At 33.9% G+C, this 57671-nt stretch carries 47 protein-coding genes (2 of these 47 running past the window's edge); 18 read left to right on the top strand and 29 right to left on the bottom strand.

Translation table 11 applies throughout. From position 1 onward, the window contains the following. From GQ40_RS05980 to prfB, 4 genes are all read right to left on the bottom strand, one after another. A protein-coding gene (locus GQ40_RS05980) for a TonB-dependent receptor domain-containing protein (RefSeq protein ID WP_047546643.1) crosses the window boundary here: on the bottom strand, positions 1-1186 show its start. Its footprint begins 1331 nt before the window's first position; the window shows 1186 of its 2517 coding nt (coding positions 1-1186); its start codon is at positions 1184-1186; the stop codon falls past the left edge of the window. Between the two features lie 161 nt (positions 1187-1347). After that, positions 1348-1755, bottom strand: a complete 408-nt coding sequence (locus GQ40_RS05975; protein ID WP_156115526.1) for a hypothetical protein — start codon at positions 1753-1755, stop codon at positions 1348-1350. Positions 1756-1765: 10 nt separating this feature from the next. Then, the gene (gene arsC, locus GQ40_RS05970) at positions 1766-2107 is read right to left on the bottom strand and encodes an arsenate reductase (glutaredoxin) (protein WP_047551553.1); all 342 of its coding nucleotides are present in this window, start codon (positions 2105-2107) and stop codon (positions 1766-1768) included. A 13-nt stretch (positions 2108-2120) separates the two neighbouring features. Beyond that, a protein-coding gene (gene prfB / locus GQ40_RS05965; RefSeq protein WP_156115525.1) for a peptide chain release factor 2 occupies positions 2121-3231 on the bottom strand; the annotation gives its coding sequence in 2 pieces (ribosomal slippage) (positions 2121-3167 and positions 3169-3231; 1110 coding nt in all). 170 nt (positions 3232-3401) lie between these two features. Here prfB and GQ40_RS05960 point away from each other — a divergent pair. Together GQ40_RS05960 and GQ40_RS05955 are read left to right on the top strand one after the other, a co-directional pair. Further along, the gene (locus tag GQ40_RS05960) at positions 3402-5810 is read left to right on the top strand and encodes a zinc-dependent metalloprotease (protein WP_047546636.1); all 2409 of its coding nucleotides are present in this window, start codon (positions 3402-3404) and stop codon (positions 5808-5810) included. Between the two features lie 3 nt (positions 5811-5813). Further along, positions 5814-6851 carry a threonine aldolase family protein gene (locus GQ40_RS05955; RefSeq protein ID WP_047546634.1) on the top strand — a complete coding sequence of 346 codons (1038 nt, stop codon included), beginning with the start codon at positions 5814-5816 and terminating at the stop codon, positions 6849-6851. 18 nt (positions 6852-6869) lie between these two features. On the opposite strand, the gene GQ40_RS05950 is transcribed toward GQ40_RS05955, so the two are convergent. Further along, on the bottom strand, positions 6870-7193 hold the full coding sequence (locus tag GQ40_RS05950) for a YbaB/EbfC family nucleoid-associated protein (RefSeq protein WP_047546632.1): 324 nt from the start codon (positions 7191-7193) through the stop codon (positions 6870-6872). Between the two features lie 97 nt (positions 7194-7290). Here GQ40_RS05950 and GQ40_RS05945 point away from each other — a divergent pair, with 97 nt between their 5' ends. The 3 genes from GQ40_RS05945 (at position 7291) to GQ40_RS05935 (ending at position 11936) form a co-directional block, all read left to right on the top strand. Next, on the top strand, positions 7291-9351 hold the full coding sequence (locus tag GQ40_RS05945) for a S9 family peptidase (RefSeq protein WP_047546631.1): 2061 nt from the start codon (positions 7291-7293) through the stop codon (positions 9349-9351). A gap of 74 nt (positions 9352-9425) precedes the next feature. Next, positions 9426-10463: a PLP-dependent cysteine synthase family protein gene (locus GQ40_RS05940; RefSeq protein WP_047546629.1), complete on the top strand. Its 1038-nt coding sequence runs from the start codon at positions 9426-9428 to the stop codon at positions 10461-10463. 213 nt (positions 10464-10676) lie between these two features. Next, entirely contained in the window at positions 10677-11936 is a 1260-nt protein-coding gene (locus GQ40_RS05935; RefSeq protein ID WP_047546627.1) for an aminotransferase class I/II-fold pyridoxal phosphate-dependent enzyme, read from the top strand. Positions 11937-11996: 60 nt separating this feature from the next. Here the strand turns inward: GQ40_RS05935 and GQ40_RS05930 are convergent, their stop codons facing one another. The 3 genes from GQ40_RS05930 to GQ40_RS05920 are packed head-to-tail and all read right to left on the bottom strand — an operon-like array spanning position 11997 to position 15427. Next, positions 11997-13277, bottom strand: coding sequence for an APC family permease (locus GQ40_RS05930; RefSeq protein ID WP_047546626.1), 1281 nt, complete (start codon positions 13275-13277; stop codon positions 11997-11999). A gap of 46 nt (positions 13278-13323) precedes the next feature. Further along, complete coding sequence (locus GQ40_RS05925; RefSeq protein WP_047551550.1) at positions 13324-14442, bottom strand: hypothetical protein; 1119 nt, start codon at positions 14440-14442, stop codon at positions 13324-13326. Positions 14443-14446: 4 nt separating this feature from the next. Further along, a complete protein-coding gene (locus GQ40_RS05920) occupies positions 14447-15427 on the bottom strand; it encodes a transporter (protein WP_047546623.1) in 981 nt (326 codons plus the stop codon). A gap of 102 nt (positions 15428-15529) precedes the next feature. Here GQ40_RS05920 and GQ40_RS05915 point away from each other — a divergent pair, with 102 nt between their 5' ends. The 5 genes from GQ40_RS05915 to GQ40_RS05895 all read left to right on the top strand — a co-directional run bounded on the left by GQ40_RS05915 (position 15530) and on the right by GQ40_RS05895 (position 21628). Next, on the top strand, positions 15530-15808 hold the full coding sequence (locus GQ40_RS05915; RefSeq protein ID WP_047546621.1) for a DUF4834 family protein: 279 nt from the start codon (positions 15530-15532) through the stop codon (positions 15806-15808). A gap of 113 nt (positions 15809-15921) precedes the next feature. Next, complete coding sequence (locus tag GQ40_RS05910; protein WP_047546620.1) at positions 15922-18360, top strand: YfhO family protein; 2439 nt, start codon at positions 15922-15924, stop codon at positions 18358-18360. Between the two features lie 456 nt (positions 18361-18816). Beyond that, entirely contained in the window at positions 18817-20100 is a 1284-nt protein-coding gene (locus GQ40_RS05900; protein WP_047546616.1) for a glycosyltransferase, read from the top strand. Between the two features lie 68 nt (positions 20101-20168). Continuing rightward, on the top strand, positions 20169-20411 hold the full coding sequence (locus tag GQ40_RS17890) for a hypothetical protein (protein ID WP_316931462.1): 243 nt from the start codon (positions 20169-20171) through the stop codon (positions 20409-20411). Positions 20412-20425: 14 nt separating this feature from the next. Then, complete coding sequence (locus GQ40_RS05895; protein ID WP_316931461.1) at positions 20426-21628, top strand: polysaccharide biosynthesis C-terminal domain-containing protein; 1203 nt, start codon at positions 20426-20428, stop codon at positions 21626-21628. A 120-nt stretch (positions 21629-21748) separates the two neighbouring features. Here the strand turns inward: GQ40_RS05895 and GQ40_RS05890 are convergent, their stop codons facing one another. Together GQ40_RS05890 and GQ40_RS05885 are read right to left on the bottom strand one after the other, a co-directional pair. Then, complete coding sequence (locus GQ40_RS05890; protein WP_047546613.1) at positions 21749-22963, bottom strand: hypothetical protein; 1215 nt, start codon at positions 22961-22963, stop codon at positions 21749-21751. Positions 22964-23150: 187 nt separating this feature from the next. Continuing rightward, entirely contained in the window at positions 23151-23837 is a 687-nt protein-coding gene (locus tag GQ40_RS05885) for a hypothetical protein (protein ID WP_047546611.1), read from the bottom strand. 278 nt (positions 23838-24115) lie between these two features. Here GQ40_RS05885 and GQ40_RS05880 point away from each other — a divergent pair, with 278 nt between their 5' ends. Together GQ40_RS05880 and GQ40_RS05875 are read left to right on the top strand one after the other, a co-directional pair. Next, entirely contained in the window at positions 24116-25213 is a 1098-nt protein-coding gene (locus tag GQ40_RS05880; RefSeq protein ID WP_047546608.1) for a DUF3667 domain-containing protein, read from the top strand. A 1-nt stretch (position 25214) separates the two neighbouring features. Next, positions 25215-25739 carry a hypothetical protein gene (locus GQ40_RS05875; protein ID WP_047546606.1) on the top strand — a complete coding sequence of 175 codons (525 nt, stop codon included), beginning with the start codon at positions 25215-25217 and terminating at the stop codon, positions 25737-25739. 3 nt (positions 25740-25742) lie between these two features. On the opposite strand, the gene uvrA is transcribed toward GQ40_RS05875, so the two are convergent. Continuing rightward, positions 25743-28526 (bottom strand): excinuclease ABC subunit UvrA, encoded by a 2784-nt coding sequence (gene uvrA / locus GQ40_RS05870; RefSeq protein ID WP_047546604.1) that lies wholly within the window; start codon positions 28524-28526, stop codon positions 25743-25745. Between the two features lie 231 nt (positions 28527-28757). On the opposite strand from uvrA, the gene GQ40_RS05865 reads away from it, so the two are divergent. Continuing rightward, positions 28758-29342 (top strand): RNA polymerase sigma factor, encoded by a 585-nt coding sequence (locus GQ40_RS05865; RefSeq protein ID WP_047546602.1) that lies wholly within the window; start codon positions 28758-28760, stop codon positions 29340-29342. 263 nt (positions 29343-29605) lie between these two features. On the opposite strand, the gene GQ40_RS05860 is transcribed toward GQ40_RS05865, so the two are convergent. Then, positions 29606-30262, bottom strand: a complete 657-nt coding sequence (locus tag GQ40_RS05860; protein ID WP_047546600.1) for an endonuclease III domain-containing protein — start codon at positions 30260-30262, stop codon at positions 29606-29608. A 35-nt stretch (positions 30263-30297) separates the two neighbouring features. Between GQ40_RS05860 and bcp the strand changes: the two genes are divergently transcribed. Both bcp and GQ40_RS05850 read left to right on the top strand, forming a co-directional pair. Next, complete coding sequence (bcp, locus tag GQ40_RS05855) at positions 30298-30753, top strand: thioredoxin-dependent thiol peroxidase (protein WP_047546598.1); 456 nt, start codon at positions 30298-30300, stop codon at positions 30751-30753. 132 nt (positions 30754-30885) lie between these two features. After that, complete coding sequence (locus tag GQ40_RS05850; protein ID WP_047546596.1) at positions 30886-31689, top strand: DUF6503 family protein; 804 nt, start codon at positions 30886-30888, stop codon at positions 31687-31689. Positions 31690-31766: 77 nt separating this feature from the next. Here the strand turns inward: GQ40_RS05850 and GQ40_RS05845 are convergent, their stop codons facing one another. The 3 genes from GQ40_RS05845 to GQ40_RS05835 all read right to left on the bottom strand — a co-directional run bounded on the left by GQ40_RS05845 (position 31767) and on the right by GQ40_RS05835 (position 37288). Beyond that, positions 31767-33077 carry an amidohydrolase family protein gene (locus GQ40_RS05845; RefSeq protein WP_047551547.1) on the bottom strand — a complete coding sequence of 437 codons (1311 nt, stop codon included), beginning with the start codon at positions 33075-33077 and terminating at the stop codon, positions 31767-31769. 10 nt (positions 33078-33087) lie between these two features. Next, the gene (locus GQ40_RS05840; RefSeq protein ID WP_047546594.1) at positions 33088-36117 is read right to left on the bottom strand and encodes an amidohydrolase family protein; all 3030 of its coding nucleotides are present in this window, start codon (positions 36115-36117) and stop codon (positions 33088-33090) included. 100 nt (positions 36118-36217) lie between these two features. Beyond that, positions 36218-37288 carry a DUF3810 domain-containing protein gene (locus tag GQ40_RS05835; protein WP_047546592.1) on the bottom strand — a complete coding sequence of 357 codons (1071 nt, stop codon included), beginning with the start codon at positions 37286-37288 and terminating at the stop codon, positions 36218-36220. Positions 37289-37550: 262 nt separating this feature from the next. Here GQ40_RS05835 and GQ40_RS05830 point away from each other — a divergent pair, with 262 nt between their 5' ends. Next, the gene (locus tag GQ40_RS05830) at positions 37551-39014 is read left to right on the top strand and encodes an aminoacyl-histidine dipeptidase (protein ID WP_047546590.1); all 1464 of its coding nucleotides are present in this window, start codon (positions 37551-37553) and stop codon (positions 39012-39014) included. Positions 39015-39087: 73 nt separating this feature from the next. On the opposite strand, the gene GQ40_RS05825 is transcribed toward GQ40_RS05830, so the two are convergent. Genes GQ40_RS05825 through GQ40_RS05815 form a run of 3 tightly spaced genes read right to left on the bottom strand, consistent with a single transcriptional unit; the run spans position 39088 to position 41875 of the window. Beyond that, positions 39088-40308, bottom strand: coding sequence for a peptidylprolyl isomerase (locus tag GQ40_RS05825; RefSeq protein ID WP_047551544.1), 1221 nt, complete (start codon positions 40306-40308; stop codon positions 39088-39090). A 14-nt stretch (positions 40309-40322) separates the two neighbouring features. Continuing rightward, positions 40323-40859 carry a gliding motility-associated peptidyl-prolyl isomerase GldI gene (gene gldI / locus GQ40_RS05820; RefSeq protein ID WP_047546587.1) on the bottom strand — a complete coding sequence of 179 codons (537 nt, stop codon included), beginning with the start codon at positions 40857-40859 and terminating at the stop codon, positions 40323-40325. After that, positions 40859-41875: a DHH family phosphoesterase gene (locus GQ40_RS05815; protein ID WP_047546586.1), complete on the bottom strand. Its 1017-nt coding sequence runs from the start codon at positions 41873-41875 to the stop codon at positions 40859-40861. Before GQ40_RS05815 ends, gldI begins: the two co-directional genes overlap by 1 nt. A 242-nt stretch (positions 41876-42117) precedes the next feature. Between GQ40_RS05815 and GQ40_RS05810 the strand changes: the two genes are divergently transcribed. After that, the gene (locus tag GQ40_RS05810; protein WP_047546584.1) at positions 42118-42537 is read left to right on the top strand and encodes a nucleoside-diphosphate kinase; all 420 of its coding nucleotides are present in this window, start codon (positions 42118-42120) and stop codon (positions 42535-42537) included. Positions 42538-42693: 156 nt separating this feature from the next. Here GQ40_RS05810 and GQ40_RS05805 read toward each other — a convergent pair whose 3' ends face one another. The 6 genes from GQ40_RS05805 to GQ40_RS05780 form a co-directional block, all read right to left on the bottom strand. Continuing rightward, complete coding sequence (locus GQ40_RS05805; RefSeq protein ID WP_047546582.1) at positions 42694-44946, bottom strand: FUSC family protein; 2253 nt, start codon at positions 44944-44946, stop codon at positions 42694-42696. A 155-nt stretch (positions 44947-45101) separates the two neighbouring features. Beyond that, a complete protein-coding gene (locus GQ40_RS05800; protein ID WP_047546581.1) occupies positions 45102-46232 on the bottom strand; it encodes a transglutaminase domain-containing protein in 1131 nt (376 codons plus the stop codon). A 188-nt stretch (positions 46233-46420) separates the two neighbouring features. Beyond that, positions 46421-46855, bottom strand: coding sequence for a hypothetical protein (locus GQ40_RS05795; RefSeq protein ID WP_047546579.1), 435 nt, complete (start codon positions 46853-46855; stop codon positions 46421-46423). A 175-nt stretch (positions 46856-47030) separates the two neighbouring features. After that, positions 47031-48086 (bottom strand): ThuA domain-containing protein, encoded by a 1056-nt coding sequence (locus tag GQ40_RS05790; RefSeq protein WP_047546577.1) that lies wholly within the window; start codon positions 48084-48086, stop codon positions 47031-47033. Between the two features lie 259 nt (positions 48087-48345). Beyond that, entirely contained in the window at positions 48346-49725 is a 1380-nt protein-coding gene (locus GQ40_RS05785; protein ID WP_047546575.1) for a vanadium-dependent haloperoxidase, read from the bottom strand. 153 nt (positions 49726-49878) lie between these two features. Beyond that, positions 49879-51735 carry a glycoside hydrolase family 13 protein gene (locus tag GQ40_RS05780; protein WP_047546573.1) on the bottom strand — a complete coding sequence of 619 codons (1857 nt, stop codon included), beginning with the start codon at positions 51733-51735 and terminating at the stop codon, positions 49879-49881. Positions 51736-52162: 427 nt separating this feature from the next. Between GQ40_RS05780 and GQ40_RS05775 the strand changes: the two genes are divergently transcribed. Continuing rightward, positions 52163-52645: a substrate-binding domain-containing protein gene (locus GQ40_RS05775; RefSeq protein WP_081990180.1), complete on the top strand. Its 483-nt coding sequence runs from the start codon at positions 52163-52165 to the stop codon at positions 52643-52645. Positions 52646-52796: 151 nt separating this feature from the next. Here the strand turns inward: GQ40_RS05775 and GQ40_RS05770 are convergent, their stop codons facing one another. From GQ40_RS05770 to GQ40_RS05750, 5 genes are all read right to left on the bottom strand, one after another. After that, positions 52797-53366 (bottom strand): SRPBCC domain-containing protein, encoded by a 570-nt coding sequence (locus GQ40_RS05770; RefSeq protein WP_047546569.1) that lies wholly within the window; start codon positions 53364-53366, stop codon positions 52797-52799. Positions 53367-53532: 166 nt separating this feature from the next. Next, positions 53533-54558, bottom strand: coding sequence for a hypothetical protein (locus GQ40_RS05765; protein ID WP_156115524.1), 1026 nt, complete (start codon positions 54556-54558; stop codon positions 53533-53535). 156 nt (positions 54559-54714) lie between these two features. Beyond that, the gene (locus GQ40_RS05760; protein ID WP_047546565.1) at positions 54715-55617 is read right to left on the bottom strand and encodes a DUF6892 domain-containing protein; all 903 of its coding nucleotides are present in this window, start codon (positions 55615-55617) and stop codon (positions 54715-54717) included. A 240-nt stretch (positions 55618-55857) separates the two neighbouring features. Then, the gene (locus GQ40_RS05755) at positions 55858-56718 is read right to left on the bottom strand and encodes a helix-turn-helix domain-containing protein (protein ID WP_231565548.1); all 861 of its coding nucleotides are present in this window, start codon (positions 56716-56718) and stop codon (positions 55858-55860) included. Positions 56719-56786: 68 nt separating this feature from the next. After that, positions 56787-57671, bottom strand: the 3' portion of a protein-coding gene (locus GQ40_RS05750) for an NAD(P)H-binding protein (protein ID WP_047546563.1). Its footprint extends 15 nt past the window's final position; 885 of the gene's 900 nt are visible here — the last part of the coding sequence; its start codon lies beyond the right edge, outside the window — the gene reads right to left on this strand; its stop codon occupies positions 56787-56789.

The following is a 57671-nucleotide window of genomic DNA, read 5'->3' as shown; positions in this document are numbered from 1 at the left end:
ACTGAAGATCTGCAGTAAGCTGGTGACCATCATCATTGAACTTTGTGATGTAGTTTAATGAAACTTGATAACTGTTATCTTCTTCATTTTGACGTTCAGTTCTTAACGTACGTTCAACGATGCTACCACCATTAAAACGCTGACTGTTATTACGGGACAAATCGGCATCTTCACCATATCTGTAAAATATGCTACCGGTTACAGATGTTTTGTCTGAAAGGAAATATTCCATTCCAATATTCCCGTTATAATTTCTATTTAGACGAGTTACTTTTTCATTTTCTCTAACCCTTTCGTATTGCGGAGTAATCGTCATACCATCTTCAATACGGTCAAAGTAATCTATACTTACAGAGCTGTTTCTTGGCGCATCAAAATAACGATAGCCAATATTGGTAAAGAGATTGAATTTTTCGGTTCTGTAATTTACGGTTGCAGCAAGACCAAAAAGATCAGGATTACCTAAGTTTAAATTAATAGATCCATTAAATCCCAATGTTTCTTTTTGTCTTAAAATGATATTTAAGATACCAGCAGTCCCTTCAGCATCATATCTAGCAGAAGGTGATGTAATTACCTCTACACGCTCAATAGCTTCCGCGGGAAGTTGGCTTAAAACATTTGTATCACCAAAACCAGCTAATGCGCTCGGTTTTCCGTTGATTAAAATTCTAACATTACCATTACCACGTAAACTTATAGCGCCTTCAACATCAACAGAAACTGAAGGAACATTATTTAATGCATCACTTACAGTACCACCTGCTGTTGTTAAATCCTTACCAATGTTATAGATTTTTTTATCTAGTTTTATTTCTACTGTGGTGGTTTCTGCTATAACTTCTACAGCGTCTAAAGCCTCAAGATTGAGCTCTAAACCCACTGTGCCTAAATCGATGTCTCCATCTATAGTTTTATTATCGTAAGTTTTAGTTTTGTAAGATAAATATTCAATCTTCACATTGTAAACTCCGGGCACAATATCTAATTTGAATATACCTTTTGTATTTGTGATTTCTCCTGTAACCAAAGAATTATCTGTGGAATTGAATATGGAGACCGTTGCATATTCTAAGGGAAAATTATCCTTAGAATCGACAACAGTGCCGGTTACTGTGATTTCTTTTTGTGCAAAACCAGATATACAAATAAATAATAAAAGTATTAAGGATAATTTTTTAATCATAAGAAAGTAATTGAAATTTATGTATCTATTTAGTAAGATGCACAAATTTATAATTACTTATCATCAATGTGGGTTAATCTTTTGTTAAAGCAAAGCGATACTATCTTAAACAAAACATAATGTTTTGTTCAATTTAAAACTATGAAGTTCTTTTAAGCCAATTAATTTTTTTTCTTACGCTTCTTTTTTTTCTTTTTAGCCTCTTTAGGGTCCCATTTACCCTTGACAGCATCCATGATCTCTTCCATATTTTCTTCGGAAACAATAGCTTTTAAATCTGAAAAATGGGTATCATCTAACTTTTGAACATAGGCTTTTCTTTCAAAATCACGAAGAGATAACATATTAATCTTCTGGTATTCCTCAAAGTAAGATTCCATAGATTGAACAATAATTTCCTTCTGAAAATCATCAACTTTAAGAGTGGCTACAAAATCTGTGATATATTCCTTTTTCTTCTGTTCCATTTCTGCTTCGTATTTAAGCCTTTGTTTCTCTTCCAAAGCTTGGGAAAAACCATTACTAATAAACAACACTGTGCAAAAAACTGAGATCAATATTCTTTTCATTACGTACTAATTATATGATATTTAATATATGTTCTGGCGGACGACCAACAACAGCTTTCCTGCCATTTATTACGATTGGTCGCTCTATTAATTTAGGATGGGCAACCATAGCTTTTATAATTTCACCATCGGTTAGCGATTTATTTCTATAATCAGATTTCCAAATCGCTTCGTTTTTACGAATTAAATCTATCGGTTTAATTTCCAAAAGAGAAATGATGTGTTTCATTTTTTCTTCGGAAATTGGCTCATCCAGATACTTTACTACTTCAAAATCTTTGCCAGAATTTTCTAATAGTGCCAAACCTTGTCTGGATTTGCTGCATCTTGGATTGTGAAGTATGGTGATCATAGCTTTTTTAAAATTATAATTCGTTAGGGTTTTCATCTTTTTGTCCCATCATCATTAAATAAGATTTAAGGAAAGGTTCAATATTGCCATCCAAAACAGCATCTACATTTCCAGTTTCATGAGCAGAGCGTACATCTTTAATTAGCTTATAAGGATGTAAAACGTAATTTCTAATCTGGCTTCCCCATTCAATTTTCATTTTTCCTGCCTCGATATCCTCACGTTGTGCCAGTTGCTTTTGTAACTCTATTTCGTAGAGTTGCGATTTCAGCATCTGCATAGCACGAGATCGGTTATCGTGTTGAGAGCGTGTTTCCGAACATTGTATTTGAATTCCCGTTGGCTTATGTAGTAGTTGTACCTTAGTTTCTACTTTATTCACATTTTGCCCACCAGCACCACTGGAGCGTGCAGTCGTAATTTCAATATCTGCAGGATTGATATCAATTTCTATAGTATCATCCACTAAAGGATATACGTAAACAGAAGCAAAACTTGTATGGCGTTTCGCATTACTATCAAATGGTGAAATTCTTACCAAACGATGTACGCCATTCTCACCTTTTAACCAACCAAAAGCATAATCGCCTTCAATTTCTAAAGTAACTGTTTTTATACCTGCAACATCTCCTTCTTGAAAGTTAAGTTCCTTGACTTTAAAACCGCTCTTTTCAGCATACATTAAATACATACGCATCAACATACTTGCCCAATCACAAGATTCTGTGCCACCCGCTCCAGCGGTAATTTGCAATACAGCACTAAGTGAGTCGCCTTCTTCCGAAAGCATATTTTTAAACTCTAATTTCTCTATGAGCTCTAAAGCTTTGTCGTATCTTTCTTGAACATTCTCTGCAGTGGCTTCGTCTTCTTTAAAGAATTCATAGATGACTTCAAGATCTTCAATGAGTGTAGTTGAGGTTTTATAATCCTCTACCCAAGCTTTCTTGGTTCTTAAAGATTTCATCACTAATTCTGCTTCTTTGGAATCGTTCCAGAAATTTGGGTCAAATGTTTGTTCCTCTTCGTTAGAAATTTCTATTAATTTGGCATCTATGTCAAAGATAGTGCCTTAGTTTATCAAGGCGTGTATTGAGATCTTTAATTTGATCTGATGTTATCATTGTGAATAATTTTAGGCGAAATTAATATTAATATTGTTCAGCAGAAAATTTAAATAGCAATATGTTGATTTCAGCTTTATAATTTTCCGAAGAAAAATCAACACATACTTAGTTTTGTATGTCACTAACGTTTACTTAAAATTAACTAAATTTAGATTTTAAAGTCAACTATGAAGAGATATATACTTTTTGCAACAACTGTTTTGATTTTCTCAAATGTATTTTCACAAGTTTTAAAGACTAAGGAATTAAAGGGTTATAACGGTTTTTTCAACTTTCATTATGAAGAATCTAAAGATAAAATCTACCTCGAGGTTAAAGATTTGAATAAAGAATTTCTATACGTTAATTCTTTGGCAACAGGAGTTGGGTCTAACGATATTGGACTGGATCGTGGGCAATTAGGCCAAGAGCGATTGGTAAAATTTGAAAAAGCAGGAAATAAATTATTATTGGTACAACCAAATTTAGGATATCGAGCAATTACCGATAACGAGTTAGAGAAAAAAAGTATAGAACAGGCATTTGCAAAATCTGTACTTTTTGGATTTGAAATCATAGAAACCAATAACGGAAGTCACATCATCGACCTCACACCTTTTCTATTGGAAGATGCCCATGATGTTACAAATCGATTAAAAGGAGAAGGTTCTTACAAAATAGACTTAACAAAAAGTGCACTATCACTAGAGCGCACTAAAGCGTTCCCAAAAAACGTTGAGTTTGAAGCTTTACTAACGTTTAAAGGTGATGCTAAAGGTTCAAATATCAAAAGCGTCACACCAACATCGTCATTGGTGAGCGTGATACAGCATCACAGTTTTATAGAATTACCAGATGATGGATATAAAATGCGAGAATTTGATGTGCGAAGTGGAGCCATCTCCATGTCTTATTTAGATTACGCAACGCCAATTCAAGAACCCATTAAAAAACGTTTCATCATTCGTCATCGTTTGGAAAAGAAAAATCCTGATTCCATCATTAGTGAAGCTAAAGAACCAATTATTTATTATCTGGACCCTGGTACACCAGAGCCTGTGCGCTCTGCTTTACTTGAAGGTGCACGTTGGTGGAACGAAGCCTACGAGAATATCGGTTTTAAAGACGCTTTTCAAGTGAAGATGTTGCCCGAAAATGCAGACCCTATGGATTGTCGCTACAACGTCATCCAATGGGTACATCGCTCCACACGAGGCTGGAGTTATGGTGGGAGTGTGGTTGACCCTCGAACTGGCGAAATCATAAAAGGGCATGTGAGTTTAGGAAGTTTACGAATTCGACAGGACTTTATGATTGCCCAAGCCTTGATGAACAAACCGTTTGCAGAGCGAGACGATAATTACCAGCCAATGTTGGATATGGCTTTGGCCAGAATTCGTCAATTGAGTGCTCATGAAGTTGCTCATACCATTGGGTTTGCACACAATTTTGCTGCGAGTACCAATAATCGAGCTTCGGTGATGGATTATCCGCATCCTGCGATTTCTATTTCCGACGGAAACATCAACTTAAATGACGCTTATGCTGTTGGAATTGGCGCTTGGGACAAAGTAACAGTTGCCTATTCATATTCAGAATTTGATAATATTATAAACGAAAAAGATCAATTAAACAGCATCTTAAAAAGTGCTGATGCTGCAGGTATGCAATTCATTTCAGATAGTGACGCCAGAGCGCAAGGAGGCGCACATGCTTTTGCTCAATTGTGGGACAATGGGAAAAGCGCTTCCGAAGAATTAGAACATGTACTCAACGTGAGAGCGTTGGCAATTTCAAATTTTTCTTCGGAAAATATTCGTGAAGGTGAACCCTATTCGGTTTTAGAGGATGTTTTTGTACCGCTTTATTTTTTCCATCGTTACCAAGTGGAAGCTGCCACGAAAGTGGTTGGCGGATTGGATTATAATTATGCTGTAAAAGGAGATGGTCAAAGTGTTGTAGAACCTGTTGATGAAAAAACACAAAAGGAAACCTTAACTCAAATTTTAAAGACGATTTCTGCGGAAGCGTTAGCAATTCCGAAGTCAACATTAAAATTATTCCCACCACGAGCTTACACTTATGGTAGAACGCGAGAATCGTTTAAAGGAAAAACTGGAGTTGCATTCGACCCAATGAGTGCTGCGGTAACTGCGAGTGATATGACTTTGGGGTTGCTATTACATCCACAACGTGCCAACCGTATTCTTCAACAAAAGAGTTTTGATGACAAACAATTGGGATTGGATGAGTTGTTTGATGAGGTTTTGAAAAATTCCTTCGGAAAGCGTTTTGATGATGCTTATAAAGACGATATTCAGCAATTAATAAACGAAAGAGTTTTATTGCATTTAATGAATTTAGCAAATAGTGATCAATCTTTTTTTCAAGTAAAAGCAAAGGCAAATGATGCTATAAATTCCATTTTTAGAGATTATCTTTCAGACAAAAAGAAACCTTCTCTTTATGCAAATCAATTTGCAATGTTAATTAGGGAATTTAGAGAACACCCAGAAAAATTTAAAATGGAAAACGCACCAAAAATACCAGATGGTTCACCAATTGGCAGCGATTTTTGTAATTATAATGAAAATTAAAATATGATTATAGATTTAAGAAGCGATACTGTTACAAAACCAACTAAAGGCATGTTAGATGCGATGATGAATGCGCAAGTTGGAGATGATGTTTATAAAGAAGATCCATCGGTCAACGCGTTAGAAGAACGTCTGGCCAAAATGTTTGGTAAAGACCAAGCCTTATTTTTCCCAACAGGAAGTATGGCAAATCAAACCGCTTTAAAATTGCACACCAACCCTGGAGAGCAGGTGATTTGCGATAAATATGCACATATTTATAATTATGAAGGTGGAGGAGCGTCCTTTAATAGTGGGATTTCATGTAAACTCATAGACGGTCACAGAGGCATGTTTACTGCAAATCAAGTTGTGGAATCTATAAACCCACCAGATTTTTATCATAGCCCATTAACGACATTAGTAGAAATTGAAAATACGACTAATAAAGGAGGAGGAGCATGTTGGGATTTTGAAGAACTGAAACGTATCAAAGCAGTTTGTGACAAACATAATTTGGGCTACCATTTGGATGGTGCACGTTTTTGGAATGCACTCGTTGCCAATAAAGAAACAACAGAAGACTACGGAATGTTGTTTGACACGATTTCGGTATGTTTGAGTAAAGGTTTGGGTTGCCCAATAGGTTCTGTTCTAATTGGCAATAATGATATTATGAAAGGCGCAATGAGAGTCCGAAAAATTTTAGGAGGAGGAATGCGTCAAGTTGGGTATTTGGCTTCTGCAGGTTTGTATGCTTTAGATCATCATTTAGAACGACTGACCGAAGACCACAAAAAAGCGAAAGAGATTGGTGAGGTATTAGGTAATTTATCCATCATTAAAAAAGTAGAGCCAATCGAAACCAATATCGTGATTTTTGAATTGGAGCCTCACGTTGATGAAAGTGAGTTTTTAAAGCAATTATCAAACAAGAATATTCAAATTATCGGTATGGGAAGTAACAAACTTCGTATGGTCACGCATTTGGATTATACAGATGTGATGCATGACCGTTTGTTTGAAATTCTCAACAAATTTAATAGAAGGAAGATGTTCTAAATATTTAAGAAGTCTAATTTATTTAAACATATCCATCCCAGGAATATTAGGCATGCCTTCTTTGGCAACAGCAGCAACTTCGCTTTCGTGAACAGAGGTTGCACGTTCAATAGCTTTATTAATGGTTAAGATGAGATAATCTTCTAACATATCTTTATCCTCCAATAGCTCATCATCAATATCAATAGACTTTAAAGTGCGATTTGCTGTAATCGTGACTTTCAACTTATCGTCATTGCTTTTTTCATCCAATAAAACGGTATGCAAACGCTGTTTTGTTTCTTCTACTTTTTTTTGGGTTTCTTTGAGTTTACCCATCATTCCCATCATATCTCCAAACATATTTCTTTTGTATTAAAATTTATCAAAAGCAAATTTAGTAAATTGCACCGCCTTTTAAAAAGAAAATGCGATTGCATTATTTTCTGAAGACATATTTATGAAAAACACCTTACTAGCTCCTGTTGCGAGAATAATTCCGAAGGAATTAATTAAACATAACGATACAAGAATTGATAATTATTTTTGGCTCAACCAAAGAGAAGATCAAAATGTACTGGATTATCTCAACGACGAAAATAGTTTTTACGAACAAGAAACAGCGCATACCAAAGAGTTCGAGAAATCACTCTTTGAAGAAATGAAAGCTAGAATTAAAGAAGACGATTCTTCTGTGCCCTATAAATACAATGGGTATTGGTACATCGTGCGTTATGAAAAAGGTAAGGGATATCCCATTTATACACGAAAAAAAGAAACATTAGATGCTGAGGAAGAACTGCTTTTTGATTGTAACAAAATGGCAGAAGGCGAAACCTACTTTAGATTGGTAGGTATAAGTGTGAGTCCAGATAATACAATGATTTCTTTTGGTATTGATCTTACGGGAAGACGTCAATACACACTTCAAATAAAGAGTTTGATTACAGATGCGGTTTTTTCTGATGCAATTGAAAATACAACAGGCTCATCCACTTGGGCTAATGACAATTCAACATTATTCTATGCTAAAAAGGATGAGCAAACCTTACGCTCAAATGAGATTTTTAAACACAAAATTGGGGATTCCCAAGAAAAAGATAGCATCGTTTTTACAGAGGAAGATGATACTTTTGGAGTTGCAGTTTACAAATCAAAATCTAGAAAATACATTATAATAGCCTGTTATAGCACGCTTACAAACGAGTTTCATTTATTAGATGCAGACACTCCAAATGCTAGTTTTAAAATATTTGAACGTCGCATTCGCGGATTGGAATATAGTATTTCCCATTTTAAAGATCAATTTTACATATTGACCAATAAAGACAGTGCTACTAATTTTAAGCTCATGAAAACCCATGAGAACAAAACAGGAATCGAGAACTGGGTTGATGTGGTTGAACATCGTGATGAGGTTTTATTAGAAGACATAGAAATTTTTAAAGATTATTTGGTTATTAGTGAGCGTACAAATGGATTAAATCAAATTAGGATTACGCGTTGGGATAAAACTAAGGACTATTATTTGCCTTTTGATAATGAAACTTATACTGCAAATACAGGAACCAACGTCGATTTTGATACTGAAATTTTAAGATTTAGTTATAATTCGCTTACCACACCAGCGTCGGTTATTGATTTCAATATGAGAACAAAAGAACGTGAAATCAAAAAAGAGCAGGAAGTTTTAGATCCAACATTTGACAAGCATAATTATACATCAGAGCGATTGTGGGCAAATGCTCAAGACGGAACAAAAATCCCAATGTCTTTGGTGAGACGAAAGGACACAAAGCTAGATGGCAATGCACCTTTACTTCAATATGCCTACGGAAGTTATGGATCAACTATGGATCCTTATTTCTCCACAATTAGATTGAGTCTTTTAGACAGAGGTTTTGTTTATGTTATAGCCCATATTCGAGGGAGTGAATACTTAGGAAGAAGTTGGTATGAAAACGGAAAATTATTAAAAAAGAAAAACACTTTTACAGATTTTATAGACTGTTCTAAATATCTAATCAAAAAAAAATACACTTCAAAAGAACACTTGTATGCCATGGGAGGAAGTGCTGGCGGATTATTAATGGGAGTTATTTTAAATGAGGCACCTCAATTATACAATGGTGTCATTGCTCAAGTTCCTTTTGTAGATGTTATATCCACAATGTTAGATGATACAATACCGCTAACTACTGGAGAATATGATGAATGGGGTAATCCCAATGATAAAGAGTACTACGATTATATTAAAAGCTATTCTCCTTATGATAATTTGAAGGAACAAGACTATCCGCATATTTTGGTCACCACGGGTTTACATGATTCTCAAGTTCAATATTGGGAACCGGCAAAATGGGTTGCAAAGCTTAGAGCAGTTAAACAAAACAACAATAAATTATTTCTAAACACCAATATGGAAGCTGGTCACGGTGGCGCTTCTGGGAGATTTGAATCACTTAAAGAAGATGCCCAAGAGTTTGCCTTCTTGTTGGATTTAGAAGGAATAAATGCATAATTCGAAAAAAAATCGTAATTTTGCAAGGTTTTACGTTTCAGATTTAACACATAGGAAACTGATAAATAGCATTTATGAAAAAAGACATACAAGTATTTGATAATGTTTTACAATTAATTGGTAAAACTCCCCTCATCAAATTAAATAAGATGACTAAAGATTTTGACGGAGATTTTTATGCTAAAGTCGAAGCTTTTAATCCAGGTCACTCTTCAAAAGATAGAATTGCACTTCATATAATAGAAAAAGCTGAAAAGCAAGGTATTTTATCACCAGGCGATACAATTATTGAAACCACTTCTGGTAATACAGGTTTTAGTATCGCAATGGTAAGTATCATAAAGGGGTATAACTGTATTTTGGCTGTAAGCTCAAAATCATCTCCAGATAAAATAGACATGTTAAAATCTATGGGAGCACAGGTTTATGTGTGTCCAGCAAACGTAAGTGCAGATGATTCTCGTTCTTATTACCAAGTAGCAAAACGTTTACACAATGAGATCAAAGGCTCTGTTTATATCAATCAGTATTTTAACGAACTTAATTTAGACGCTCATTACCATTCTACTGGTCCAGAAATTTGGGAACAGACCGAAGGTGAGATTACACACCTTGTAGCTTGCAGTGGAACGGGAGGGACAATCTCTGGAATTTCTAAATATCTGAAAGAGCAAAACCCTAACGTTAAAGTGATTGGTGTTGATGCTTTTGGGTCTGTGTTGAAAAAATATCATGAGACACGTGAATTTGATGAAAAAGAAATTTATCCGTATCGTATAGAAGGTTTAGGTAAAAACTTAATTCCTACAGCTACAGATTTTGACTTAATCGATAAGTTCATAAAAGTAACCGATGAAGAAAGTGCTCACACAGCACGAGAAGTTTCTAAAACAGAAGGATTGTTTGTGGGTTACACAAGTGGAGCAGCAATGCAAGCCTTAAAACAACTTAATGAAGAAGGAGAGTTCAAAAAAGGAGATAAAGTAGTTGTTATCTTTCCAGATCATGGATCGCGTTATATGAGTAAAGTCTACAGTGATAAGTGGATGGAAGCTCAGGGATTTTTTGATAGTAAAAGTGAAGTTTCCGAGAAAATTCAGTATATAAAATAAAAACTACTCAAGTTTATATAAAAACCTATTGCGAAACATTGTAATAGGTTTTTTTTTATTTAGGGTATTTATGAACAGAGGTTTATAAAAATATTATGCCATCATAATTTAATTAACTAATTTTGCATCAAATGTGTCTCTTAATTTTTATGATCAAAAATTAAACCCTATGGCACGTTCAACTAACATTTAAGACTAAAAACTGACTTATTAATGAAGGATTTATTTGAAAAGATATATAAGGACAAGGGACCATTAGGGAAATGGGCTTCACAGGCAGAAGGATATTTCGTGTTTCCAAAATTAGAAGGAGAAATTTCTAATAGAATGAAATTTCAAGGAAAGGAAGTAATTACTTGGAGTATTAATGATTATTTGGGATTGGCAAATCATCCTGAAGTTAGAAAAATCGATGCTGAAGCAGCTGCACAATATGGCTCTGCTTACCCAATGGGAGCAAGAATGATGTCTGGCCATACAGAACTTCATGAACAATTACAAAACGAACTTGCAGCATTTGTAAACAAAGAAGCAGCTTATTTATTGAACTTTGGTTATCAAGGTATGGTGTCAACCGTAGATGCTTTGGTGTCAAAAGATGATATTATTGTTTATGATGTAGATGCTCACGCTTGTATTATTGATGGTGTTCGTCTACATATGGGTAAACGTTTTACCTATAAACATAATGATGTTGAAAGTCTTGAGAAAAACCTAGAGCGTGCTACTAAAATGGCAGAGCAAACAGGTGGTGGTATTTTGGTTATTTCTGAAGGTGTCTTCGGAATGCGAGGCGAACAAGGTCGCTTAAAGGAAATTGTAGCGCTTAAAAAGAAATATAACTTTAGACTATTCGTGGATGATGCTCACGGTTTTGGAACTCTAGGAAAGACGGGAGCTGGAGCAGGTGAAGAGCAAGGTGTACAGGATGACATTGATGTTTATTTTGCAACTTTTGCTAAATCTCTAGCTAGTACAGGAGCTTTTATTGCTGCAGATCAAGAAATTATAGATTATTTAAAATATAACTTACGTTCTCAAATGTTTGCTAAATCGTTACAAATGCAACTCGTTGTAGGTGCACTAAAACGTTTAGATATGTTAAGAACAATGCCAGAATTAAAGGAAAACCTTTGGAAGATAGTGAATGCCTTACAATCTGGTCTAAGAGAAAGAGGTTTTGATATTGGTACTACGCAAAGTTGTGTAACGCCAGTATATTTAAAAGGAAGCATTCCAGAAGCGATGGCTTTGGTTCGTGATCTACGCGAAAACTACGGAATCTTTTGTTCGATTGTTGTGTATCCTGTAATTCCGAAGGGATTAATTCTTTTAAGAATGATACCAACCGCAACGCATACATTACAAGATGTGTCTGACACACTTGATGCCTTTGATGCAATTAGAGAACGATTGGTAAATGGTACTTATAAACGCTTATCTGCTGCGGTTATGGCTGCAATGGGTGAGTAGATAAAAAATAAATTATTTTATAAATTCCGATTTTGTTTTAAAAAATAGAATCGGAATTTTTTATGCTTTTTTCTCAGTTTTTTTATAGATAGTCTCCACAAGAAAACAAAAAATAACTATCGAAATTGCAACAATAACTCCTGTTTTATTGCTTTGAAACTGTTTAATTATTAAAACAATCAAGGATAATGCGCAAAGAATAAAACCAGTTAACGGAATCCATTTTTTAGAATTTATCTTTTCTGAAATTTTAAAACCAGTATAATTTACAGTTGCAAAAATAATTAGAAAACCTACACTTCCTGCGGTAGAAATGCTTTCCAGATTTAAAAAATTAACTAAAATCAATGTAGCAATCATTGTTATGATCAATCCAATAGGTTGGTTCCAAAGTTTACTGGTAAGTTCGTGCGGTAGTTCATCATCTTTTGCGATAACATAGCTTACACGACTGCCACCATAAAGTGTTGCGTTAATAGCAGAGAACGTAGAAATGAGTGCTGCAATGGTCATAATTGTGAATCCCACTTTGCCCAACATGGGTTTTGAAGCTTCTGCAAGCACATATTCCTCAGCAGATTTTATACTTTCAAACGAAAGTGAACCAACGGTAACAATTGAGATTATGATGTACAAAAGAATTACAAAACCAACTGAATAGTAAAACGCTTTTGGAATGTTTTTTTCAGGGTTTATAATATCTGCTCCCGCATTGGCAATCAGTTCAAAACCTTCGTAAGCTACAAAAATTACCATTCCAGCGGTGAGAATCTGTATTGGACTTTCCCAGTTCTTGGTTGAAAGTTGTGTTAGATTTGCATTTCCGAAGAGACCATAGATACCTATGCCAATAAACGCAATAAGGATAACGAGTTTTATGGCTACGGAATAAGACTCTATACTAGAAACCACTTTTACACTATAATAATTAATAATGGTTGCGATAATTATAATAGCACTAGAATAGATATGTTGATCAACAGTAGTATCATGAGTAATTTCTAAAAGGTTTGGCGCATATGATCCAAATGCAGATGCATATAGGGAGAGCATTATGATGTAGCTCACCCAAAGTAGATTATTTATAGAGCCACTAAAAATTGATCGACCAAAACCTTGGTTTATAAATTTGACTGTACCACCACTATCTGGAAATTTCAAGGTAAGTTTTACGTAAGAATATGAAGTTATAAACGCCACGATACCTGCAAAAAGAAAAGCTATGGGAGTTGCACCTTTTGATAGTGTTACAGCTAAACCCAGCACAGCAAATATACCACCACCAACCATACCGCCAATACCGATAGAAATAGCATTTTTTAAACTTATTTTGTCAGACATACGATTTCTCTTTTAAAGCAATATGTTGCAAAATTAAAGCAATCTGTTACAAAGATTTTCTGAACGTTTTTCTCCTTTTGTAGACAAGAGGGTCAAAATGTTTCCAAATTTTATGAATAGCTTCATTATCTTCTAACTCTGGAGTTCTATAGCATGTTTGTATACCAAGCTCTGTAAATGTCTCGTAATATTCGTTAAATATAACTGCGTGTACGCCTTTGTTTTGATAATTTGGATGTATGCCTATTAAATAAAAAATAACGTCCTTACTGTTTTTTTTCGCATTTAAAATATGTCCAAACCCAAAAGGAAGCAATTTACCATTTGCTTTTTGCAAGGCTTTGGCAAATGCAGGCATAACGATTGCAAAACCAACTAATTCATCATCTTTGTCAACAACAAATTTGATGTATTCTGGGTTTACAAAACTTATAAATTTCTTTTTGAAATATTCCTTTTGGATATCTGTAATGGCAACAAAAGAGGATAAAGAAGAATAGCTCTCATTAAATAAATCAAACATCTTATCTGCATAGGGCATGACCTCTGATGTTTTTGTGAATTTCAAGGCTGTTAGGTTATAACGACGCTTAATGAGTTCTTGAGCTTTTTTGAAAAATTCTGGTTTTACGTTTTCAAAAGGGAATTTGCTCTCTGAGTAACTTTTTTCTACAGTATAACCCAATGCTTTGTAATGATCAACGTAATAAGGATGGTTATACCAAGTGATCATTGGTGCTATGCTTTCAAAACCTTCGGTCATTACACCAACTTTGTCTAAGTTTGAAAAACCTACAGGACCTTCGGTATATTCTAATTGATGTTCTTTGCCTATTCGTTGTACCTCTTCTATTAAAGCTTTTGAAACGTCCTTATCGTCTATGAAGTCAAACCAGCCAAAACGCATTTTTTTTTGGTTTTGTCCTTTCACTTCCAGCCAGTTCACAATAGCTGCAACACGACCAACAATCTCATTGTTCTTATAGGCTAAGAAAAAACGAGCCTCAGCATCTTTAAAAATGGGATTTTTATCTTTATCAAAGGTTTCTAATTCTTGCTTTATAATTGGAGGTACCCAATATTTTGAATTTTTGTAGAGTTTAAAGGGAAATTTCACAAAATCCCTTAATTCTTTTTTTGAATGAATTTCTTTTACAGTAATCATAGGCTTAAAGGCTTCCGTCATCATCAAAGTCGTCTGTTCTCTTATTTTTTCCTTTACCCTTTTTATTAGGTTTTCTTTTGTCGGCATCTTCTCTCGAATTGCCATTGTCTTCTTTGTCAACGTGGAAATCGAATCGATAGGACATTCCGAAGTTAACACCAAAAACCGAAGGTGTATCCTTACTGTTAAAGGTGACAGCAGTATCTAATTGAAAATCTTTGCTCCAAAGGTAAGCACCTCCAAATCGAAATAAATTATCTGCATAAAAATCACTTTGAATTCCCTGTGTTTCTGCGAAAATCACCCATTGCGGACTAAAGCTATGTGTAAGGGTTAGAATGTATGTGAAATCTGAATAATCGGTACCAATTCTATCTTTTATAAAATTGGTGACTAAAACCCAACCTCCAGAAAAATTATTTTGTGTTGCAACCATTATTTTAGGGCTAAAGCCTTCAATACCTGGCGCTGTGTATGGATTGTTTTTTGTATCAAAATTTGCGCCAGCGTAAACTGCAACTGCGGGAATTAACGATTTCCATTTAAAGGAACGGTTGGCATGATAGCTGTACAGATTTGGCTTTTCTTCTTCCGCATTTTTGTAGGGATCATAAACCAGATATTTAGCTCCAATTGTAAATTGCTTGAAGTTAGACCGTTTATCTTCCGAAGAAATAATAGAACGGTTATCTGTAAACGTGTCGTTTTGATATGTCCCTTCAATGTTAAGTTCCAATTGTTCAAAAAGCAACCCGTAACGTGCTGTAAAATCTACTCCAAAACCAGATACATCATATTTGAGAGGTGTGTGTTCTTCTTTAACTATATAGGGTCCAACTTCTAATTGTGCAACATTTGTTCCTACGGAAAAAGCACTCTTAGAAACTCCAGGTCTATTTGAATTTATAACTTCTGTATATTGGGCAAAAGTGAGCTGAACGCTAATAAAAAATATAAAAGAGAAAGCTTTTTTGGTTAATTTCATAGGTTATCGATTTAAGTCAAATATAGAGATTTTATATAATTTTTAAGTATTTATAAGAGTAATTATATAGAGATAATTGTATTTTTGAAAAAATTTTATTTAATGTTACAGGAAGCATCATTATATGGTTTTTTGAGAACCATTCTTATCATACTCTTGATATATTATGGTATAAAAATCTTTACTCGCTTGTTCGCTCCATATTTGATGCGCTACATGTCTAAAAAAATGCAGGAAAAATTTGAAGGCCAGTTTAGACAGCAGCAGCAGCAACGTCCCAAAGAAAAAGAGGGAGAGACAGTTATTGATAAAATACCAAATAAGGACTCATCATCTAACAAAAAAGTAGGTGAATATATTGATTATGAAGAAATAGATTAATTCGTTTTTCAAATGTCTAAAACCTCTTTTATTGATTTGATTTTGCTCACGTATGTTGAGTTTTTATCAAAAAAATAACTACATTTCACTATCATTTCATTTAAAAGAATTTCATGACCTTTTCATTTAAAAAATTCTTACCACATATTTTAGTTCTTATTGGTTTTGTGGTAATTTCATTGGCATATTTTAGTCCGGTTTTACAGGGAAAAAAAATAAAGCAAAGCGATATCATGCACTATATTGGTATGGCAGAGCAGCAAAAAGAGTTTAAGGCTACAACCGGTGAAGAGACCTATTGGACCAATAGCGCCTTTGGCGGAATGCCAACCTACCAGTTAGGAGCTCGCTATCCTCACAATTATATCAAGAAAGTAGATTCGGTATTGCGATTTTTACCGCGTCCAGCAGATTATCTTTTCATTTATTTTTTAGGATTTTACATATTATTACTGTGCTTGAAAGTTGATTTTAAACTCGCTGCTCTGGGAGCATTAGCGTTTGGGTTTTCAACCTATCTCATTATTATTTTGGGTGTTGGGCATAACAGTAAAGCTCACGCTATTGCATACATGCCTTTGGTTTTAGCAGGTATTGTACTCACATTTCGACAGAAATATATTGGTGGTTTTCTTCTTACAGCAGTCGCCTTAGGTTTAGAAATTGGCGCCAACCATTTTCAAATGACCTATTATTTAATGCTGTTGGTACTCGTTTTAGGGATTGCCTATTTAATAGACGCATTCAGAAAAAAAATGTTGCCCCACTTTTTTAAATCTGTAGGGTTAATGGTCGTTGCGCTTGTTATCGCAATAGGTCTTAATGCTACAAACATAATGGCAACCCAAGAATATGTTACAGAAAGTACCCGTGGTCAAAGCGAACTGACCATCAACCCAGATGGCTCCCCAAAAGAAGTAACATCTGGCTTGAGCAAAGATTACATTACCGAATATAGCTATGGGCTCACAGAAACTTTCAACCTGTACATCCCAAGATTTTTGGGAGGTGGAAGCGGAGAAGATGTTGGTAAAGACTCAGAGGTTTATAAGTTTTTTAGAAATATAGGAGCGAGTCCAACTCAAGCTTTACAAGAATCACAACAAACACCAACATATTGGGGAGAACAAACCATTGTAGAAGCACCTGCTTATGTTGGAGCAGTTATCATTTTCTTATTTGTATTTGCCTTGTTTTTGGTAAGAGGTCGACTAAAATGGTGGCTTGTTGGTGGTACAATCTTATCCCTTTTATTATCCTACGGAAAAAACCTTGGCTTCCTAACCGACTTTTTTATCGATTATGTGCCTTTATATAATAAGTTTAGAGCAGTAAGTTCAATACAGGTAATTTTAGAATTGTGTATTCCTGTTCTGGCGATTTTTGGGTTGGTGAAACTATTTAACGATTTTGATAAAGATGAAAAGAAACTTAAAGCGCTCAAAATTTCTTTGGGAATTGCAGGAGGTTTAGCTTTAATATTTTTGTTATTTAAATCTACACTTTTTGAATTCGTCGGTGCTAACGATGGCTACTACAGACAAGCCTACGGTGAATACGGTCAAGGCTACATCGATGCACTTAAAGAAGATAGAAAAGCATTTTTTACCCAAGACACGTTGCGAACTTTAATTTTAGTATTGCTGTCTGCAGGAACGATTTTTATGTTCATCAAGAAGAAATTTTCCGAAACTGTAGTCGTTGGTATTTTTGCAATATTGATTTTATTTGATTTGGTTGGAGTAGATAGACGTTACGTCAATACAGATAATTTTGTGTCTGCTTCAAAAGTAGATCAACCTTACATTGCCAATGCAGCAGATACCGAAATTTTACAGGATAAAGACTATTTTAGGGTACTTGATATTTCTTCGGAAGGGAGCAGAGCTCCAGCAAGAGCAGCTTATTTTCATAATTCATTGAGTGGTTATCACGCAGCAAAATTGAAACGTTTTGATGAGTTGTTTGATTTTCATATTTCTCGAAATAACATGAACGTACTCAACATGCTCAACACCAAATATTTCATTGCAGAAGAGCAAGGGCAGGTGTTTCCTTATGTCAATGAAGATGCCAATGGTAATGCTTGGTTTGTTGCTGAAATAGAAAAACTAGAGTCTGCAAATGAAGAAATTAAAGCTTTGGATAGTTTGCAAACCAAAATAAAAGCGGTGACAACAGCTCAAGAATTATCAACTAAGCGATTTAATGTGGATTCTACAGCAACTATAACCTTAACAGCGCATCAACCTAATAAGCTCAATTACAAATCATCAAATACCAATGATGGTTTCGCAGTATTTTCTGAAATGTACTACGGGAACGGTTGGATAGCAACCATTGATGGTAATGAAGCACCAATACAACGTGTCAATTATGCATTAAGAGGTTTGCAAATTCCTGCAGGAAACCATGACATCGAATTTAAATTCGAACCACAAGTAGTACAAACCGGAAGTATGATTTCCCTTGGGAGTTCAGTTTTGTTTGGGTTATTGTTAATTGGTGGAGTTTGGTTTTGGTTTAGGAAGAAAGAAACTAAAACTAATTAAACTTTTATGACACTCTCAGAAGTTTACTTTTATATGCTAATTATTATATTTTTAATTTTTAGTTTTCTAATTGTTTTCTTTTCCGAAGATATAAAATGCAAAAAGTATTTTTTGCTATTTTTTAAAATCACCTTTTCAATTGGTTGGTTAGGTTTTGTAATGCAGTTTTTTGGTTGGAATTTTCTGTGTAAATATCAATTGATATTAATGACTTTTTCACCATTTATGACTTTAATTCTAATTAAAGGGATTATGAAACTATCAAACTTATTTTTTAAGAAAGAACCTTTTAATATTTCTATAAGAAAGGAGCCTCTTGATGGAATCTGGACTAAAAATAACTGGAACAATAACAATTTTTATTTTCACTTAAGGTATTCAAATCTTATAGTTGTTCGTCCTTTGTTAACGATTGCAGCTTTATATGGTATCATTGGAAGAAATTTTTGTTAAACTATGAAAAATCAAACCCTAATTATCACATACTATTGGCCACCAGCAGGAGGTCCAGGAGTACAGCGATGGTTAAAGTTTGTAAAATACTTACCTGAGTTTGGTGTTGAGCCCATTGTGTATTGTCCAGAAAATCCAAGTTATCCTATTATCGACGAGAGTTTGTTGAATGAGATTTCTTCGGAAATTAAAATCATCAAACAACCCATTAGCGAGCCTTATCGGTTTGCAAATTTCCTTTCAAAAAAAGACTCTAAACAGATTAGCTCTGGTGTTATTCCGAAGAAAAAAAAGCAAAGCTTTGTGCAACGTTTGATGTTATATGTGAGAGGTAATTTTTTTATTCCAGATGCGAGAAAAAATTGGGTAAAACCGTCGGTAAAATTTCTTAGCGATTATATCAAACAACATCATATTGAAACTATAATTACTACTGGTCCACCTCATAGTTTACATCTTATTGGATTGCAGCTTAAAGCAGAATTAGGGGTAAAATGGTTGGCAGATTTTAGAGACCCGTGGACAACGATTGGCTACCATAGAGAGTTGAAGCTGTCTAAATCTTCAGAAGAAAAACATAAGATTTTAGAAGCACAAGTGTTGCAAACTGCAGATCAAATTATCGTTACCAGTGAAAACACCAAAAAAGAGTTTTTAGCAAAAACAAAACAACCAATTACCGTTATCACCAATGGTTATGATAACCATAATGTGAAACGACAAGAAAAGGACGAAAAATTTACTTTAGCACATATTGGCTCATTATTATCTGAAAGAAACCCAAAGCAATTGTGGACTTCTTTGAAAGAGCTTATTGACGATAATGAAGATTTTAGAAGAAAATTTGAACTAAAATTAATTGGTGTTGTAAGTGAGGATGTATTGCAAACACTCAAAGAATTTGATTTGCAATCTTACATTAATAATTTGGGTTATGTGTCACATAAAGAAGCTGTGAAAGCACAAATGGCTTCGCGAGTCTTACTTATGGTTGAAATTAATTCTCAGGACACAAAAGTGATTATTCCAGGAAAATTGTTTGAATATATGGCTTCGGGAACTCCAATAATTGCAGTTGGTCCAAAAGATACAGATGTTGAAACGATTTTAAGAAATACAAATACTGGTAACTATTTTTTCTACGATGAGAAGCTGCGCATCAAATCACAAATATTGTCGTATTTTGAGGCTTATAAAAGTAATGATTTAGTTGTAAAGGCTATTGGTTTGGAGCAATACAGTAGAAAATCGCTAACTCAAAAATTGTCAAGCTTATTAGCGCCATAGATTAAAAATGAAAGCAAATTTTTTAGATTTTTTGAAGTTAGAGCATAATCCATTACAATTTTAAATCTATGGGAATTGTAGTTAATCAATCTTTTAGAAACACAGTTACAACCTATCTTGGTTTTGGTTTAGGTGCTATAAGTACATTATTTCTTTATACTAATTTTATTAGTGATGAGTATTATGGTCTTGTAGCGTATATATTATCTGCAGCAAATATTATGATGCCTTTATTGGCATTTGGAACTCACAATACGATTGTAAAATTTTACTCTACGTTTAAAACAAAAATTCGCTCAATAGCTTTTTAACGCTAATGCTGTTTTTGCCTATTCTACTTTCAATTCCTTTAGCTATAGTTGGACATTTGGCTTATGGTGTGATCGCAGATCTGTTAACAACAAAAAATGAAATTGTGGGAGATTACCTTTGGTATATATTTCTCACAGCCTTATCAATGGCTTATTTTGAAGTATTTTATGCTTGGGTAAAAGTGCAAATGCAAACCGTTTTCGGGAACTTTATGAAGGAGGTTTTTCATAGAGTGGGAGCGATGCTATTATTGTTTTTGGTCTATTTTAAAATCATTAACATTGATCAATTTATGATGGGTATCGTTGGGATTTATATATTAAGAGCATTGATCATGATGTTTCATGCTTTTGGTAGAAGGCTTCCCGTTTTTAGATTTGATAAAATTGAAAAAATCAATTCTATTTTAAAGTACTCTTCCCTAATCATTATTGCAGGTTCGGTCTCTACAATTATTTTGGACCTCGATAAATTTATGCTCAATAATTATATCGAAATAGAAAAAGTAGCCTATTATAGTGTTGCAGTATTTATTGCCACAGTTATTGCGGTACCACAACGTTCAATGCACCAAATACTATTACCACTTACAGCACAATATTTAAACGAGAAAAATAAAATAGCTTTAAAGGATTTATATCAAAGAAGTTCTTTGACGCTTTATGTTGTTAGCGGATTCATATTTTTGCTAATCGTTTTGAACATTAATGAACTTTATGAGATTATTCCTTCGGAATTTAGTGGTGGATTAATCGTAGTTTTTCTTATAAGTCTAGCCAAACTTTATGATAACCTTTTGGGTAACAACAACGCTATTTTGTTTAACAGCGACTATTATAGAATGGTGCTCGTCTTTGGAGTTGTTTTAGCAGTTATGGCCATCATTCTCAATATGGTTTTGATCCCTTTGTATGGCATCAATGGATCTGCAATAGCCACTTTTATTGCGATAATAGTGTATAATACCATCAAGATTATTTTCGTGAAGAGAAAGTTTAATATGCTTCCTTTTACTTCGGAAACTTTAAAAATCACCATACTTTTAATAGTCTTAGTTGGAGGGTTCTACTTTTGGGAGTTTCCGTTTAATCCATATGTGAATATTATTCTGAAATCGTTAGCTATAGGAGTAGTTTATGGATTTTTAATTTTCAAGATGAATGTTTCCGAAGATATTTCCGAAGCGATAAAAAAATATACAAGATTTAAAGCCTAATTGGTTTAAATCAAAAAAAAATCCTGTTTCCGCAGAAATTTGAAATGAGAAAGTCCCATAAGGTGCTTTGAGGCATACTGCTTATGGGACGTTCTACTAACCAACCAAAAAATTTATATGTTATGAGCGAGATCTTGATCTGCTCGTTCCAGAACTTCTACCTTTAGTAGATGTTCTTGAACTTGATGCTTTTACTTGCGATTGACTTCTAGAAGGTGTTGCCTTTCTTGAAGTAGTACTTCGCTTGTTACTTGATATACGAGAAGATTGTGCTTTTGGTTTTCTAATACTCGTATTTTTTCTAACTGCTCTATTTGTCGCCTTATTTTGAGAAATGGTCCTAGATGAATTGTTAACATTTCTAGATGTTTGCTTTCTAGAATTTGTAGCTCTACTATTTCTATTGTTTACCGTTGTATTTCTTGTAGCTCTAGGTGTTGAAGTTGATCCTCTTTTCGCTCCAACTGCTTTTGTATTATTACCTCTAATGGTTCTTGAAGAAGACGTTGTAGATCTATCATTATTACGAGTTGTTCTTGATGTTGAAGATATACTTCTGTCTCCACCACGTCTCGATGTACTTGAAACAGCTCTATTCCCTCTTGTATCGCCACTTCTAGGAGTTGCATCTTGTCTATAACGATTGCTAATGGTTGAATTTCTTCTGCCAGTTGTTGCAACTGCTCCTCGTCTGCTATTGACTCTAACAGGTTGTCTGTAATTATCTCTATAAGGTCTGTAATAGGTGTGTCTTACTGGAGTATAAAATTGTCTGTAAGGTCTTGCATAAACAACACAATAATTTACCGGTGGTACAACGTAATACGTGTGCCAAGGTCTATACACGTAAGCTCTGTTATAAACATTTATGAATCCAGAACAATGGGAGAATGCTCTATAGTTATTGTAGTGAACATATAAACCTCCTAGACGTGTAATGCGACCATAAGAATTATAGTTTACATTAATGTTTCCTATTTGGGTTACACGACCATAATAATCGTAAAAGATAGGCGTGTTTTCTATTTGAATTATTGCTCCAAAATCATCATATTGAACATAAGGATTATAATCATAACCAGAATTGAAACTAATGGATACACCAGGTGTATTTATAGCTACTTTAACATCTGGTCCATAATTTTGCATAAAGAAATCAAATTGACCATCTGGAAAGACTGAAAACTCAATTCCGCCTTCTACAAATATGAAAGAATTACCATAACCTCTAACATAGTTGTTTGATGAATTTGTATTTACTGTGTTGGTGGTTGTTGCTTGTGCTGTTGTTCCTACCAGGAGCAAAACAGCAAATAATGATATTAATCGTTTCATAATTATAGGTTTTTTTGATTACAGTTTATATAAAACAATTAGCGTGCCAAAAATCATAAAACATATGTAATACGCTGTTTGTAAGTGAATTGGGTTTTAAATTAATTAAAAATCCCAAAGGCTTGGGGAAACCTTCGGGATTTTATATATGCCACTTTAAAGTGAACACTTAACAAAAATCAATACATTAATTTATCTTATCTTTTTTGCTCTTTTTTTTTTTTACTTTACCATCTTTTCTATAGTAGTAATAATCTTCATCAAAATTCCCGTCAAAACCGTTATGGTTATCGTAATGATTTTGATTAAAAGCAGATCCTAATCCATAATTGAGTGTTGCATTACTTTGGTTAACAAAACCGCTATAGTTCACAACTTCTCCCCAGTGATTATAGTTAATTCTCAAACCGCCAACTTGACGAAGTAAACCATTACCACGTTGGTAATTCATATAAACAGATCCAGCTCTTTTAATACGACCTTCTCTATCATAATTGATAAATACATTACCAATTCTTCTCACCTTACCTTCAAAATCATGTGTTATAATAACACCACTTGATCTAGACCCAAAATGAATATCTCTTGAAGCTCCTGGAACACCATAAGTAGTATTTACAGAACCTCGTCGTGTTCGAGGTGTTCTATAATAAGTGTTGGTAACATTGTTTTGAATTTCTGTATTGAAATCAAAACTTCCATCAGGAAAAATCAAAAATTCTACACCTCGCTCAAAAAACACAATTGGTTCTGCAAAACGATAGCGTGCATTATTAAAATCTTCCCCATTTTGTACAACATCTCCTGTTGCATTTACTGTTGCAGATGTCAATCCAATTAACACAGCTGCTAAAAAAAGTACTTGCTTTTTCATAATTATAGGTTTTTAGATGTGTCTTCATTTCTAACTCATTTAGAAATTTTTCGACTTTAGCTATTTGATTGTACTAAACCAATTTGCGTGCCAAAAATCATAAGTGTTTGACTTTTAAATACTTGAATCTAAATATGTAAGATCTTTATTTCCGAAGACATTTATATTAGGTTTTTTCATTAATAGTATTGATTGATTTCTTAGTTTTCTTCGGAAATGTAAAAACGCCAAAAAATCAATTTTTTTACTACTTTTATTGTACCAACCAACTTGTCTAAATGGAGAATCAATCTAAACAATGTAAAAATTGTGAATCTGAATTAAATGAAGCGTTTCAATTTTGTCCAAACTGCGGACAAAAAGTAAATGAAGAGCTTACCATTGGAGTTTTGTTTTACAACACTATTAGCAATTACTTTTCGTTTGATGCTCGGTTTTTCAAGAGTTTCGTTCCATTGATGATTAAGCCAGGTTATTTGGCCAAAAAATTTCTGGAAGGTAAGCGTCTGCTATACTTGCATCCAGCGCAAATGTATCTGTTCATTACCGTAGTATTCTTTTTTATATTTTCATTCACAGCACGAACGCAAGCAGAAGCAATAAACAAGGAAATAAGAAAATCCTTAGGGCCAAAAGAGTTTACTGTGATAAAAGACTCTGTAAAGCAGAAAAAGAAAGATTCTATTAGCGCAATTGAAAAAAGGGAAAAAGATTCAATTGCAATGTTAGAAGTGAAGAAAGCACTTAAGAATAATAAGTGGATCACAGGATTAGATGAAGAAAAATTAGATTCTATTGTAGCTCAAAAAGATAATGGAAAAAATGGTATTTTGAGTTTTGATTATGGCGAACGGGAAATCGATTCTTTAATTGAGACTAATGCCTCAGATGAAGAGCTTTATTATGCAATGGGAATGAGAGAAGGGGATAGTTGGTTTAAGAAAAAACTGTACGGTCAACTTCTAAAATTTCACAAAACTAGAGATGGTGGTAATATTTTAAAGGCTTTCTACGATACGATACCGATAGCACTTTTCTTTTTGCTTCCAATTTTTGCATTCATTATAAAAGTACTTTATTTCAATAAAGGAAGATATGCACATCATTTGGTGTTTTCCTTTTATTATTTTTCGTTTTTGTTTACAGTTTTTAGCATTATTTTTGGAGTCAATCTTTTTTGGGATATTCCAGATTGGATAGATTGGTTAATAGCGTTATCCACATTTTTTTATCTTCTAATTGCACTCAAGCGTTTTTATGGACAAGGCTGGTTTTTAAGTTATTTTAAATGTAGTGTCGCAACGTTTACATTTATGATAATGGTGGTTCCAACAGCTGCCATAATAATAGGATTACTGTCATTTATGATTTATTAATATGAAGAGATATACAAGCTTTTTAATTATAGTACTCTCATTATTTTCATGTAAGGATAGTTCTGAAAAACAAGATAAGGTCATAGTTAAAACAGAACTTATAGCTTCTAAAAAGATTCAAAATCTACATTTAAAAAGAATAATAGATTCTCTGGATACAATAGAACCTAAGCTAGGATATTATTTATTTGATTTTAACCATGACCAATTAAAAGAATTAATGGTTTATGAAGTTGAAGCTTGTAAAACAGAATCTAAATGTGGCTATTACATTCTCCAATATGATGTAATCAATGATAATTATAAAAATATTGGAAACTTAAAAGGCGCTTTTAGAGATTTAATTGAGGTAGAGGATGGATACGATTTTATAAATACAGGAATAGCCATTGATGGTTCTAGTTTCATCACATCTCGATATTCTTATACAAACGGTAGGTATGAATTAACCAAAGACACGTATGTGGAAATAAAAAAAGGGAAGATGATTGAAACCAACCTTCTTAAAATTAAAGACTCTTTATAAATTTTAAATTTTGTCTTTTAAGTATTGACCAGTAATCGATTTTTTATTTTTAACAATTTCCTCTGGAGTTCCAGCAGCTATTAATTGACCGCCCTTTATGCCACCTCCAGGACCTAAATCAATAATGTAATCGGCACATTTTATTAAATCTAAATTGTGTTCAATCACAATAATCGAATGCCCTTTTTTGATTAGAGCCTGAAAGGATTTCAGTAATTTTTTAATATCATGAAAGTGTAAACCCGTTGTTGGCTCATCAAAAATAAACAGCGCGTTATCACTTTTGCTCCCTTTTCCGAGGAAAGAAGCCAATTTAATACGTTGCGCTTCACCACCAGATAACGTAGACGAACTCTGCCCTAAAGCCACATAGCCTAAACCTACATCCTGCAATGGTTGTAATTTGGTTTTTATTTTGGTGACGTTGTGCTTTTCAAAAAACGAAATTGCATCGTCAATCGTCATCGTTAAAACATCATCAATGTTTTTGCCCTCAAAAGTCACTTCAAGAACATCTTTTTTAAAGCGTTTACCGTTACAAGTTTCACAGATTAAATGCACATCTGCCATAAACTGCATTTCAATAGTCACTTCGCCATCTCCTTTGCAGGTCTCACAACGACCACCATCTACATTAAAACTAAAATGCTTGGCTTGATAATTTCTTATTTTACTTAGTTTTTGATTGGCATACAAAGCCCTAATATCATCATATGCTTTAATGTAAGTTACTGGATTTGAGCGTGAAGAGCGACCAATCGGGTTCTGGTCCACAAACTCAATATGCTTGATATTTTTAAAATTACCTTTCAATTTTGAAAATTGCCCAGGTTTATCTCCAAATCCGGTTAATTTTTTCTGTATGGCAGGATAGACTATTTTTTTGACCAATGTGCTTTTTCCACTTCCGGAAACACCAGTGATAACGGTTAACATCTCTAGCGGAAACGTCACATCAATATTTTGCAGGTTATTAGCTCTTGCGCCAATGATTTCTATTTGGTATTTGCTTTCTCTTCTTTTCTTCGGAAGTTCAATTTCCAGCTTACCATTAAGATATTGAGCGGTTAATGAGTTCGATTTCAGAATATCCTTAAATGTTCCTGTAGCCACAACTTCACCACCAAATGTTCCAGCTTCTGGACCAATGTCTATGATTTCGTCGGCAGCTTTCATGATGTCTTCATCATGTTCTACAACGATAACCGTATTTCCTAAATCTCTAAGTGCGATTAAAACTTTTATAAGCTTTTCGGTATCTTTAGGGTGCAAACCAATACTTGGTTCATCAAGAATATACATAGAGCCTACCAAGCTGCTACCGAGAGATGTAGCCAAATTAATTCGCTGACTTTCACCACCAGAAAGCGTGTTTGATTTTCGGTTTAAAGTCAAATAATCTAAGCCTACGTTGCTTAAAAAGGCTAGTCGGTTATTGATTTCCTTTAAAAGGCGTTTGGCAATTGTTGTGTCGTAATCATCAAGTTCTAACTGCTTAAAGAAATTTGCGAGTTGATCTAAAGGCATTTCTACCAAATCTGTAATCGTTACATTGGCAACCTTTACATAATTGGCTTCTTTTCTAAGTCGTTTTCCTTTACAGACCGTACATTTTGTTTTTCCGCGATAGCGAGACAACATCACTCGATTCTGGATTTTATAAGCTTTAGATTCTAATTCTTCAAAAAAAGAATTTAGTCCTTCAAAATATTTATTACCGTCCCAAATGAGTTGTTGCTGTTCCGAAGTTAATTCGAAAAATGGCTTGTGTATTGGAAAATCAAACTTATGTGAGTTATTGACCAATTGGTCACGATACCAGCTCATACTTTCTCCACGCCAAGGGAAAATCGCATTTTCATAAATAGATAATGCTGTATTTGGGATTACCAAATCATTATCAATACCAATCACATCGCCATAACCTTCACATTTAGGGCATGCTCCATATGGATTATTAAAACTGAATAAATGTGGATTAGGCTCTAAAAAAGTCATCCCATCCAGCTCAAACTTATTATTGAATTCGGTTTTTTTATTGTTAGAAAGCGATTCTATAATTGCTGTTCCTTTTCCTTCAAAAAATGCAGTTTCAATTGCATCTGCCAATCGGTTGTAAAAATCCTCTTCGTTTTTAACTATGATTCTGTCAACAACTAAATAAACATCTTTTTTAATGTTTTTTTCTACCGCATCATCAATTCTAAGTACCTCATTTTTATATTGAACTCTGGCATAACCTTGTTGTTTTAAAACGTTTAGTTTGTCTTCCATCGTTCTGCCTTCTTCCAAAATAATAGGTGAGAGAAGCAGTAATTTTTCTCTTTCATCAAAAGATTTCACTAAATCCAAAACATCTTTTGTACGATGTTTTTTTACTAAATCTCCCGAAATTGGCGAGTATGTTTTACCTATTCTTGCAAATAAAAGCTTGAGATAATCGTAAATTTCTGTTGTAGTACCAACGGTAGAACGTGGGTTTGTACTATTTACTTTTTGCTCAATGGCTATTGCTGGAGCAATACCTTTAATTACATCCACCTTAGGTTTGTTTAATCTACCAAGAAATTGACGTGCATAACTTGATAAACTTTCTACGTACCGTCTTTGTCCCTCAGCGTACAACGTATCAAAAGCTAAACTTGACTTTCCAGAACCTGATAAACCAGTAATGACTACCAGTTTATTTCTTGGTATGACCACATCAATATTTTTCAAGTTGTGCAATTTTGCACCTTTGATTATGATGTTTTCTTTTGGGTTTAAGTCTAGAATATTAGTGCTCATGGGTGTTTTTGCGAATAAGAATGTGCAAAGATAAGTCTTTTATTAGAGCATAGAAAATGCATTAATAATGATTTAAATGTTAAAGTTTGATGGGTTTTTTTGGAATTTCGGAATGATTATTGTTATATTTGGAAACATAAACAGTTAAAACCGAGTTGCCTATAACATAAGATTACTTTAAAATTTAACCCCCAAGCTAAGATTAAATTCTTTGCCATTAAAGTAATAATTATGAGACACGAACTTATCACAGACGCTGTTTTAGTTAGGAACTACATGGATGGAGACGAAAGCGCTCTATCAACTCTTATCCACAGACACAAACAACGAATTTACAGTTTTATTTATTCTAAAGTATTTGATAGAGATATCACCGAAGATATTTTTCAGGATGCATTTATCAAGGTTATCAAAAACCTAAAACTTGGTAAATATAATGAAGAAGGTAAGTTTTTACCTTGGGTCATGAGAATATCACATAACTTGGTAATAGACCATTTCAGGAAAAATAATAGAATGCCAAAGTTTGACAATTCTGGTGACTTCAATATTTTTTCGGTGTTAGGTGATTCTTCGTTAAATGCTGAAAAGCAACTAATTAAAGATCAAGTTGAAAGTGATCTAAGACGCATCATTGAAGAACTTCCTGAAGACCAAAAAGAGGTGTTAATTATGCGTATGTATAAGGATATGAGCTTTAAGGAAATATCTGACAAAACTGGAGTAAGCATCAATACTGCATTAGGAAGAATGCGTTATGCTCTTATTAACTTGCGTAAAGTGATCGACAAAAATAATATCATTTTAACAAATTGATACAATAATGTAAGTTTTGTTGCGTTTTAAGGATTATAACAAACTAAAAAACGTAAAATGGCAAAACTTTACTCAGAATGTACTCCGAAACAGAACAGTTTAAATCCAAAAGAAGAGACAGTGGATTTTCTTTTGAACTACAGCAAGGCTTTAAGTGTTATACATTATAAAAATTTGAAGTTTGAAGCGCTTCAAAACTAAATTTAAGAAAGTCCCGAATCGTTAGTCTTCGGGACTTTTTTTATTCCTTTTTTTCTTCTGAATTATTTTTTCTTGGCATAATAATCTTTCAAAACAGAAGCTCTTCCAATTGTTTTTGTAATCACATCTTTATCTAAGTCCCAACCTCTGGCTGGAGAATATTCCCTTCCGTACCAAATAATCTGTAAGTGTAAGTCGTTCCATATCTCCTTCGGAAATAGGCGTTTTGCATCTTTTTCTGTCTGTATAACGTTTTTTCCATTAGTGAGATTCCATCGATACATCAATCTATTTATATGAGTGTCTACGGGAAACGCAGGAATCCCAAAAGCTTGTGACAATACCACCGCTGCGGTTTTGTGACCAACAGCAGGTAATGCTTCCAGATCTTCATAAGTTTGAGGGACTTCACCGTTATGCTTATCAATTAAAATATGGGATAAACCGTAAATACCTTTACTTTTCATAGGAGATAGACCTACTGGTTTTATGATTTCACGAATTTCCTCGACAGATAATTTGATCATATCATAAGGATTATCTGCCTTAGCAAATAGGAGTGGTGTAATTTGATTTACTCTAACATCTGTACTTTGAGCAGACATCAATACAGCAATTAATAAAGTGTAAGGATCTTTGTGTTCTAAAGGAACAGGAATTGTAGGATACAGTTCTTTTAACGTATTAATAACAAAATCTACCTTTTCTTGCTTAGTCATATATTGTATTTTTACTAAAACCAAAGTTAGTAATTATGAAAGAATTAAAAGCAGGAGATAAAGCTCCAAATTTTTCAGCAGAAGATGAACTAGGACGTACAATTTCCTTAAAAGACTATAAAGGAAAAAAACTTGTAGTATTTTTTTACCCTAAAGCAAGTACACCAGGTTGTACAGCAGAAGCTTGTAATTTAAATGATAACTATGATCGTTTTAAGGCTCAAGGGTATGAGATTTTAGGAGTGAGTGCAGATAGCGCAAAGAGACAGTCAAACTTTAAAAACAAGTACGGATTCCAATATCCATTATTAGCAGATGAAGATAAGTCTGTAATTGAAGCTTTTGGAGTTTGGGGACCAAAGAAATTTATGGGAAAAGAATATGATGGCATCCATAGAACTACGTTTATCATTGACGAGAATGGAATTATTGAAGATGTTATTTCAAAAGTAAAAACCAAAGATCATACAGCTCAAATATTAACAGAATAATCTCTTTGAGGTATTTTTCATCAATTTGTTTTATTCATTATAACTATTGTTTTGGATGCTATTGTAAGTATGATTTTATAATTTCGTCTTAATCGAATAATTTATATAACACTAATCTTATAAACCAACCAAATGAAATTCAAAAGCTTACTATTTATCCTTTTCTTGATAATTGTTTCCTGTAAAGACAATAAAACACAAGAACCAGTCGAGAGTATCGATTATTCCGAAGAAAAATTAGAAATTACTACAAGTATCTACCCAGAAAATATTTCTAAAATATTTGAAACACATGGAGGTTTAGAAAATTGGCAAAAAATGCAGACTCTTAAATTTACCATGCCAAAAGAAACTGGTGATGAAATCACAACTGCAGATTTGCATAATAGATACTCTATAATTGAAATGCCCAAGCATATTATTGGATACGATGGAGATGATGTATGGATTCAAAATAAAGATAATACGCCTTATAAGGGAAACCCAAAGTTTTATTATAATTTAATGTTTTATTTTTATGCTATGCCCTTTGTATTGGCTGATGATGGAATTGTTTATGAGGATGTTGAACCATTGACATTTGAAGGAAGAGCATATCCTGGAATTAAGATTTCATATGAAAAAGGAGTAGGAGAATCTCCAGAGGATGAGTACATTATATATTATGATGCTCCAACAGGGAAAATGACTTGGTTAGGTTATACTGTAACCTATTTTACCAACGAAAAAAGTAAAGAATGGCATTTTATTAGATATACAGATTGGCAAGATGTTAATGGATTAAAACTACCAAAACGTATGACCTGGTATGAAACTGAGAATAATCTACCATCTACAAAACGTAATGATGTAAATTTTACCAATGTGGTATTAACTTCAGATTCTAAAGGAGCTTCTTCTTTTGTGAAACCAGAAAATGCTGAGTTTGTAAAGTAAAACAGAGATTTAATCACAAATAAAAAGACCTGCTATTCTTCATTAGCAGGTCTTTTTATATGCAATAGAACTATTTTTTAATCTTCAGATCCTAATTTATTTGAATAGCGCTGCCAGAGTTCGGTTTGATGTGTTTCTAAACTTAATTCTCTACCATCAATAAAAGCGTGCGTCAAAATGTTTGTTCGCATATCTAATGCATCACCTTCACTAATAAATAAGGTAGCACTTTTTCCCGTTTCTAACGTTCCGTACATATCATCGATACCCAATATTTTTGCAGTATTTGAAGTAATGAGTTGCAGTGCTTGTTCTTTTGTTAAACCGTGGGCCACCGTCGTCCCAGCATAAAAGGGGAGATTTCTGGAATTCATACGTTCCATTTGACCGCTAGTTTCTAAAGCTACTGTTACACCTTTATCGGTTAGAAGTTTAGCTAATTTAAAAGGAAGATCATAATCGTCATCTACAAGTTCTGGTCTTGAGTGTACACGTTTTAACAATACTGAAATATTATTACGTTTCAGTAAATCTGCTACTTTATGTGCTTCATAACCACCAACAATCACAGTTTTTGTCACATTATTTTCTTTTACAAAATTTACAGCATCTGTAATACTTTTCTCGTCATCTACATGTATAAAAAGTGTTTTTGATCCATTAAATAAACCACTCGTAGCTTCATAAGGTAAATGCTTAGAAGATCTATCTCCAGCCATATAAGATTTGGTGGCATTAAAGTAATCTGCTATTTCAGTAACTTGTTTATCATATTCTTTGTTCAATTTCAAGGCAGGATCTTCACCCAACCACCAACGACCTCTACTAAAACTGTTTGGCCAATTCATGTGTATGCCATCATCTTTTTTTATAACAGCATCTTCCCAGTTCCAGGCATCAAATTGTACGATAGAGGATGTACCAGAAATTCGCCCGCTACGAGGCACGATTTGCCCTAATAAGACTCCGTTTGGCCTCATGGATTCTACAACTTTAGACTCTGCATTATAAGCAATTAGACTTCTTATGTGTGGATTCCAGGATCCCATCTCAGACTCATCATCTGTTGCTCTAACTGCATCAATTTCAACTAGACCTAAAGTAGAATTAGGCACGATAAATCCAGGATATACATGTTTGCCATTGGCATCAATAACTTTCATATTAGATAAATCCACCTTCACGATTGTCATATCAGAAACCGTTTTAAGCGTACCATTTTCAAAAATAATAATGCTGTTCTCAATAACTTCTCCGTTACCAACGTGTGCAGTGGCACCTGTGATTGCAATAGATTGACTTTGCTTTGGCGCTGGAGTTTGCTGAGCGAAACTCATTGTGAAACCCAGAACAGCAATCAGCAAAAATTTGATATTAATTGTTTTCATTTTAATTTTTTTAGTGTTGTACATGATCTAAATAGTCACAGTGCATTTGAACTTTTTCTTTCTTCTTAATAGGCTGTGTTTTTAAGCCCTTGTTTTTTGCTTTTATCATATCATTGATAAGTTTGCTTTTTTCTTTTTTAATTTGGTCGCGCATCATTTCATCGCGTTTTAAATCAAAATAAGTAACACCCTCAATAATCGTTCTCTCTGCTTTTGCATATATAGACATTGGATGGTCGGTCCATAAAACAACATCTGCATCTTTACCAACTTTAATGCTTCCAACGCGATTATCAATATGCAATAGTTTTGCAGGATTTAAAGTCACAAATTTCCAAGCTTCTTCTTCACTAACACCACCATATTTTACAGATTTTGCAGCTTCTTGATTTAAACGACGTGACATTTCGCCATCATCACTATTAATGGCAACCACAACACCAGCATTGTGCATAATGGCTGCATTGTAAGGTATCGCATCGTTGACTTCATATTTGTAAGCCCACCAATCACTAAATGTCGATCCACCAGCACCATGTTCTTTCATTTTCTCAGCAACTTTGTAGCCTTCAAGAATGTGGGTAAACGTGTTTATATTAAAATCAAATTGCTCTGCAACTTTCATCAACATATTGATTTCGCTTTGCACATAAGAGTGGCAGGAAATAAAACGCTCTTTGTTTAAAATTTGAGCTATCACATCCATTTCCTCGTCCTTTCGATATGCTTTTCCGCTTTTTTTCAAATCATCATAAGCTTTAGCTTTAGTAAAATAGTCAATGTATAATTGCTCAACACCCATTCTTGTCTGCGGAAATCTATTTCTAGAATCATCGCCCCAATTGGATTGTTTTACATTTTCACCTAAAGCAAATTTTATAAACTTAGGACTATCTGTGTAAATTAAATCTTGAGGAGATGCTCCCCATTTTAGTTTTATGATTGCCGATTGTCCGCCAATCGGGTTCGCAGATCCGTGTAAAATTTGTATAGATGTTACACCACCAGCAAGGTTTCTGTAAATATCAATATCCTCTTCATCAATGACATCTTCAATAGACACTTCCGCAGAAGAATTATGACCAGCTTCATTGATTGAAGCAGCAGCAATATGTGAATGTTCATCAATAACTCCAGCAGTTAAATGTTTGCCAGTTGCGTCTATTACTTTAGCGCTACCATCAGATAAATCCTTTCCAATTCTTGCAATTTTTCCATTTTTAATAAGCACATCTGTATTTTGTAAAACACCATCCTCTTCACTGGTCCAAACGGTAGCATTTTTAAAGAGTAAGTTTTCAGCTTTGGGCATTTCAGAAAAACCATAAGCCATGTTAGGGTAGGTAACAGGCAACATTTCTTTCGCACTCATGGCATCATCCTTATTTTCATCGTCCTCATCGCTATTTTTATCTTCAGCATTTGCATTTTCTTTTTCTTCGGAAGTATTTTCTGTCTTATCCCTTTTTTTTGCATAAAACGTCAATTCGTCTCCATTGGGATATACAGCTGTCCCGTTTAATATATTTTCTTCGGAAGTATTTGCAACCAATCTTATAAACTTTTGTTCAGTGGAGTCTTTTGTTGTCATTGAGATATTTACCCAATCGCCATCAAAGGAAATTTTAGAACCTCTTGTTTTTTCATCGCTTGTAATTTCAGATTTCAATTTATCTGGAGTGCCTTTAAGCGTCATTTTATAATCTTGTCCAGCAAGATTAAATTCATAATCACCTCTAAGATCTTTAAGGCTCATATCTTCAATGACCGTTTTTTGACCTTGCACCCAGTTTTCATAAATGGTGGTTTTCTTTTCAAAAATATCTCCAGATGTCACCAAGAAATTTGCATAGGCTCCTTTTTGGAGTGAGCCAATTTCCGAAGATTTCCCTAATAATTTTGCAGGAACAGTGGTTAAGGCTTCAAGTGCTTTTTCTTTTGAAAGTCCGTAACTAATTGCTTTGAGCACATTAGGCATGAATTCTTTTGGTGCTTTTAAATCATGGGTTGTAAAAGCAAATGTAATTCCATTATCTGCCAATATTTTTGGGTTTGCAGGTTCTTGGTTCCAAGCTTTCATATCGCTTAAAGATAAAGATCTGCTCAAGAATGCGTTCTCAACATCATAGGCATCTTGAAATTTGACCGGTAAAATAAATGAAGCATTTGTTGCCTTAATGTCATTAATACGTTCATATTCGTCACCACCACCGAGTATTACATATTGGATGCCAAATAGGTCTCCTACTTTATGTGCTCTCATGGCGTTGGCACGACTACCAGCTCCAAAAATCTGAACTTCATTTTGATTGGCATTCAATGCTTCAAGTGATAAATCTTTGGTTTCGCTATTTCCATTAAGGTACCAATTGGCATCATAGTACATTTGGCGTAAAAGAGCCATGCTTCCCATAATTGAAGTTGGGTAGGATTGCCTTGAGGCATCACTCTTGTCAAAAGATAAATATTGTGCAGAGGTTTGGTCTATAATACGAATGTCGTTACCATCGTTTGGGTTGAGCGCGACTAAAGTTCCTGTTCCTCTAACAATACCATCTTCAATGTGTGTGTTGACGACTCCAAAACCTGCCTTAATTAGTTCTTCAGCAGCTTTACTGTCATATGAGAATTTGTCAATGGCCTTATTTTCTGGCATAATATGATCACTCCAGTAATAACCTGTTCTGCCTGGTCCGTATTGCGGACTTCCACCTCGACCACTTGGGCGATCTGGTTTTGCAACTCCAAATGAAGAATACATATCTATAAAAGAAGGGTAGATATGTTTGCCTTCTAAATCTACAACTGTCGTATTTTTAGGAATAGTTACCTGATTACCCGACGCTATAATTTTGCCATCCTTTATTAGTAATGTTCCATTCTCAATAACCTGAGTAGGCGTTACGTAAATTTTGGCATTAGTAAAGGCTTGGTAATTTGTGTTCTTGGTTGTTACACCATCGTTTTTGGGGAAGTAGTCTTGTGCAAATAATGCGAAACTGCAAAAGCAAAGTGCAATTGCAAACCTAATTTTATTCATATAAATGGGTTGATTGTTAATTACTCCTAAAGATAGAGATTAACCGCAAACGAAATGATAAAATATAGATTTTTAACGTTTTTCTGAAGTAATTAGAGAATTATTTAATTGGATTGTTTTTGTGGTAATTCACCAAAAGTGCCACAACGTAACTGTAACTTTCCATACCTCCAACTTGATTATTGGTTTTTAAAAAACCATCATAAGTGGTTTTAAATATGGGCTCTAAGGGATTTTCATATCCATCCCAAAAATCCCTCATTTCTTGATAATTTTTTAAAATACCTTTATTTACTTGAGGTAATAACTCTTCGTACAATACAAGATCTCTTTTATAGACTTCGCCCAAACAGTGACGCAAAGCAAAAGCATGACCAGAATATTTAAAATAATCATCAGGATGGTGCATTGCAGCCATACTGCCAATAAAATTCGCCTCATTTTCTGCAGCATATCCCAATTGGTGTGCAACTTCGTGACTCCCAGTTGTGGGAAATTTATAAGATGGAATCAACCCATCAACCTGAGCTTCATTGGTAAACGGGTTTAAATATCCAGAAAATCCCATATACGTCAATGGTACGCTATATAAAGAACGTTTGATGCTTCTCGGTTGATATGCTAGGTAAGGGAACTCCTTGGACAGTTCATCATAACCACTTGGGATCATCTTTAAAATCTCAGTTTTTGAGTAAGGCATTATGACTTGGAGCGAGTCAATTATGGCTAGTTCTAATTGGAGATTATTGGTTTCGGTAATAAGTTGTTTGGTGAGATCAACCAATTCTTCAGTCGTATAATCGTGGTCAATATCTAAAGATTTATGGAGTGGTAAACGGTAATAATTAAAAGCCCAAAGCAAATGAAATGCAAAATAGCCAAGTGAAAGTGCAGATAACACGTCTAATAACCAGTGTTTTGTGTCTTTTATTATTCGTTTTCTATTACTAAATAACCACCTTAAAATATACAAACCTAAAAGTGTATATAAAACATCACCAACCGAAAATGGCAACCAGCCAAACGCATACCGCATCGCTTTAGAGATCCAAATATAAATCCCGTGACTATAAACAGACTCCACAAAGTCTGGATAGTTTGCCAAAATCTTTAAAAGAATAATCTGCGGAATTATAGATAACGCAATAAAAAGTTTCTTGTGTTTGAGCATGACTCAAAAATAGGTTTTTTTAGAACCTTATCATAGTGTTTTTAGTGAAGTTGGTATCCTGCTTTCCGTTATAGCTTTTGTTCCAAAAGGCTGTCACTGCAATCAGGAGTAACGAGAGAGGCTTGGTTTGTTCAGCTAAAAAACCTAACAGTATGTTTGAACTAGTTGAGCTACAATTTGTAACTTCGCAAAATGAATGTTTGAGTTGATGTTTCCGAAGTGAAAAAACTCAAAAGCTTTAATACAATATAAACAAATACAAATGAGTCAAGAAATAAGAGAACTAGAACCAAAAGCCCTTTGGAATAAATTTGCAGACTTAAATGCAGTTCCAAGACCTTCTAAAAAAGAAGAACGCGTCATCAAATTCATGAAAGATTTTGGGGCAAAATTAGGTCTGGAAACCATAGAAGATGAAGTAGGAAATGTGATCATCAAAAAACCTGCGACTTCTGGGATGGAAGATAGAAAACCAATTGTGATGCAGTCACATTTAGATATGGTACATCAAAAAAATAACGATACCGTTTTTGATTTTGATACGCAAGGTATAGACATGCACGTTGTTGGTGATTGGGTAAAAGCAAAAGGGACTACGCTTGGTGCAGATAATGGGTTGGGTGTTGCTACCATCATGGCAATTTTAGAAAGTACAGATATTGCGCATCCTGCAATTGAAGCACTTTTTACGATTGATGAAGAAACTGGAATGACAGGAGCAATGGGCTTAAAAGGTGGTTTGTTAAATGGAGAGATACTTTTAAATCTAGATACTGAAGAAGATGACGAAATTGGCGTTGGTTGCGCTGGAGGTGTTGATATCACAGCAACGAGAACATACGAAGAGGAGGAAACACCAGAATTTAAGATTGGTTTCAAAATTTCAGTTAAGGGATTGCAAGGTGGACATAGCGGAATGCAAATTCACGAAGGTCTGGGCAATGCCAATAAAATTATGAACCGAGTCTTATTTGATGGTTTTGAGAATTTTGGTCTGCGTATCTCTGAAATTGATGGAGGTAGTCTTAGAAACGCCATCCCGAGAGAGAGCAATGCTATTGTAGCTATTGATGCTATTCATGAAGAAGCTTTTATTGCTGAAACAAAAACGCTTTCTGAAGACATTAAAAAAGAATTAAAAACAATGGAACCTGATTTGGTAATCGAGGTTTCAAAAATAGATACTCCAGAAAAAATCATGGATCTTGGTGTGCAAGAAGGATTGACCAGAGCCATTTATGCTGCTTTAAACGGTGTATACCGAATGAGTGCAGATATAAAGGATTTGGTAGAGACTTCTAATAATATCGCAAGAATTATTGTTAAGGATGGCTCTGTAAAAATTGGATGTTTGACAAGAAGTTCTGTAGAGAGCTCAAAATGGGATTTGGCAAATACACTTCGCGCTACCTTTGAGTTAACGGGTTGTGAAGTAGATTTTAGTGGTGAATATCCAGGTTGGACACCAAATATGGATAGCGACATTTTAAAGGTGATGGTGCCTTTGTATAAAAAACTGAATGGAGGAGAAGAGCCACATGTTGCTGCGTGCCATGCAGGTTTGGAATGCGGAATTCTTGGTACCAATTACCCTGAGATGGATATGATTAGTTTTGGACCAAATATTAAAGGAGCGCATTCTCCAGATGAGCGTGCACAAATCTCTTCTGCTCAAAAATATTGGGAGTTTGTATTGGAGATTTTAAAGAACATTCCGAAGAAATAATAAGTATATTCTAAAATGGAAAAGAGGCGATTTCAATTTGAAATCGCCTCTTTTTTTATGCTTAATATGTGTTTTATCTTTTTATAACGCTTTCCATTTCAACAATGAAGGTTAGATCGGTATTTGGTGGAATTCCTCTATTTCCTCTTTCTCCGTATGCTAAATGCGATGGCAAGTAAAAGAATGCTTTTTCACCAACTTTTAAATTAGCCAAAGCTTCTTTAAATCCTGGGATCATTTGTGCATTTGGGCTCACCAACATTGCAGTTGGACCGTAAGCGTTTGCATCTGCGCGTCTTTGGTTGAACATACCATATTTCTCTGCAATCTCAACTCTATCGCTATCAAATAATTTACCATCTGTAAAATAGCCTTCGTAATACACACGAACAGAATCTCCTGCTTTTGGTTTTGGTCCTGTACCTTCTTTTATTACATATTTTTTAAGACCAGAAGCTAAAGCAGTAGTTTTGGTAGCGTAGTCTTCTAACATTGGTTTTGTTTCTTCGGAAGCAGAAGCTATTTTCTCTTCACGCTCTTTTTGTTCTTGCTCAAGTTTCTCTTTTTTATCGTCTTGTATTTGTTGGATTTCGGCTTCTACATTTGGCAATTCCTTTTCAAACACTTTTGGAGCATTAAACGATTTTGCTGCAGAGCCTTTTCTAATAATGTTGATTTTTGTGATGTACACAGGTTCAACAGGTTTATTTGAACCAGGAGTTACTTCTACATTTGATATGGCATCTTGAACTTCAATTCCTTTTACCAACTCTCCAAAAACAGAATGACAGCTAGTTCTAGGTTGATCGCAATTTTTAAGTTCACCATTGTCATCATAAGCATTTAAGCTTGGATAAGGCACTTCGGTAATAAAAAACTGGGATCCGTTTGTGTTAAATCCACCACTGTTTGCCATAGACAACAATCCGCCTTTATCATGTTTTAAAGATGGATCAAAATCTGCAGTAAACTTATAGCCTGGATTTCCACCACCAGTGGCAGTGTGATCTCCACCTTGAATCATAAATTTATCCATCACACGATGAAACGTTAGACTATCATAGTATGGTTTTCCTTTAAACTCGTCTGCCATCATGGGATGGTTTCCTTCAGCTAATGCTACAAAGTTTGCTACCGTTACTGGTACTTTATCATAAAATAATTTTGCGATCATCGTGTCCTTGCTTGTAACGATTTCAGCATAAAGTCCATCTTCAAGATCAGGATATTCTTCCTTACACGAGACAAGAGTTACTATTAAACATAGGATTAATAATTGTAGGGTTTTGCTCATCAATTTCATTGTAATTATTGGTTTTGTGTTATTGTATTTACGTTTACTTTTACCATTAGAGGTATGTTTGTTCCAATTTTGTTTTTATCACCATAGTAACCATAGGCTTTTTGGGACGGAAATAAAAACGTTGCAGATTCTGTAGGTTTCAAGAGTTTCAAACCTTCTCTTAGACCAGTAAAAATCTCTTGTTGGTCCATAGCGTAAGTTTGGTTTCCTATTTCTTCTTCAGTGTAGATCACATTTCCGTTTAGATCCCTTACATTATAATTAAAGGTGACGATATCGCCAAATCCTGGTGTAATGGTATCTATTTCTACTTTTGTGTGGTATCTGTACCAAAATCCGCTTTCCGAAGCAATATAATCATATTCAGGATTTTGAGTCATGAACTTCTCTATACGCTTGCGTTCTCGTTCATTAAGTTTTTTATTTCGTTCTGCAGATTCTTTGTAGAATGAACCCGATTGTACCGATTCTGGTTGTCGGGCTTCAGGTGTTTTGCAACTACTAAAAGTAGCTACAATGAGAAAGAGAATTATATATTTCATTAGGCTTTGAGGTCTTTTTTATAGTTTGGCAAGATACTAATAAATTTGTCAACTGTATCTTTCAAGTTTAAATCACTTTTTCCACCTGCAGCATTGGTGTGACCACCTCCTTCAAAATGACTTCTTGAGAGTTCATTGACCGAAAAATCACCTTTGCTACGAAGCGAAATCTTGATGATATTATCTTGATGGCTTTCAATAAAAATAGCTGCGAAAATGATTCCTTTTAATGAAAGTCCGTAATTTACAAAACCTTCTGTATCTCCTTTTTTGTAATTATAGGTGTTGAGCTCTTCTTGTGACAGCGTGATGTAAGCGGTTCTATATTCTGGGATGATCTTTAGATTACTCAACGCTCGACCCAACAATTGCATGCGTTCATAACTATTGGTATCCATAATGCTATTATGAATTTGGGAGTTGTTAGCCCCTTTTTCAATAAGCTTACCTATGATTTTATGGGTCTCGCTTGTGGTTGATGAAAACCGAAACGACCCTGTATCTGTCATGATCCCAGTGTATAAACAGGACGCAATATCTTCGTCAATTTTATTGGTATCTCCCAGCATGTCGATAAAATTATAGACCATTTCGCAAGTTGATGACATCGAGACATCAGAGTAGGTGAATTGCGCGTAATCATCAGGTTGTTGATGATGGTCAATCATGATTTTTATAGCTTCGGAAGTTGCCACAGCATCTCCCATATCACCAATCCTTCCGAGGGAATTAAAATCTAAGGTAAATATAATCTCTGCGGAAATGAGCAGTGCATCACAATCGTCTTTTTGTTGGTCATATTTTAGAATGGAATCTTCCGAAGGCATCCATTTTAAAAAATCAGGATAATCATTAGGAGCGATAATGGTTGCTTTATGGTTTCCTTTTTTTAAGTAATGCATCAATCCCAAAGTAGAGCCAATGGCATCACCATCTGGATTTTTATGCGGAATGATAACTATTTCTTTTGGTGAACTTAACAGTTCTTTTATATTTTTTATATCTTCTTTATTCATAGGTTACGAAGATAGGATTTTTTGGTTTTCAAGTTCTTTTGAATGATTTTTTTTATCATTATGTTAACGTGTTGACCTCGTTTTTTCAAATTTACCGTCACATCGAGCACAATCAAGATATCCAATGTTATGTCTAGACAACGCTTGTAATCACAGAAATTTGAAGAATATCTGTTTTTTACTTTTCTATTGTATTTCTTGATAAATGCATTACTTTTGCACAAAAATTAAAAGAGAATAAAATGGCAACAAATAGAACATTTACAATGCTTAAACCAGATTCTGTTGAAAAAGGGAATATTGGTGCAATTTTAGAAAAAATCACAGCTTCTGGTTTTAGAATCGTAGCGATGAAATTAACTCAGTTGACGACTGCAGATGCTCAAGAATTTTACGAGGTACACAGTGAAAGACCATTTTATGGTGAGTTAGTGGAGTACATGACAAGAGGACCAATCGTTGCAGCAGTTTTAGAAAAAGAAAACGCAGTTGAAGATTTTAGAGCTTTAATAGGAGCTACAAATCCAGAGGACGCAGCAGAAGGAACCATTAGAAAATTATACGCAGCTTCTATGGGAGAAAATGCGGTACACGGTAGTGATAGCGATGAAAACGCAGCTATTGAAAGTGCTTTTCATTTCTCAGGTAGAGAGATGTTTTAATTACACATTTCTTTAATGATATAAAAAAAGCGTAACCATTGGTTGCGCTATTTTTTTGTTTTATAGCGAAAAACGGGAAGTAATTTCTCTCTTAAAATGTATTGCTATTTACACTATCTTTTTATCTCTTTAGAAAAATCAATGGTCAAAAAACCTTTAGTCTTCAACCAAAGCAGATCTGTACTTTAGAGTTGCTTTTTTAAGGTTTTCGGAAAGTGACTGTAACCAGCTCATTTGGTTTGCTATTAAATAAGCCTCTTGGAGTGCGTGGAGTGTTTCAGTATCCAATTCGGTGTGTCCTTGTTTTATGTTTTCGTCCCGTAAATTGGATAATTGCTGGTATTTTTCCAATAAAGTTTCCTGGGCTTTTTCCGCAGTATGATCCGTTATTTTTATATCACCTTTATTAAAATCCAGGCAATCGATTGCTGAGTTGAGTGTATTGCCAATTTTCTTGATAAGTACATCAAATTCTTCGGAAGCTGGTGTGGTCTTATGATTTATCACAAAATTTCCTATGGAAGCAATTGCAGAAATCATCGTTTGATTGAGCGTCACAATTTCGTAAATGACCTGAAACTCTTTTTGTTTAGATTTTGGATCTTGCGTCAAGCGTTGAAATCCAGCGTTCAAATTACTAATCGCCAAAAATGCTTCTTTTCTGGCCACATTGTATGATAATTTCTCTTCGGTTGGGTTGTGATATAATTTTTGTGCTGCAAATAAATAGGTTCTATTTTTAGTCAAGGCATTTAAAATAATATGAGAAAGATTATTGGCTTCCCAACTTGGGAACAAGGCATAATTTGCCACAACCGCTATAGTAGCTCCAATAATGGTATCTAAAACTCGATACTGAATTACTTCAAAAGCATCGGGATTTATCAACGAATATACAAATACAATACTAATCGTAATCAGCGCAGCTGCCGATTTATAATTATTCTGAATTAAAGAAAACGCGAAAATCAAAGAGACAAAAGCCAATACGCCATATACAATCTCATTTTGGGTGATCAACACAATAGCAACTGCAACGACAGCTCCAATGAGTGTGCCAATTATTCTATCTTTGGAACGTTCTTTTGTAAGACCGTAATTTGGTCGCATGATCACAACAATCGTGAGCAAAATCCAATAGGTGTTTTGAATGTCAAAAATAAAACCTAATGCATAACCAAAAACAATAGCGATCGCAAATCTTAGTGAATGCCGAAACATTTTGGAACTGAAACTAAAATTTTGAGTGAGCACGTTTAGTCGGTATTCTTGAAGTGTCAAAAACTGACTCGAATCTTGTCGCTTTAATGATATCTTGGCAGCATCCTTTACATTATCCATGGCACGTCTTATCGCCTTAATTTCTTGTAGCAATTGTTCCTGGTAATCGTACAGATTTTTTAAGACGAGAGCGCCTTCTCGTGCTTCGGGTAATTTTATGGTGTTAATATAATCGGTAATGGATTTACTTGATTTTGATAAGGCAGTTGAGAGTTTGTCATCTGCTGGGATTTTATCGTTTTGAATGAGTAATTCAGATAATCGTATCAAGTGATTACCCATGATTTTATTCAGTTTTTTAGAGGCTTTTAAATATGCTTTACGTCCACCGAAAATACTATCTATCATTTTGTAATCAAGATGTTTGGCTTCAATAAGCTCAAAAATATTGATGGATGAAATAAAGATGAGTAGCTGTTTTTCCTCAAAGCGTGAACGTCCAGAACGTTTACGCTCAATAAACAAGGTTTCGCGAAGCGTCTCGTGCTTTTCATTAATTTGATTTTGAAGCACAAAAGTTTGTTTTAAAATCTGGTCACGCTTGGAGGTTTTGGTCAATAATTTGGCACGAAGTTTTAAATATTCGCCAACGAGCAATAACGTGTCCGATAGTAATTGATTCTGATCTTTTTTAGGTGCCAATCTTTGAAAAAGATAAGAAACGACCAAATACCAAAGCCCACCAATACCCATTAAACCTACCTGAACCAAAATCTCGGTTACGGTTTCTTTTTGAATGGCAAATGCCAATACCATAGCCAACAAGCCAGAAAAAGAAACTAAAGATGCTCTAAAGCCATATACTGAAATCAACGATACCAAAAAAGATATTACAGCAAGAGAAACCAACAGGAGTGGAAGAAGAGGTTTTGCAAATAAAATGATAGCTGTGATGACCATCGTCAACCCAATACTTATTAATATGGCATTGACTTTATACTTAATACTACCAGGTATGTCACCAGGTGCATTTAAAAAGGCACCAACCACGATGGCAGGTGCAAATTTAAAATAACCTAAAAAGTAGAGTACAGCAAAAGGTACAGCAATCGCGACGCCAAGTCGAATACCACGATCAAAATTGGAACTTTTAAAAAATAATTCTAGCTGTTTGAGTTGTGCTTTCAAATGACTTTGCAGTTTGTTGCAAAGTTAGTTGAAATGGTGTTAAGATTTGGTTTTATGTTGTTTTGAAAAAATTATTGCCCGATCGCTATCATTATCAGTTATTAAAGAGCATGAGCTAAGTGGACTTTCTTAAATAATATTGTGAGTTAAAATTTTTACTCTGGTTTTGCCCAAAATATCGATGGATTATTTGTTTTATAATACATACGTTTTACATTATTTATGGTGTCGCTATCTACTTTCTTTTTAGGTTCCTGTACAATACCGTCAAGTGGTAAGAGTTCCACAAAAGTAATTTCTTTTCCTTCTTCTATGGTTTCTGAATTGTACTCACTTATTAAAGGCGTCTGAAAACGGTAAAGATTTTTAGCCATATAAAAATTTAAATATTGGGTTTTGTTTTTTAGGACACTTCTGTTCCAGTTCGCATCAGCATTAAGAACTAATCCTTTATCATTTATCAATCTTTCACGCACTTCTGGTATGCTAAGGAGATTACCTTTGTCATCCATAACATACGCTCCATTTGTTGGGTCAATCCATAACCATTTATCTAGATCATTGCTATACACCATATTGATCACATGACATTCATCAAAATCTGTTTCTTTAGGCATGCAAGTAACATATCTCGATTTTATACCCATTGCTAAATAGCATTCGTTAAGAAATATAGAAAGCATTCTACAATTAAGCCCTCGATTTTCTGTTTTACATATTTTTAGTAGATCAATTGCGTTTCTAAGGGTAGGATTGCTGCTGCTACCATCGTGTTCAACAACATTATCAGCCCACTTAAATAAGTTGAAAATTTGAGATAGCTCGTTACCATTACCAGCGATTGAATCAAGTTTTAATTCTCTCCTTAATTTAACAAGTTCTGGACTTTCTTTTGATTGGTAACTGAATTTGGGAATGGAACTATCATTTTCAAATTCATATTCACTTGCTTGCTTTAGCATATCCAATCTTGAAGGTACCCATTGTATACGGGTGATAGCGCTTTCTTTTTGGTTGATGATTATTTCAAAATCATAGTATTTGTTTTTTGAAACTTCAAAACTAATGGAATCAATATCTGTGTAAAATGTGATATTCTTCGAAGAAGTTTCATAAATATCTGGGTTTACTTCTGGCGCAATAGACCAATAGCCTTTCTTTAAAACTCCATCTTCTAAAATATCAACTGTGGTTGAATTAGCGTTTATTGTTGGCAGTTTATTTTGAGAGTAAACGTTCGCAACAATCAGACCCATAACCATTAGGAAAAAATTTCTATAAGCCATATCATTTAAATTTAGTTTTGCTTTAGACGATTGTTCAAAATTATTGTTACAGAGTGTTTTAAAAATTTAAGGATATTTATGTTTGTGAGCGAGAATTTTCCGAAGAAAAATTAAATGCCAACTAACAATTAATTATCATTAATTTATATGAAACTAGCATTATTTAAATATTGTGTTCTACAACATACTTATTCTTTTTTCTCAAAGTGCTGAAAATTACCCCTTGGTAAATAGATAAGATCCATGTTTTTATCAGAGATATAATCTATACCGTATTTTAGAGTATTAGATTGTTTTGTCAAAACTAAAGTACCGCCAATTAGCGAACTATCTTTATCAAAAACACTCTCACTTATCAAATATTCATAATAATCGTCTGTTGCAGTTTGTACACTTTTATATTTAAAAATCCACTTTTTGCCTTTAATCTCAACGCTTGATAAAGAATCGATGGTACTTATCCAAATGCCATTACTGATGGCATTCTTTTGTTTTTTTTCATAAGATGTCGATTTGATTTCAGTAGAATCAATATTGATTTCTTGTTGTTCACTTTCTTTTTCATTGACATTTTTGCAACTTATAAAAGTTAAAATTGCTAAGGTTAAAAGTTTAATTTTCATTTTTTTTCAATGTTTTACACCGTTTTTTTGTGTAATTTTTTTTGTTAAGCACGTAATTTAGAAAATAAAAACTGAATAGAAATTACGTGAGGTTTTTTTTTAAGCAGGTGAGGACAAGCAATAGTGTAAAACTATTATTGACAAAAGTTTTGAATATTTTATTCAGAATGCTTACCTATTTATCACCTACTTTTTTCGTCCAAATTCTGGAAGTTGATTTATCTTTAGAAGGAAAGTCATCTGGAATATCTTGATTCACTTTTCCGGTAGCTGCCCATTCCGAACCTCGCTGAAAAGTCGTCATAAACCCTACACATTCCATAGAATAATCAAAGTGACCTAAAGTAGTATGAAAGATTCGACCTTTACCATAATTGATGGCCATCAATGTTGGCACATTCCAACCAGTACCTTTCATTGCAGGCTCCCATGGTTGTTGGTTTTTTTCTGAATCTGAATAAGCAGTTGCAAGAATGGTTGCATTTTCAAATGGACCACGCATACGATCATAAAGTTCATCTTTTGCATGAATCCAAGTCAATGGTAAACCCTTCATTATTGGATGTTCTGGCGCTCTCGAAGTAATTGTGTATTCATGTTCTAAACCATGCGAGCCAGCCACTCCTTTAGAATGGTCCTTTTCAATTTCCCTATCACTGTTGTAAAAAACATAGGGACCAGAAATACTGTCACGTCCGTCCCATGCACCGAGACCGATCATTTTGTTATATTCCTCCCAGTTTCCCCAGGAATTATTTGCTGCGTGTACAACAACTAGTCCTCCACCTTCGTTGATATATTTTTCAAAATTTCTTTTGGTACGATCAGGCCAATCAGCGACCATTAACCCAAGATTGGAAACGATCAAATCGTAATTACTAAAATCAATATTAAAATTTGAATTTTTAGTTGGTTGAGCAGAAATGACATGCTTAGAAGAATCTAAAGGAAATTCATGGATATATTTTGTTAAAGTTCCGGATCTGTTAGGATTGTATTTAATGCCTAACCAAATGGTATCCATATGGGTTGTTTTTACATCAAAAAGTCCAGTTTGTTCAAGATAACTTCCCATAATCATAGATGTCTTTGGCCAAATATAGTGGTTGTTCTGCCCATCAATAATCAGTACCTTAAGTTTTGGACTTGGAATGTCTTTATTCTTAGACTCACCACATGATAATCCAAATGCTAGAATGAAAAGTATCCCATAAAAATATAATTTTCTCATTGTATTTAATTCATAAATAATTACGGGTTCTTTTTTTTACTATTTCTTGAAAAATCTAATTTTAGCCTTTGGCAAACATTAATATATAGGATGAGTTGCGGGTTTAATCAATTAACTTAGTAAATACAATAAAATAGAAAATCTGCAACAATCATTATGAGTAGGCGAGTACTAGTAATGAATTATAAATGTCTTAGCTTACAAGTCCAATTTTGTCCTTTATAAGATAAAAAAGGGAATTGTTTTTTTTTGAATAATTTTAATTTACTGATAAATCAAAGTCATTAACAGCTTCTGAAATCTCATAACCCAGTCGCATTCCCTCTGTACAATCTATTCTCATATGTACTCCCAATGGTATTCTAGAAAATGCAGCTTCTTCAACCATTTCACTTATAGAGTTAAAATGTCTTGGCGCACTACTAAATTCTGTTCTTCCTTCATGGGCGCGTTCAGTAAAATCTATCGTATTCCCAAAAGTATCAATAAAAATACCTCCTGCTGCCGAAGCAAAGCAGGAATGACCAGAAGGGTAACCTGGAAATGACGGATTTGGCCAATTAATAAATTTGTAGAGATTGGTTTCAAATTCGGGATCAATAAATTCTTGTATATAAACATGAGGTCTCATTACCATATAATTGTACTTATCTGCCCAAGTTGACACTGCTGCATCATTAAGTGCGAAGCCTAATTTAAGCAATAGTACCAAGGAAGTTTCATGGTTGAAATCATTTTGAACAATTAATTGTTTAGCTATTGAAATTTGTCTTCCTGGTGGACTCATCATTAGACCTTCAACATCATCTGACCAATACTCGGCGACCCATAAATCTTCATTGTTTTCTAATTTAGCTGCATTGTTTGTAATATAAACTTCATTCATCTGTGCAAAATAATCGCTATTAGAATCTTCATTGTAATCCATTGGAGCTATGGTTGAAGTATCATCAGATGATATTACAAATGTGCGAACAGATTGCCAATAAGGAAACAAAGCTCTTTCCTGATCTGCACTATAGGTCCAGTAACCTGCTCCTATTGGAGGCTCATAAGATAAAGGTTGTGGATCTAGTATTTGTGATTCTGCTTGAAGGTCGGTTTGACTGTACGCTATGACTTGTTCTGCAACATAGTTTCCCCATTGACGAGAATCTATAAATACTTGATTAGTTACATTTTGAAACAAAACATTCTCTTTTGTGACTTTGAATTGGTCTATTTCATTATTCATTTCAATGGGAATGTTATACATAAAGTAATCCATAACTACAGCATAACAGGTATTTAAGGCTATATTTAAATCAATAGTATTTGCACGCTGAGAATTGTCAATGGTTAAATTTTGTAATCTAGAAGCGTTTGAAGTGAAATCTACCATATCGTCAACTACAGTCTCATAAGCAGCAAGATTTATATATGCCAATGATCTAGCTGTGGCATTTGGTCGCATTCCATAGGTATAGCGATCTAGTTCTAACCATAATTCATTCCACTCTACGATAAGTTGTGTCGTTTCATCAGTTACAACTGTTTCATTAATATAAGTGTTTACTTGATTGTCGTCTGTACTACAAGATTCGAATATAGGTAAAGCTAACAATACAAGTAGTAACCATTTTAAATTAGAAGTTTTCATGTCCTAAAATTTATTTTTAAAGAATGGGTATTCTCTAAATATCATATACGTATAGTTGGTAACAAGTTAAATTAATTTTTTAAATATCAATTAATAGGTTTTTTGTTTTTCTAATAAAAAATTATACTAAATACCTATTTATATTTTGAGATATCATATACATTTTTTTAGTACAAGTCCCCATTTTTTAGCAACTATTATTTTATTGTTCTCAAATACTTTCTCACTAATTAAGTCTGTAAAACATTCTTTACTTAATTCGGCGACATCAACAACATACTCACTATTACCGTTATTAATTACGACAATTAAATTTTCATTATTGTAGTTGCGTTCAAAAATTAAGACACCTTTTTCATCATCTGTAAATAAAGTTTTATAGGTACCCATTTGTAAGGCAGTATGGTTATTTCTTATAGTAATCAGCTTTTTATAATGCTGAAATAAATCATTATTCACTGCCACTTTATCTGGAGCATGTTTAGAACCATCAACGCTGTATACTTCATCTTCATAGGCAATATCATCCCAAATCATGGGTTTTCTGCTATCCGGATCATTGCCACCCCACATTCCAACTTCATCACCATAATAAATCATTGGCGCACCTACGTAGGTCATCTGCATGATGGCAAATAATTTTTGTAGTTCGATGTCTTCCTCCTCAGGTTTTCTGGTAGAATAGTTGGGATTATTTGAAGCGGTTGAAGAATTGAAATATGTACCCCAATTCCTGAAATTACCGATGCCTAGATCGCTATTTACAATATGTGAACCAACTCTATTTGAATCATGACTTCCAAAAAGATTTTGAGACACATACGCAACACCTGAAGGATAGAGCTCTCGAAGTTCATTTAATTTAGTGTCATATTCGCTTGCTTTGATGCTTGTAGAATCTGTATTGAAAAAGAATTCAGCAGAAGCGAAAGCAAAATTATAATTCATTTCACCATCAAACTCATCGCCCTGCATGTAAGGTTGTACTTTATCTGGAGTATCAACAATCTCTGCTGTCATGTAGGCTTCAGAATTTATGGATCTCACATGTGCTCTCCACTGTTTCCAAAAAGGGTGACCAATGCAAAAAGCAACATCCAGCCTCCATCCATCAATGCCGAATGCTGTACCTTTTCCTTTAGGATTCATCCATCTCTGGGTCGCGTTGAAAATATACTGTTTCGGACCTTCGACTATGCCTGTGCTATCTTCCTTCAATTCAGGTAGTGATTTCACTCCGAACCATCCTTCGTAATCGAACTTCGTGCCTTTCTCTTCATCTCTCCAGGATTTAATGATGAACCAGTCTTTATAAGGTGAGTTTTGTTGGTTTTTCAATACATCTTGAAACGCAAAACTGTTATAGCCTAAATGATTGAATACACCATCAAAGATGATTTTCATTCCTCTATTATGTGCATTTTCTATCAATTTCAAAGCTAAATTATCCGCACTTGTCCAAACCCAAGTGGAAGCATCTAAGGGGTTTTCGGTAGCTATTAGTTTTCTGTCTCCTTCCGGATCAGGACCGAAATTTGGATCAATGTGATGGTAACTTTCACTGTCGTACTTATGAAGTGATGGCGATTGAAAAACTGGGTTCAAATAGATGGCGGTCACTCCCAATTCTTGCAGGTAGTCAAGTTTGTTTATGACTCCTTGAAGGTCGCCTCCATAACGTCTTCGCAACATGTGTTTCCAAAGTTCAGGCTCACCGTTGGTTTTTTCATAAGCCTGTAGTTCGTACCAATCACTTCCCCAAGGATGTATTTGCCATGCTGCAGGTTGTTCTTGAGGATCCGCTCCCTTTATGTCGTTTATCGTTGGATTATTAGCAGTATCACCATCCCTGAACCGCTCCGGAAATATTTGATACCATACCACGGTCTTCGCCCATTGAGGCACAAATTCCTCATTTTTAACTGTTTTATTTGGTTGACTATATCCTATTGAAAGAAGAAATAAGAATGCAGAATTTAGTAGTATGTTTTTATTAAAAAGGAGTTTCATTATGTTTTTTTATTTAAATAGTATATCACGTTTATGTTTAGCGTACGTGGTGTGTTGGTTTGCGAGGATTTTCCTTCGGAAAATTAAAAAATAGCGAACAAATAAACTAAAATTGATTGAGGATAAAAATAGTAATTTTTTAAATATAGTGTTGTGCCTTCGATATTTTCTATAATGAACTTAAAAGCTTACTTAGTTTAAACATTGTCAATTTGTTCCAAAAAATGGCTTGGGTACAACTTAGGTACAACAAAATGATTCTTTTAGGAAATTATTTTAAATAGTTCTATTAATTTCTAATTGAATACAAAAAAATCAAATAAGAAAATTCTAGAGTAAGAACAGTCACTTAATTTGATCTCTTTTCATATAGCTCTAAACCTACTGAAATAATTTTAATGGTGCATTTAACGCAACTCATAGTTTAATTAAACAGAATTGTAAACGCATTGCCTTATTTACTACCCACCTTTCTCTTAATGTTATTCAAGAGAGGCAGGCAGGTTATATTTCAGCATTAAAAAAATCAAATAGTTATAATGACTCATTGATCTTCAAAATTGAAAACCTTAAAGATGCCGAAGACACAATTCGCTCTATTTTGATAAAATCTGAAATCGACGCTATTTTTGTGGTGGATGAATTAATGGCTGCTAAGACAATAAAAATAGCGAGGCAGTTAAATATAGAAATTCCGGAGAATTTAAAAGTTATAGGATGTGGAGATGGGGAGTTGTCCAGAGAATTTTATCCTTCTATATCTAGCGTGGATTTTCATGCTGAAAATATTGGAAAGATTGCTGTTACGAATTTAATTAACAGGATTAAATCAAAAAGTCAAATTGATTTTAAGTCTACGGTTGTTGAGTCGAGTTTAATTCAAAGAAATTCATCATTTGCTAGTGATTAGTCAAGATTACTGGTAACATTTGATGTATGATGAGTGGTGCGGTTAAGGACTTAATTTAGCCAATAAGAACCAAATAGATAATCCGCAAGGAGTTTCGTAAGTGGCTTGCAGTACCAATTAATTTATACGGTGTAGCTAACGGTTTTTAGTATTATTCCTTTTCTAAATGAGTTATTAAATTCATTAAAATCTTTTCGTTTGCTGGAATGAAATAGTTCATTAGCGAAAGGTATTTAGAATTGTTTTTATATCCAATTCCATAGGATTTAACACTCGTATATCCATCTTTCATTTCTTCAAAATAGATAACATTATAAAAGTCTTTCGCCTCTTTTTTCATAAATTCAGGGAAGTTATCAGTAATTTCAGCTTGCAGTGTAATCAATGTTTTAGGGACGTAATTTATAATGTGAGTAATAATTGTGGTACTGTCTCCTATCTTCCCATCTTTATTGTAGTTCGATTTAATAAATCCGCCAACTTTTAAATCCACTTCTGCTAATGGTGCTGCCCAACGTTCATAACCTTTTTTAGTAGTGTATGCGTTCCAAACTGAATCAATTGGCGACTTGACCATGAATTCTTGAATTAGAACTAGTTCAGGTGTTTTGGTTGAGTCAATTTTTGACGTTATTCTTTTAAGTTCAATTTCAGAATTGTCCTGTCCGAAAGTGAAGATACTAACAAGCAAGAACAAAAATGTTATCATTAAGCTTTTCATAATATCTATTTTATAATGTTTACTGTGGTTCTTTTAATTGTTGGCAATGTTGATTTTTGTGTTTCAGCAACTAATTTAGCAAATAAAAACCGATTAGAAAATCCGCTAGGATTTCCTAAGTAGGCTAGAACTAGCAATAAATATTATACGGTGTTGATAATGGTTTTTATTTTTTAGAATCAATAAATTCTTTATATCCGCTTTTTTCATAAAATTCTTTTAGAGAGATTTTGTATATGTCTTTCCAAGAATCTTTTCCATTTAGTTTGACATAATTTTCAATAATTCGGAAACCTAAAAAATAGCATAATTCATCTTGCATATCTTCAGGAATATCATCAATAATTGGTTGGCAACCGTCGCTTCTGCCACAATGTTTAAATATTGGACATCCTTCTTCTATTGTTTTAAATAAATATGGCTGTAGAGCATCAAATATTTCTTTTTCACGATTAAATAAAAGCATATTTCTATCACCATACAGTGCTTCTTTCAAGTCCTGATCAAGATATACATAGGTAAAATAAACTGCTAATCCTTCATCTAAGGTTATACCTAATCCAGTATTTCCATTTGGGTCTTTTTGTGCTATTGGTTCAAAAATTAAATGCTCTATTTCGTGAGCAAATAAGTCATTTATTGATTTTGTATTCCAAGCCTCTCCAAACATATCTAATATCATAGAGTTTTTATCGCAACCTCCAAAAATTTGAAAATCCTTTGGACCCATATAAATCATCCATTTACCTTTCCCTTTTTGTCCAGTCATTTCTTGTACAGCAGTTAAGTGATTTTCAAATAACTGATTAATATCTATCGAGTCCAAAATGGATAATTTTGATTCTATTAGATCTTTGTTTTCAATTATTAAGTTTTTGTTCCAATCGTATATTCCAGCTGGTTTAAACTTCATTCCGTTCTCATCACCAAAAATCATTCCAAGGCAATTATCGAAGGTGTTTTTATTAGGCAGATATACTTTATTAAAAATTGTTAAACTATCAAATCTTGAATCTTTATGAGCTAAAATTTGATGTTTAAAAGCATTATTTATTGTCATTTCTCCCACAACAATGCTATCTGAAATAGTATTCACAACTTCAAAAATAGTATTAGATTTTTCTTTTTTAGTTTCGTTTTTACAACTCACAATTAAAAGTGCCAAAACTAATTTTAGGATAATTTTTCTCATTTTTCTTAAATTGTTGCCAACATTAATGTGTAAGGCAAGTTGCGTGTTCACTTGCGAGGATTTTCCGCAGGATAATAAAAAGCTGTAAAACAGGGTAATGCCAAAACGTTTCAACTAAAATAAGCAATGTTTTTTACACGCTGTTGTAGCCAGTTTTTATATCCATTCTGCTTTAATTCCCATATCATTTAATTCATTAAGTACATTTTCCTTTGCATAACTTAAAACAGCTTTTTTCAAGTTTGGAAATTGTTCTGCATCTTTTGCTGATTCAATATCCCAATAATCTTCCCAACCTTCTCCAAATCGCAGAAGTTGCATATAAATGTCATTTCCACCATCCTGATAAATTTCTGTTATTTCAGATGCTAATCTTTTCGGAATAGGTAAGTCCCTAAAATAATGTGTAATTTCTTCAATGGGTTCATATCCTTCTTCTTCAAGGTCAATTTCTCTTTTTGGATACCAAAGGACGAATTCAAACAAATCAAATTTGGGTTTAATCAACTCTTTGTTGTACATCAGTTCCTGTATAATTGATAACTTAAATCCGAAATCAACAAATTTAATTTCCTCTTCATCTAATTTCTTTATGACATACTTATCTTTTGGAATTCCTCTTATTGAAGAGCCTTCGTAAGCCTTTATTTCAATAGCCTCAATATCATTTTGGTTAGAGTCAAACCAAACACTGATATTATTTAAGACTAGAGCTCCAGATGAATCACCTTCAAAAAGTTTGACTCTTTTATCTTTATTTACTTTATAATAAGTTAAAATCTCTTCATTATCAAAAAGAAAATTTCCTTTAAAAATTTGTTTAGCACTAAAATCAAAATCTTCATTTTTCAGTTCTAATGATAGACTTTCTATCAATTTACCATTTTTTGAGTAAGCTAAAATTCCTAATTCATCCCAAGTATAAATTGTATTATGTTTTTTTTTATTAATTCTTCCTACAAGGGCTAATGTTTTTCTTAAGACTTCAATTTCAATAGGGAAAGTTATTTCAATATTATTAATTTTAAATTCATTTTGTGACAGACTTAATGTAATCATCAGGCTTTTTAATTGGCTTCAACGACTCCGTATATGAAACGTAACGAGTAAAAAGACACTATAGTTTCGGATTAAACACGAGCCGAATTTTTATTTTTTCTATTTATCTTTTAATCTCTAAATATACAAAAATAAAAATTTGACGAACTTAATAACGAAGCAAAAACCTCTCGGAAAGCCTGTAATAGCTATGTTTCATATACATTTTTAGCGGTAGTGGTTTCGGCAATATTTATCTTTTCAATTAAACGATTTTCTATATTCCAAAGGCGATAAATTCGTCTTCTTCTTAAATAAATTGCTGAATGATTGCGAATGTTCAAAACCTAATTCATAAGCAATTTCACTAACTGATAAATTTGTGACCGAAAGTTTTTCTTTTGCCTTTGCAATCAATTTCTCGTGAATATGTTGTTGGGTGCTTTGTCCTGTAAGAGATTTTAGCAAACCACTTAAATAATTTGGCGAAACATTTAATTCCTTAGCAATATTTGACACCGTAGGTAAACCACTTTCGATTAAACTATTTAGATTAAAATAATCGTTCAGTAAATCTTCTAACTGGTTTAAAATACTATGATTAGTTATTTTTCTTGTTATGAATTGTCTATTATAAAATCTATCGGCATAATTGAGCAACAACTCAAGCTGACTTAAAATAACACGTTGGCTAAAATGGTCAATATTTGAGTGATATTCTTGCTTTATATTTTGAATAATATTTAAAATTGTCGTCTCCTCCTTATGCGAAAGGTGTAAAGCCTCGTTTACCGAATAACTAAAATACTCGTATTTTTTAATGGTTTTAGATAATGGGCTCTGCCATAAAAAATCGGGATGAACAAGTAGCATCCATCCCGAAAGTTTGTAATTACCATTTGCTTTTACTGAAAAAACTTGATTTGGCGATATAAAAAACAACACACCTTCGTCAAAATCATAGGTTTGCTGACCGTAAGTATATTTAATATCGCTATCAAAATTATGTTTTAAGGCGATGGAATAAAAATCAAAAACCCAATTTGACTGACCATTAGATGAAAGAATTGGTAATTCGTCCAAATTAATGACACTTATTAATGGATGTTCAGGTTTGGGCAAACCACGATAGCGATGATATTCGCTAATTGTTTTGATATGAGATGGTTATGTTACTTTCATTAAAGATTTTATAATTTGTTATATGCTTGGTCAAAATCTTTGGCAAAGTCTTCAACTTTTATTTTACCCATACTTTTTGGTTTGTGTAAATTATAATGCTCGTAAAGTAAACCACTATTTACCGCAGAATACATTTCTATTAGTCCTTCAGCACATTCAGGTTGCATTCCAACTGAAACTAAACTGCTTTTCATTTGTCCATTTGTAATGGTTACCCAATGCAACTCAGGTTTTCCAATTGCTTTGCCGAGAATGGATACTAATTTATTATAGGTTATTTCTTCACTTGCAACATACCGTACTTTTCTGCCTTGAGATTTTGATACTAATTCATTGGCAACAGCACTTGCTATGTCAATTGGCGATACCCAAGCATTTACAACGTCAGCACCAATGTTGGATGCCATAAATCCATTGGCTTTAACACTATGAACTTGTGGTAATAAATTATAGTAAAATTCAGTTGGGCGAATATGTGTAATATCAACATTTTGTGGCAATTCGTTGAGTGATTTTTCCACTTGGTATGTTCCGCTCAAAATGCCATTACCTTTTTCCAAATGCGCACCAATACTACTCAAATTTACAACTTTTTTAATTTCAGTTTTTTTAATCGCTGCTGCATAATTATTACCTAAATCGCTATAATATTTAGGCAAATCAAGGCTTTGGTCAAAATAGTTAGCAGGTGGCACCATACAATAAACTGCGTCTGCACCTTTAAATGCTGAAATAAGAAAATCAACATTTAATACTGAACCGATTAATGGTTTTCCTCCAATGGTTTCAATTTCTTTCGCTCTTTCGGTAGTACTACTTATGACAGTTACCGAATGTCCTTTTTTAATTAGTTCTTTTGTCAATGGTTTTCCAATGTGACCTATAGAACCTGT

The sequence above is a fragment of the Psychroserpens sp. Hel_I_66 genome (assembly GCF_000799465.1).
GTDB lineage: Bacteria > Bacteroidota > Bacteroidia > Flavobacteriales > Flavobacteriaceae > Psychroserpens.
The sequence above is the reverse complement of the archived record's forward strand: the minus strand, read 5'-3'. Positions and strand labels throughout refer to the sequence as shown.

Excerpts from the sequence above, each read along its gene's own strand:
- GQ40_RS05975 (WP_156115526.1), bottom strand. The coding sequence starts at position 1,755 with ATGAAAAGAATATTGATCTCAGTTTTTTGCACAGTGTTGTTTATTAGT.
- arsC (WP_047551553.1), bottom strand. The coding sequence starts at position 2,107 with ATGATCACCATACTTCACAATCCAAGATGCAGCAAATCCAGACAAGGT.
- GQ40_RS05960 (WP_047546636.1), top strand. The coding sequence starts at position 3,402 with ATGAAGAGATATATACTTTTTGCAACAACTGTTTTGATTTTCTCAAAT.
- GQ40_RS05955 (WP_047546634.1), top strand. The coding sequence starts at position 5,814 with ATGATTATAGATTTAAGAAGCGATACTGTTACAAAACCAACTAAAGGC.
- GQ40_RS05950 (WP_047546632.1), bottom strand. The coding sequence starts at position 7,193 with ATGTTTGGAGATATGATGGGAATGATGGGTAAACTCAAAGAAACCCAA.
- GQ40_RS05945 (WP_047546631.1), top strand. The coding sequence starts at position 7,291 with ATGAAAAACACCTTACTAGCTCCTGTTGCGAGAATAATTCCGAAGGAA.
- GQ40_RS05940 (WP_047546629.1), top strand. The coding sequence starts at position 9,426 with ATGAAAAAAGACATACAAGTATTTGATAATGTTTTACAATTAATTGGT.
- GQ40_RS05935 (WP_047546627.1), top strand. The coding sequence starts at position 10,677 with ATGAAGGATTTATTTGAAAAGATATATAAGGACAAGGGACCATTAGGG.
- GQ40_RS05930 (WP_047546626.1), bottom strand. The coding sequence starts at position 13,277 with ATGTCTGACAAAATAAGTTTAAAAAATGCTATTTCTATCGGTATTGGC.
- GQ40_RS05925 (WP_047551550.1), bottom strand. The coding sequence starts at position 14,442 with ATGATTACTGTAAAAGAAATTCATTCAAAAAAAGAATTAAGGGATTTT.
- GQ40_RS05920 (WP_047546623.1), bottom strand. The coding sequence starts at position 15,427 with ATGAAATTAACCAAAAAAGCTTTCTCTTTTATATTTTTTATTAGCGTT.
- GQ40_RS05915 (WP_047546621.1), top strand. The coding sequence starts at position 15,530 with ATGTTACAGGAAGCATCATTATATGGTTTTTTGAGAACCATTCTTATC.
- GQ40_RS05910 (WP_047546620.1), top strand. The coding sequence starts at position 15,922 with ATGACCTTTTCATTTAAAAAATTCTTACCACATATTTTAGTTCTTATT.
- GQ40_RS05900 (WP_047546616.1), top strand. The coding sequence starts at position 18,817 with ATGAAAAATCAAACCCTAATTATCACATACTATTGGCCACCAGCAGGA.
- GQ40_RS17890 (WP_316931462.1), top strand. The coding sequence starts at position 20,169 with ATGGGAATTGTAGTTAATCAATCTTTTAGAAACACAGTTACAACCTAT.
- GQ40_RS05890 (WP_047546613.1), bottom strand. The coding sequence starts at position 22,963 with ATGAAACGATTAATATCATTATTTGCTGTTTTGCTCCTGGTAGGAACA.
- GQ40_RS05885 (WP_047546611.1), bottom strand. The coding sequence starts at position 23,837 with ATGAAAAAGCAAGTACTTTTTTTAGCAGCTGTGTTAATTGGATTGACA.
- GQ40_RS05880 (WP_047546608.1), top strand. The coding sequence starts at position 24,116 with ATGGAGAATCAATCTAAACAATGTAAAAATTGTGAATCTGAATTAAAT.
- GQ40_RS05875 (WP_047546606.1), top strand. The coding sequence starts at position 25,215 with ATGAAGAGATATACAAGCTTTTTAATTATAGTACTCTCATTATTTTCA.
- uvrA (WP_047546604.1), bottom strand. The coding sequence starts at position 28,526 with ATGAGCACTAATATTCTAGACTTAAACCCAAAAGAAAACATCATAATC.
- GQ40_RS05865 (WP_047546602.1), top strand. The coding sequence starts at position 28,758 with ATGAGACACGAACTTATCACAGACGCTGTTTTAGTTAGGAACTACATG.
- GQ40_RS05860 (WP_047546600.1), bottom strand. The coding sequence starts at position 30,262 with ATGACTAAGCAAGAAAAGGTAGATTTTGTTATTAATACGTTAAAAGAA.
- bcp (WP_047546598.1), top strand. The coding sequence starts at position 30,298 with ATGAAAGAATTAAAAGCAGGAGATAAAGCTCCAAATTTTTCAGCAGAA.
- GQ40_RS05850 (WP_047546596.1), top strand. The coding sequence starts at position 30,886 with ATGAAATTCAAAAGCTTACTATTTATCCTTTTCTTGATAATTGTTTCC.
- GQ40_RS05845 (WP_047551547.1), bottom strand. The coding sequence starts at position 33,077 with ATGAAAACAATTAATATCAAATTTTTGCTGATTGCTGTTCTGGGTTTC.
- GQ40_RS05840 (WP_047546594.1), bottom strand. The coding sequence starts at position 36,117 with ATGAATAAAATTAGGTTTGCAATTGCACTTTGCTTTTGCAGTTTCGCA.
- GQ40_RS05835 (WP_047546592.1), bottom strand. The coding sequence starts at position 37,288 with ATGCTCAAACACAAGAAACTTTTTATTGCGTTATCTATAATTCCGCAG.
- GQ40_RS05830 (WP_047546590.1), top strand. The coding sequence starts at position 37,551 with ATGAGTCAAGAAATAAGAGAACTAGAACCAAAAGCCCTTTGGAATAAA.
- GQ40_RS05825 (WP_047551544.1), bottom strand. The coding sequence starts at position 40,308 with ATGAGCAAAACCCTACAATTATTAATCCTATGTTTAATAGTAACTCTT.
- gldI (WP_047546587.1), bottom strand. The coding sequence starts at position 40,859 with ATGAAATATATAATTCTCTTTCTCATTGTAGCTACTTTTAGTAGTTGC.
- GQ40_RS05815 (WP_047546586.1), bottom strand. The coding sequence starts at position 41,875 with ATGAATAAAGAAGATATAAAAAATATAAAAGAACTGTTAAGTTCACCA.
- GQ40_RS05810 (WP_047546584.1), top strand. The coding sequence starts at position 42,118 with ATGGCAACAAATAGAACATTTACAATGCTTAAACCAGATTCTGTTGAA.
- GQ40_RS05800 (WP_047546581.1), bottom strand. The coding sequence starts at position 46,232 with ATGGCTTATAGAAATTTTTTCCTAATGGTTATGGGTCTGATTGTTGCG.
- GQ40_RS05795 (WP_047546579.1), bottom strand. The coding sequence starts at position 46,855 with ATGAAAATTAAACTTTTAACCTTAGCAATTTTAACTTTTATAAGTTGC.
- GQ40_RS05790 (WP_047546577.1), bottom strand. The coding sequence starts at position 48,086 with ATGAGAAAATTATATTTTTATGGGATACTTTTCATTCTAGCATTTGGA.
- GQ40_RS05785 (WP_047546575.1), bottom strand. The coding sequence starts at position 49,725 with ATGAAAACTTCTAATTTAAAATGGTTACTACTTGTATTGTTAGCTTTA.
- GQ40_RS05780 (WP_047546573.1), bottom strand. The coding sequence starts at position 51,735 with ATGAAACTCCTTTTTAATAAAAACATACTACTAAATTCTGCATTCTTA.
- GQ40_RS05770 (WP_047546569.1), bottom strand. The coding sequence starts at position 53,366 with ATGAAAAGCTTAATGATAACATTTTTGTTCTTGCTTGTTAGTATCTTC.
- GQ40_RS05765 (WP_156115524.1), bottom strand. The coding sequence starts at position 54,558 with ATGAGAAAAATTATCCTAAAATTAGTTTTGGCACTTTTAATTGTGAGT.
- GQ40_RS05760 (WP_047546565.1), bottom strand. The coding sequence starts at position 55,617 with ATGATTACATTAAGTCTGTCACAAAATGAATTTAAAATTAATAATATT.